Origin of the sequence: Anaerocolumna sp. (assembly GCF_032079385.1) — a bacterium.
GTDB lineage: Bacteria > Bacillota > Clostridia > Lachnospirales > Lachnospiraceae > Anaerocolumna.
On record NZ_DAMAUC010000001.1, the window covers coordinates 288,358 to 330,628 of the forward strand.

Below are 42,271 nucleotides of genomic sequence, written 5' to 3' on the forward strand. Positions count from 1 at the left end.
ATAGAATAGAACATAAAAATCTGCATTGTTACAGGGTGCAGATTTTTTTATTGTATACCTCAACGGAGTTATGATTTATAAGGAGTTGAATTAATGGTACAAAAGGTTGAATTAATGACACTTTAAAATAATTTTATTTTCTTTATGTAAATAATGTAGCACTCAAAAGTTGATTTTACCGCATTGTTGAATTGATTTCCTTTGTCTATAATCATGATATACAGTAGTGGTAAGTACGTATAGAAAACTGGAGCCCAAAAAAACGGGATGTCAACTTTACACTACCTGATATACAAAAGGAGGGCATACATGTGACAGCAACTAAAGGAAAACGGGGAGCAAAGTATATATGGAATGATGTAAGAAAAAATAAGTGGCTTTATATATTTTTGTTACCTGGTATTACATTTCTATTCATTTTTAAATATCTGCCTATTTTCTTCAATATAATTGCATTTCAGGATTATAATATCGCAAGTGGAATAAAGGGATTATTTACAAGCAGATGGATTGGTCTTGAAAACTTTAAATACATATTTTTAGAATCAGGTGATTTCTGGAAAGTATTTCGTAATACTTTTGTTCTTAGTATTTACCGCTTGGCATGGGGATTTCCGGCTCCAATCATTCTGGCACTCTTATTAAATGAGGTTAAAAGAATTAGGTTTAAAAAGATTACACAGACAATTGTTTACTTACCATATTTTATTTCTTGGGTGGTTATAGCGGGAATGGTTCAGCTTTTGCTGGCAGGGGACGGTGCCGTGAATGAAATATTAAAGGCATTGGGCATGGAACCCATAAAATTCATGATCAGCAACAACTGGTTTCGAACGATTGTTGTGTCTTCTACCATCTATAAAGAAATCGGATATGCATCCATTATTTTTATGGCGGCATTATCGGGAATTAATGAAGAGTTATACGAAGCAGCAGGAATTGACGGAGCAGGAAGATGGAAAAAAATTCTCTATATCACCATTCCCCAATTGACACCAACCATCATTGTGGTATTTATTCTGCAAGTGGGGAACGTAATCAAAGGCGGCGTGGATCAGGTGCTGCTTCTATATAATCCCATGGTTTATGAGGTGGGGGATATCATCGGAACTTATGTATACCGGACCGGTATCAGGGAGGGAAGATTTAGTTATTCCACAGCCATCGGCCTATTCGAATCTGTTATTGCAATAACTCTTATGATTATTACAAACAAGCTGGCCAAAAAATATAGTGAAGGAGGGATAATGTAATGAGAACACATACGAGAAAAAGAAAAACTACCAGTCTGGGAGATAAGATGTTTGACATAATCGTATATTTCTCTTTGACAATAATTGCATTAATAATGATTTATCCGGTATTAAATGTATTTGCCATATCCCTTAGTCCGTATAAGGATACCCTGCTTCATCCCTTTATGTTTTTTCCAAGGCATCTGGATTTTAGTGCATTTAAAGCGGTATTCACCAACAACCTCATATTTTCAGGTTATAAAAATACACTGTTAGTTACAATTGGAGGAACCATTCTTTCTGTATGCATGCTCATACTTACCGCTTATCCCCTTTCACGAAAGGAATTAAGATGGAAGAAGGGCTTCATGACATATTTCCTTATCGTGATGGTTTTCTCAGGTGGGTTTGTCCCGGAATTTATTGTTATGAAAAGTCTGGGACTATATAATACCCTTTGGGCGTTGATTATACCATTTTTATGTCCTATTTACAATTTGATACTAATGAAATCATTCTTTGAATCAATTCCGGAAAGCTTAATTGAATCAGCAAAAATCGATGGAGCCCAGGAATGGCATATATTATTTAAAATCATGGTTCCCTTATCAAAGCCGGTAATTGCTGCAGTATCCATGTTTCAGGCAATTCTGTTCTGGAATGATTTCTTTAAGGCAGTTATTTATCTGAAGGACCAGGTGAAATGGCCCTTGCAGCTCATACTGAGGGAAATCATTGCAGCAGCTGATGCAAGTTTCATGAATTCAGGAGGAAACATTGCAGAAGTTAATATGAATTTAATCCCTGCAAAGTCCCTGCAATATGCTTCATTAATTGTGGTAATACTTCCGATTTTATGTGTATATCCCTTTGTACAGAAATATTTTGTCAAGGGAGTTATGATTGGGTCGGTAAAAGGTTGATAGTTTTGGCGACATGCCATTATTATAATAATTTTATAGGAGGAGAAGGAAATGAAATTAAAAAAAATCAGTTTTGTGGTATTATCTCTGGCCCTTGCCGTATCGGCGTTAACCGGATGCAACCGCAATAAGGGGAATGAGGTTGAATCTGAGACAGTCACTGATACAACTGAACCTACCACAGCCGGAGAGGCAGAGAAAGAGGAAGAAACAGTTACAATCAATCTTATGGCTAATTTATCACCGGCACAAAATAGCCGTATTGGTCAGGAAACCATAAAAAAGCTGGAAGAAAAATTTAATATTAAGCTTAACTTTGATATTCCACCTTCCGCTAATTATGCAGAGAGGGTGCAGATTGCGGTTAGTTCCGGTGAGCTGCCTGATGCAATTCTTTTTGATGATACAGGTGATACGCTGCTAAAATCAGGAGCATTAAGCGGTACATTTATTGATATATCAAAATATTTACAGGATGCTCCTAATATCATCCAGCATACACTTCCGCAATCATTAAATGCAGTAAGGTATATGAACGATGACAAAATTTTTGGTGTTACACGTTCCACGCTGGTTAGAGCGGATGGACTGGCGCTTCGATCGGACTGGCTGGAGAAGCTTGGAATTACAGGGGTAGAAGAGGGAAAACCAATCACTTTGGATAAATTTACAGAAATAATGCAAAAATTTTCGGAAAATGATCCAGACGGAAACGGAAAAAATGATACTTACGGTATGAAAGCTTTTGTGGGACCGGATGGAGAACTTGTACCCCTTTCTACAGCCAGCAATATTGATGTAATCGGTGGAGCATTTGGGCTATGTGGATGGCAGAAAGCAGCGGGAGAAGAATATACTTATATGGATCCCAGATATAGCAAAGAATCAGAAAATTTTAAAAAGCTGATGGTGTTTCTGAATGAAATGGTTGAAAATAAGTGGATGGACCCAGATTGGCCTACAATGAAATCGGCTCAGGCGAATGATAATTTTAATAAAGGTAAGTACGGTTGTATGGTTGCTTTCCCCACTAATGTAGATTTTTCTGTTCAGAAACTGCAGGAGGTAAATCCGGAAGCAAACCTTATATGGATACCAGGGATCATTAATCCGGAAGCTGGCAAGGTAACCGGAACTACTTTTGCAACAGGCGCATGGGGTTGCTGGGCAATAACCAAGGATTGTAAGAATCCCGAAAAACTTGTTCAGTTATTTGACTATATGCTTTCCGATGAATTCTATTATGATGATCTAATGGATGGCGGTGAAGGTGTGGGCTATAACACCGTGGATGGTAAAAAGGTTCCTACTGAAGATTATAAGTCAACAGATAGTGTAGGCTGGAACAGAAGTATGGTAAGAAGAGCAAGTGATACAGCTGTTTACTTAAAGTTAACATTTGATGACGCAACAAATCAGAAATATAATGATCAGATTGATACTTCAGTATCCAATGCTGTAATTTCACTGGACGGAGGTTATATTCCTGATATAGCTGCGGATGCAAAATTCATTGATTATAAGACAAAGATGAATACTACAATTACTAAAATCATATTGGGAGAGCTACCTTCCAGTGCATATGATGAAATATTAGACGGCTGGTATGCAGCCGGAGGAGAAGAGTACATTAAAGATATGAATGCACATATTACTGCTATGTCAGGTAAATAGCAGCCAGCAATCATTATAGGAACAGTTAAGAGGGAGATGCAAAATAAACGAGGAACTCTTTTGCGGCTCCCTCTTATTCTTGATAAGCGGAAAAATACAGAGCATGCCAGTGCGAATTATTGCATAATTCATACCCTGATTTGTGGCAGTAAACCATCTGCAAGCAGATGATTTATGCCATGGGAGCCAGTGTAAAACTTTACCGGATGACCGGCATAATAGTAAGAAATCGTAAGAAGGGAGAATACAGAGGAAATGGTATCGGAAGCAAATTCTAAATTGCAGAAAGCAGACATAGATAATGCAATCGAAAGGGCAATTATTCAAACAGATAAGGCCATTCATGACTTAGGAGTAGAAGTTAAGGCAGCTGCAAGCATGGGGGGGAGTTTATCCTCCAAGCCAGATGGGAGGATGGACGGAAGGCTTTTTTACCGGAGAACTATGGTTGATTTATGAGTGGACGAAGAATGAAAAATATTCGGAACTTGCAAAAAAGCATGTGGAAACGCTTAAAAACAGGATACAAAACCATATTCGAACAAACCACCATGACATGGGTTTTTTATATTCACCCTCCTGTGTAGCTGCTTACAAATTATGCGGGCTGGAAACCGGTCGGGAAGCAGCACTTCTGGCTGCGGATAATCTAATCAGCAGATTTCAGGAAAAAGGAAGCTTTATTCAGGCATGGGGTGAACTGGGAGAAAAGGATAATTACAGGATGATCATTGACTGTCTGATAAATCTTCCCTTATTATACTGGGCCACGGAAGAAACAAAGGATGATAAGTACAGGAATTATGCCGGCAGACATCTGGAAACGGCTTTAAAATACATAATGAGGGAAGACAGTTCAACCTATCATACCTATTTCTTTGATAATGTAACCGGTGAACCCTTATATGGTGTCACCCACCAGGGATACAGAGACGACTCTGCCTGGGCAAGGGGACAGGCCTGGGGAATCTACGGCGTGGCACTGGGTTACAGATATTTGCAAAAACAAGAGTATATTACCATATTCAAAAGAATAACGGATTATTTTATAGAGCATCTTCCGGAGGATCTGGTACCCTTCTGGGATTTTGATTTTACGGATGGCAGTACGGATCCAAGAGATTCCTCCGCAGCGGCCATTGCAGTATGCGGAATGCTGGAAATGATAAAATATCTGCCGGAACAAGAGGCGCACTATTATGGTGACATGGCAGAAAGGATTCTGCTGTCCCTGATCAACAACTATTCCGTAAAAGACCCTGATCATTCAAACGGACAGCTGCTTCATGGAACCTACAGTAAATCCTCACCTTACAATACCTGCCCCGATAATGGTGTGGATGAATGCAATGCATGGGGAGATTATTATTACCTGGAGGCATTGATGAGGGTGAATAATCCTGAATGGAAATTGTACTGGTAGTACTTGAGCTGACTTGATCAGGTTCGGAAGGTTCTGTAAGTTTTGAAATTAAAGTGGGATGTCTGACTGCATTCTGAGAAATAAGATTAAGGAGAAAGGCTGAAAGAATTTCATTCTTTCAACCGGAGATTCGTGCTGCGCACAAAGTCTCCAGACTTTGAAAGGAGAATTGTTATAAAAATGAAACAAGTATTTTTAATTGGTGATTCTATCCGTATGGGTTATGAACCCTTTGTAAGAGAATATACAAAAGAACAAGCGATAATCCAGGCCCCAAAATGCAACTGTGAATTTTTACAGTATACCTTCAGGCATATTTATATGTGGCGTGATGAAATAGAAAATCCAAACAACATAGATATAGTCCATTGGAATAATGGTTTATGGGATGTTCTCAGGTTAGACAATGACCAGCCGCTGACACCACAGTATTTTTACCGGGATACCCTGCAGCGGACTGTAAACCGTATACATTTTTTATTCCCTAACGCAAGCATTGTTTTTGCATTATCAACACCAGTGATTGGGCACTTGTCACCGGAAGGACTTGAAAGACGAAATTCGGATATTGAAATCTATAATGCTATTGCAGCTGAGGTTATGGATAAAAACAAAATTCCAATCAATGATTTATATAAAGTGGCTTCTGCATTTCCGGAAACATATCATTCTGATTTTACGCATTTTACAGAGGAAGGAAGCCGGGAACTGGCAAAAGCAGTTATCAGGGCAATCGGCTGTGTTCCTCAGTGAAGTTATAACCACATGGGAGAATGGAAGTCTGAGTAACAGTCAAATATATCAAACAACAACCTGTATATTAACTTATACAGGTATGGAAGTATTTCAAAGGAGGTTTTTTATGGATAATAGAAATGTTAAAATCCGGTTGTCAGTATTATTAATTTGTACGTTAATTATTAATTTGTTTTCTGGAGCTCTACCTTTTTCAATCCATGCTTTAGCTGATTCAGCTCAGACTTCAACCAACCTTATTAACAACGGAAGCTTTGAAACGGCAGTGAGTGGGTCAGCAAATGGCTGGACAGACTGGCAGGCAAGCGGATGGAAAGTGTGGAAGGCACAGGGTACCTGTACGGTAACCATGGACAGTACAACATACCATGAGGGCAGTAAAGCCTTAAAAATTTCCAGCTCAGACCCGACAGGAAAATGGCCGGTGATACAATATGGAGTACCGGTGACCGGAGGTAAAACCTACAAATTAAGCGGTTGGATTAAAACCGAGGATATAACGAACACGGTATACTACAGAATTTACTTTACTTCCGGGGGAAAAGAAATATCAGGTTCCCTTATTGATTTTGGAAAGCTGACAGGAACCAATGAGTGGACGTATGTAGAGAAGACCTTTACAGTCGTTGCTGGTGCAAATGGATGCAATATCTATAACTATTTTCTTAATAATACGGGAACTGCATGGTTTGACGGATTGGTCCTTGAGGAAACGAATAATCTGTTGACAAACGGAGGATATGAGCTGGTAACTGCCGGGTCTGCAAATGGCTGGAGTGATTATCAGGCAGCTGAATGGAATGTATGGAATGCGCAGGGCATATCAGAGACAACCGTTGACAGTACGGTATATAAAGAAGGGGCAAAATCCCTGAGAATTAGTTCCACAGGTGAGAGTGCAAGAACTACAGTGGGACAGCGTAATATTCCTGTGGAACCTGGCAAGTATTATAAGCTGAGTCAATGGATAAAGACAGAGGATATATCAAAGGGCGCCAGTACACGAATCCAGTTATATGACAGCAGCAATTCTCAGGTACAATTGATATATACCGACAGCTTATCCGGCACAAAGGATTGGACCCGGGTTGAAAAGGTGATTCAAGCTTCTGAGAAAGCAGTTAAATGCCAGATTGAAAATTATTATGATTTTGGGACAGGTATAGCGTGGTATGACAGTATAGAATTTAAGGAAGTAATTCCTGCAACCGGAGTGAGCCTGGACAAATCGGAAGCCTATATAGGGATTGGAGAAATATTAATACTAAATGCGGACATTACCCCTTCCAACGCAACGGAGAAAAACCTTATCTGGTATAGTTCAAATACGGATGTTGCTATGGTTGCAGATGGCGTAGTGGAAGGTCTTGGAACAGGGGTGGCTATCATTACGGCTGCCGTTGATGGTAATGTAAAAGCATCCTGTATTGTTATTGTAAATGGACAGGAAAGCGATATTACTACGACTAACTATACGGTATCAACAGACGAAGATATACCCGTAAGGGGAGTAATTGAAGCTGTCGATGATACGAATCATCCTCTTACCTACACCAGACTGACCAATCCTTCTAACGGATTACTTCAGCTAAAAGATGACGGCAGCTGGACCTATACACCCATAAAGGACTATAGCGGTACAGATAGCTTTATCATATTAATAGAAAATGGACAGGGAAGTATAGCAACTTCAAGTGTCACCATTAATATCAATCCGGTAAATGATGCACCGTCTTCCGGAGAAATAACAGCAGGAGTTGTACAGGGGGCTTATACAACAGGTAAAATTACAGCAACGGATGTGGATATGGATAGTATCACCTATGCTATGGGAACCCAGCCTTTAAAGGGAACAACAGATTTGACTCCGACAGGAAATTATACATATACAGCGAATCCTGACAGCACCGGTGAGGACTATTTTGAAATCACTGCAAGTGACAATAAAGGCGGAATATCACTTTACAGGGTCAATCTGTTTGTGGTACCCAAAGGAGAAAAAATTATAGCTGCACTGAAGGAAACAAGTGAGGAGAAAGAGCATCCGAGAATATATACCGGAAAAGAGGCCTTTGATAACCTGAAGAACTGGCTGGAAAATAACGATGAATATATCACGAAATGGTTTAACAATGTAAAGCTTGCGGCTGATACACTACTCATTAAACCTCCTAAGGAATATGAACTTCCGGACGGACTTAGGCTGGCGGCAAGTACAGAGGTACTAAACAGAACAAAAATCTTAGCAATGACTTATCTTATGACAGAGGACAGCAAATATGCGGAGAGACTATGGATGGAATTGGATAAGGCAGGAAATTTTAAGGACTGGAATGCCTCACAACATTTTCTTGACACAGCTGAGATGACCAATGCTTTTGGTATAGCTTATGACTGGCTGTATGATTACTGGAGTCCCGAACAAAAGAGCTTTATTGTAAGTGCAATTAAGGAAAAGGGACTATTACCTGGAGTTAATGCATATAGCAAAGGGGAATCCTGGACAAGAACGCAAAACAACTGGAATGCCGTATGTAATGGAGGACTTGCGGTAGGAGCATTGGCTGTTGGAGATGAAGGGGATAGGGATCCTGAGATAGAAAGCATTGCTGCAACTGTCCTTGAAAATGCAGTCAAAGGCCTGCCTTATATGCTTAAGGAGTACAAACCTGACGGTGCATGGTATGAAGGACCGGGGTATTGGAACTATGGAACAGGGTATACAGTGTATATGCTGTCGTCCATGCTTCAGGCACTTGGAACGGATTATGGGCTATCCAATCTGCCGGGCATAGATATAACCACAGATTTCCCCATATACAATATCGGAGCAAAGGGAAGCTATAACTTTGCCGACTCAGGAACAGATACAGCAAAATCACCAATCTGGCTCTGGTTTGGAACAAGGTTTAATAACCCTTCCTATTATTGGGCTCATAGGGTGGCAGCGGTAGATGGAGATCCCTTGAGCATGATATGGTATCCGGGAACAGAAGAATATACTACAGGGGAAGCACCACTGAAGCTGGATACAAAGTTTAGCAATGCCGAAGTCGGAATTATGCGAAGCGGGTGGAATAATAGTAATGGAAACTTTTTGGGATTTAAAGGCGGTTATAATCAATTTACCCATGGAGATCTGGATCAGGGCTCCTTTGTATATGATGCTTACGGAGTAAGATGGGCCGTGGATTTGGGAGCAGATAACTACAATGCTCCTAAGTACTGGGACTATTCAGAATCAGGAGGAAGATGGACTTATTACAGGAAGAGAGCAGAGGGACATAATACCTTCGTAATAAATCCGGGAAATTATCCGGATCAGAATGTATTTGCAAGGGCTAAGATTGAAAGGTTTGAAGTAAATTCAGATGAGACAGCGGCAATGTCCATTGTGGACTTAACGGAAACCTATAATAAGGATGCGTTCTCTGCAAAGAGAGGGTTGTCTCTTACAAACAGCAAAACAGAACTATTAGTACAGGATGAGATTAGTAACAAAGAACCTTCTGATTATTGGTGGTTTATGCATACCGATTCAGGGATAGAGATAAGTTCGGATGGAAAATCAGCCATACTCAGTAAGAATGGCAAACGACTTTATATTCAGATACTTGGTGAAGAAGGAAGCTTTACCGTGATGGATGCCATTTCACTTCCAACTTCACCGGAAGCGGTTCAACAGCCCAACCCGGGAATAAAAAAGCTGGCCGTTCATCTGGAAAACGTCTTGAACGTAAAATTTGCCGTAAGAATGGTTCCTCTTACGAACATTGACGAAATACCGTCAGATAAACCGGAGATAGTGGACTTAGATGGATGGAATGTGAAAGAGGAAAATAACTTATTTGCAGAGGGTCTGTCAGTAGCGGGTACGGAACTGCAGAATTTCCATAAATTCAGCAGAAGCTATGAGATAACATTACCGTATGAAACCGTATCAGTACCGGAGGTCGAGGCAATTATAAGCAATTCTGATATAAATGTTGATATAGAGCTTCCGGAGGCTCTCCCCGGTATTGCTAAGATAACACTAACCTTGAAATCAGATGCAAGCAGGAAGAATAGCTATTATATCCAGCTGTTGCTGAAAGAAAAAGATAAAGATATCATAGCAAGTGCTGCTCAGGAGGGTAACTGGCCTGAGAATTCCATGGACGGTGATCTGGTAACCAGATGGGCTGCGGAAGGAGATCAGTGGATACAGTATTACATAGGTGAGGAGCAAGAGGTGGAGGCTATATCCGTTGCATTCTTTAAGGGCAATGAAAGAAAGTATTTATTTGATGTTCTCATATCAGAGGACGGAAAGAATTGGGAAGCGGTACTGTCAGGAGTACAGACATTGGGAGATACCTCCGATCTTGTAAAATATGATTTTCCTGAGATGAAGAGAGCAAGATATGTAAGAATATTCGGACATGGCAGTAATGCGAACAATTGGAATAACGTTGCTGAAACAGTAATTCATAGTTCACAGATTGCAAAACTGAAAGACTGAATCGATAGCCGGGGGATCTACTATATTGTGTAAAGCTGAGTAATGAAGCAGGAACAACGGAAACTGAAGAAATAGCGGTTGTTTGTTCTGGACCGTCAGGATTTGCAGCTGCTGGAATTGCTGCGCTATATCAGCAAAAAATAATTTTCTGGTTCGCCATGTTAGGGCGGAAGATATCCCCAAAAAACTAGTTTAAGAAAAGGAGCACACTTATGACTGTTGCACTGAATTTAATTTGTAATAAACAATTGTTATATCCTATCAGCGAAGTAAGTGGACAATTAGGATTTGAGTTAACGGAAAAAGGCATTCCTGTCACTATAGATTATACAGGAACTGGCTTTCGGGCAAGCTTTAAAAATGGACAAGGAAACATAACATACGAGAAAAAAGTAGAGCTGTTCAGAGCGTTGTCCATGCTTGTGCCCGCTGTGAAAAGGAAGCAGGAATGGGAGATTACCCAAACCTCTTTATTCAATAGCAATGGCGCTATGTTTGACTGCTCCAGAAATGCAGTTCTAACAGTAGAATCGGCAAAAAAAATAATACGGTATATGGCTTTAATGGGTCTTGATACTTTTATGCTTTATACTGAGGATACCTATAAGGTGGAGGGTTTAGATTATTTCGGATATATGCGGGGGGCATATACCAGAGAAGAATTAATAGAAATAGACAGATATGGCCAGGCCTTTGGCATTGAGGTAGTTCCATGCATACAAACCTTAGCTCATTTGATTCAGGCACTTAAATGGCAGGAGCTGGAGCCTCTTAAAGATACCAAGGATACATTGATGGTGGGCAGTGAAGACACTTACGATTTTATAGAGAAGCTGATCAGCCACTGTGCAAGCACGTTTACTACAAAAAGAATTCATCTGGGAATGGATGAAGCAATGAATCTGGGACTTGGGGAATATCTCAAAAAGTATGGCTATACAACCCACAAAAAGCTTATGAACATGCATATGAAACGTGTAATGTCCATCGCTGAAAAGTATAATATGAAACCAATGATATGGAGCGATATGCTTACCAACAATGCCCGTTCCGGGGAAGAATCCCTTGATTTTGAAGTTGACAGGAATATAGGCCTTGTTTATTGGAGTTACAGAGCCTATAGTATGGAGACTCACCTTGCCAATATCCAAGAGAATAAAAAGCTATCCGATAATGTGATATTTGCAGGCGGAATATGGGGATGGTCCAATGTGGCCGTTAACTATATCATGACCCTGGATGCGTCAGAAACAGCACTTATGGCTTGCAAGCAGGAAGGTGTAAAGGATGTTTTTGTTACCTGGTGGGGAGATACCGGCGCTGAAGTTAATATGTTCTACAGCCTTTTGGGTTTACAATTTTATGCAGAGCATGGTTATAATAAGCAGGTGGATAGGAATGTTCTTTGTCAGCGGTTCCTGGAGTGCACAGGTTATTCCTATGATGCCTTTTACCGGATTTCGCGGTTTAGCGTACTTGATGATAGTAAGGAATCCACAAGAACAGCCTTTTCTAATGCAGCCAGGTGTATTTTGTATCAGGATATTTTAAAAGGTTTATTTGATGTGAATCTACAAAAGCTTAATATGGATTTAACCCAATATTATAATGATTTGGAGCAGGAAATGTCAAAACATGAGGGCATATTGTTTCAGTTCCTGGAAAAACTGGCATATGTGTTAAAACAAAAGTGGAATCTGGGTATTAGAATAGGGGAGGCTTACAAAGGCAATGACATAGCAGGTTTAAGAAGTATTTTACCGCAGTTGTCTCAGCTTACAGAAGCGGTGAAGGAGCTGCGCCTTATTCATCGGCAGCAATGGTTTGAAACTTATAAGCCCTTTGGCTGGGAGGTTCTGGATTCCAGGTATGGAACTATACTGAGTAATATTGATACAACGGAATTTCGTTTAAGTGAATATATTTCAGGAAATGAAAGAAACTTGCCGGAATTAGATTGTGAGCGTTTAATGTTTAAAGATTGGTGGTCAAATGAAGGGGAGGAGATACTATTATGTCACTTCTTCGGCAGGACTATATCCGCAGGTGTTTTTGACATGGAAGGATAAGGATTCCATATTGAAAAACAAGTAGTGGGAGGAAAGTAAAAAGCACTGTAAAGGAAAATATAATAGAAGGAGACTAATCAAATCCATGATTAGCCTCCTCTTAATTATGATGCGGTCATCATTCTTCTATATCGAATGCATATATTGATACATTCTGGCTGCCCCAGGTACGCAGTGGAACAAGGCGTATGGCTTTTACCTCTTTATTGCAAGGTACACGTAAAAGACGCTGATGATTTTCTCTGACTGATTCTGTAATTACAGTGCCGTCAGAAAGGGTGTATCGGATGTCCAAATCACGCAGTAGAGTTTTTGGCGGATGGGACGGCTCCCAGCCAAACCGGATATTGGCTAGCATGAAGATATTGTCACCAAGATCATGTTCCCGCTGTGGAAGTGTATTGAGGTTTAAGTCACTGTCAAGGACCAGTCGTATACTCTGTACATAGGAAGGGGTATTCAATTGGTATTCAGCATAGCACCCAATTGTACCGGAGGCATAGTTGGAAGTATCCCCAACTGCCCGGTCAATGCCGTTGCGTAGGTTTTCAGCATTTTTCATATCGGAAAGCAGAGCCGAACCGGCAGTTAATTCTGATATCCGCCGGGTATAAAAGGGCAGGTAACAGTCGTCTTTCATGAGTGCTTGCTGAAGTTCATGGATATATCCCTTTGTATAAATTTCCCGGGGGGTGATATTCTCCTGTAAAGCAAATGCCGCGGCAGTTCCCATGGCCTGTCCTAAAAGGGAGCAGGTTGCCATAACGCGTGCCGAACTGAGGGCTGTATGTGTGACGCTGATGTTGCGTCCGGCGAACATAAGGTTTTCGATATTCTTTGAATAAAGGCAGCGGTAGGGAATACCATAGGGAGAAGGGGCGGGATGGTATGTTGTGGGCTCTTCGGAGGTGTACAGTCCGCAGGGATGATGGTCATCCATGGACCAGCCGCCATAGGCGATTAAATCATCAAAGCGGCCTTCTGCACGTACATCATGCTGGGTCATCACATAATCACCAATGTAGCGGCGAGATTCCCTTTTACCGGGCAGAATACCGATCCAGTCAATATCATAATTTTTATTTTTTTCATAATTCTCCGGATCATTTTTTACAAAGTCCCAGATGCCGTAGGCAACACGAAGCAGCTCATCACGGATATTCTCGGTATCGCCGATAGTGTTCTGCATTCCCCCAAGTTCAAGGTACCAAAAGTTCTCCCTGTCGTTGGTCATGTCGGGAATTCTAAATGGCAGATCGTTTTTTGTAAAGTGTTTGGCCCAGGAAGGTGCAGTAAAACGGTGTTCTTCTGTATATTCCCTTGCCTGAATGAGCAGGCTCATACCCATTGTGTGTGAATCCGCCTGTTCCGGTGCAATATCCTCACCATATTCCTCCCGCCCTTCTCTGCCCATGCGGTATAATGCACCTGTGATTGGGGCCAGTACACTGTCACCGGAGCAATCAGCAAATAATTGTGCTTCGAACTTGTGGAATTTTTGCGTGGTAAGCTGCCAACAGGTGATTGATTTCAGACGGTTCCCCTCCATTTCGCCATCCATGCAGGAACAGTTGAGGAATAGAGAAAGGTTTGGTTCCTTCTGTGCCATTTCAAGCATAATGCTATCCCAGATGGAATAGTTTTTGTGAGGGTTGCGCCAGTAATTCTCAAGCCGCAATTCTTCTATGAGTCCTGTTTCCCGCATATTCTTACCATGGGCTCCGCCTACCCACATACGTACCTCGGATGAGGCATTGCCACCGAGCATGGGACGATCCTGAATTAAAGCAACACTACGACCATGGCGGGCAGCTGAAACTGCAGCGCATAGTCCGGCCAGCCCACCGCCCACAACACAGAGTTCGACCTTATGGTGAACTGTATCAAAGATTTTCATATTAGTTTTCCTCCCTTTTAAGATTAACATAAATTTTACTTATACTACTGACTTGCAGGATTTTAAAGCTTTCCCAAAATGCAAATCACATATATACAATAATTATATTTAAAAATTACAGTACAACAATGAGATATCCTGCAAGGCATCTTTAAAATTCTGCAATGGAAAGGAGGCATGAGAGTATGCGGCTGACAGATATGGATTGCGTTATACTACGCAGGTTTATGGAGAGTATTTCCAGGCAATATGGTGTGGAGCTCCATGTGGGGGGACCATGGGAATATGGTGCAGGCAATAGTGTTTTGCAACGCTTTCTTGTGGGGTACATTGTACATAACAGTCCCTATTGTCTCTATGTGAAATCAAACCACACCTTGATGCAGCATTGTGTTTTTGCAAAGCAGCAGCTCTTAAAAACTTTAGAAGAAAAAGGGCAGATCTGCGGCATGTGTCATTGTGGTGTGATGGAACTTGTAATGCCGATCCGACGTGAGGGAACAATTATTGGATATATAAGTGCGGGAGGCTTTCGGCCGGAGGAACATCTGTTGCATAGGCGGCTGCAAGGGCTTACCAGACAATACGGCTTTAAGGAAACAGATCTGCGGGAGATTTATGACTCAAGTTTTCCTGAGAACAGGAATCCCTCTCAGGAGCTGCAGGCAGCCCTTGGCACCCTGGCACTTTTATTTTCCTCTTTTGCGGACAGTCTTCCAATAACGGAAGCTCCTCTGAGTGGAAGCAGTATTGAAAAGACGCTTCTCTGTCAGCGAGCGTTGGAATATCTTAACATGAAGTACCCAAAACCCATTCGAATTGCAGATGTTGCAGGATTTTGTAATTGTTCAGAATCCCATATCCAACACCTGTTCCGGGAAATTTGCGGAATGACGATTGGTGAATATCTGGAGGAACTACGAATAGACAAAGCTTGTATGCTGTTGACGGAAACTGGGTTGCCTGTCTGGCAGGTAGCAGCTCGTGTAGGTTATATAGATGCGAATTACTTCTCAACGGTATTTTCAAATCGAAAGAAGCTATCTCCCACTAAGTTCAGGGAGGCTGGTAATCGAATAATCTCAATAAATAAGTAGCCAAATAATAACCAAATAAATAACCCAAATAAATAACCCAAATAAATAACAAAATAAATAATCAAATTTAAGAATTACATTCAAGTAATCGTATCATACAAAATAACTATAATAAAGAATGGTGGTAAATATGACAATGAATACAAAATTAACCGGAAGAGTTACAATACCAACGGACACAGATGTGGTTCCGGAAACAATAGAGCTATTGAATAAATGGGGAGCAGATGCCATTCGTGATTGTGATGGCACGGATTATCCGGAGGAATTGAAGTGTGTTCAGGCAAAGGTGTACAAAACCTTTAGTGGGAGTTCGATTCTCTCATCCCCTGTTGAAAGACGTTACTTTTTAGTGGCGTCTTTTTTGTTGTTTTATCAGTGTTTTCAATGGTTTGAGACGATTTTATATTTTCAATTAATGTTAGCATTTACATTCAAATTATATCGTTTAATATCATCTCATATTGGTTCATGTCAGATAAACTAGGTTCAAAATTAGGTTCAGGAAATTAGGTTTAAATTTAATGACTTTGTAAAATATTAAAGTTGTGTTTCTAGATTAGTTACTGTTTTCATTTCATATTTTTGTGCTACAAGTAAAAGCTTTTTCATTTCTTCTTATGATAAAATAATTTCATCCATATCTTTTGTAGGTACTGCACAATTTTCTTCTTTGGGTAATTCTACGTCTAACATAGGATTTGTAGTTATCTCTCCAATTTTCCAAATATATATGTTCTTAATAATGAGAATTATGAAAAAGAAATTGAATAAACAATTGATGTTCTTAAAAAGATTTATAAAATAAAAGATTTTATTATAGATGATATATAAATAAATTTATTAACTTGTTACAAAAAAAAGATTTTCCTTCTATATTCTTATGATTTAGGTGGAAGTGCTAATTTCTACAAAAATATATATTAATTTCTACAACTACCCGCACACGAAGTGAATCTATGCAATAATATAATGTAAAGAGGATACTGGTAACGCCTAAATCCATCGTAAGGATAAAGTACTGATATTCAACATGTGACACCCATTCAAAACTGCTAATTTAAAATCGGAAGCTGTATAATCAGCAGACACTATTAATGACTATAATTAATAGAAAGGTAATAATATGAAAGAAAAATTTAAAATATTTTTTTTGGTTTTTATAACTCTTTTAGCGTTAGTTTCTTGCAAAAAAAATGAAAATTTAACAATTAATGCAAGCCTTGTTGTGTCAAATTTATCAGACGAGGATTTTTCAAGCATAGGAACTAAAAATGTAGCAAAATCTGATTTTAAAAAGGTAATTTTTATTTTTGACATGAATCATAATGATAAAATATCAGAGAGAACTATAAGTATTCCTATATTTAAGAAAGTAGTAAACTCTTATGATAATGTAAAACGTTATTGGTTTGGAAAAGACACTACAATTGATAATATAAGTGAAAATTATGCTTATTATGAATCAAACTTTATTTTGTTTACTCGTAATCTATCCAAAGACGAAATTGCAAATATTTTTCATTCAGAAAATATTTCAATATCATATATGGAAAATGACGAAAATAAGGAAGAAATAATAAATTTAAAAAAAATAATAAAATTTGAATAAATCGTTGACAAGTTATGGTGAATAATGTAAAATAAATCCATGATGTTTAATACCATGGTAAATGTTAACGGTGCATATGATTACAAAGGAGGATTTCCAATGAAAAAAATCTATGTAGAGTTCTGAGCCTGTTGTTAGCGTTCTGTACAATCTTCTTAAGTCCTACTCATAACGCTTTTGCTAAAGAAAAAGAATTTAAGTACCAACTATCAAAATTCGAAGTGAAAAGTTTATCAGCTACTGTAATTACACGTCCAAGATTAAAGTTCTTCTTGATTCTGGAGAAATTTGGTCGGTAAGTCAGACAGTCATTCGTATTTCCTGAAAATAGTTCATAAGTGATGGGGATTCCATTGTTATCCATAAATAATCCCATCTGAACGATTGGATTTGGACGATGTTCTTTTGAAAGGCCTTTTGCTTTGAAGTCATCTGTCTTATCTGTTTCGAAATAGTAGTTGGTGACATCGTAATAAATTAGGCTTGTATCCCTTGTGTAAATCTCTTTTATCTTATCATTCAGCCATAGCTGTAAACTTTCTTTGTGCTTATTTAAAAGAGTAAGGAACCGGTAGACATCATCCAGGGAGTAATCAGTTTTTTCAAAGAAACGATTGCGATTTTCAAAAGAGGACTTCTTAGATGCAGGATAAAGAAGTCTGGAATAAGCATTACTTTCCACATCCCTTTTTTTACTTAATATATAATAAAATTTCAAATGGTTTAATCTTATATGGACAATTCTTTTTATATTCTCTTCTGTACAATAATAACCATAGATCGTATAGATGCTTAAATGATATTTCGGAATTATCATAAAATTGAATATCTACCCATTCGCTTATCATTTCAAAAAATAGTTCTGTTTCTTTATCCGAAAATTTAAGATTTTTATTCATTACAAATTATTCCTACCGATACCAAATTATATCAGAATATTTGTTCTGTGTAAATAATAAAATAATTAAATAAAAACTTAAACGTTTGTATATTTCAATTCTTATGTAATTATTTTAGTGAGAATTTATATTTAGGCTAAAACATATATCTCATTAAATTAGGTTCAAAATTAGGTTCAATAAATTTTATTATACTTGTAATGCTCATTCTATAAGGTGTTTGTAGTTTTATATAAAGGGTCTCCAAAACCTATTACACAACCCGTAAGGATAACGAATGGGCAAAAGCACATCCGAAAGAAGTACAGCAATGCTACATTATGACACCCTTTTATACAGCGGCAGAAAAAGGTCTGCGTATTCCTTTACTGAAGGGGATAGCAACTGACCTAATGAAGGTAAATGATTATGATGATAAAGCACGGTGGTGGGAAGTTATCGACCGTAGTACAGGCCTGGTGGTTTCTACAGAGGACTGGAGCTATGAGAAGGAAACAGGTGAAGTTATAATTACAAACTGCAGTCTGTTTCACAATTACACAGTCAGCTTTCTTGCATACCTTATCTGGGATCCGGTACATATGTATAATGCAGTGACCAATGAGTGGAAAGATGTAGAACATCAGATAACCTTTGATGTAAGACAGCCAAAGACCAGGGAATATTCCATGGGTCGCCTTCGTAAGTTTATTGAAGAACATCCTTATGTGGACGTAATCCGCTACACAACCTTTTTCCATCAGTTTACCTTAATCTTTGATGAGATGATGCGTGAAAAGTACGTTGACTGGTACGGATACTCCTCATCGGTATCACCTTATATCTTGGAACAGTTTGAAAAAGAGGTGGGCTATAAATTCCGTCCGGAGTTTATAATTGATCAGGGGTACTATAACAATCAGTATCGTATCCCTAGCAAAGAAATCAAAGACTTCCAGGCGTTCCAAAGACGGGAAGTTGCAAAGTTAGCCAATGAAATTATTTGGTATGAAATATAGACTTTTAGGACTTCCCTGAGGGGTTAAATCGTTGTTACTTCACACCTTTTTAACATGTTTTATTCGTACAAGGAAAATAATACAAGGAAAACAGTTGCCTTAGGAAGAACTTTATGATATGGTAAGGATATCTTCTGAAAGCAGAGGTTGAAATAAGAATATGTTAATTAACCTACTTTTTAACAACAGCAAATTGCGCTAATTTTTATTAGAAAAGGGCCCTTTTTAGAGGGCGCTATTTTGGTGCGGTTTACTGGGGTTACTTTATGCGGATAGTATCCGTTTTATAGTAATCTGATAAAAGGTAGGTATTTTTATGCCTGTTAACAGGTTATAGAAGGATAAATTGGAGCTATTACGCATAAACAGAAGAAAATGGAAAGGAGGCATCAAATATTATGTGGATTCGTTTACGTTTTATTTTAGAGTCAGAATAGGCTCGGCGTAAGGCGTCATTATCCGGGCCTATCCTGACAAAGAATACAGTCAGGAAAGGAAAAAGAATATGTCGCAAATTATAATAACTGATATGAGTTTTAGTTATAAAACTTTTTATGAACCAATATTTGAAGAAATAACACTTAATCTGGATACCGATTGGAGGCTTGGACTGATTGGAAGGAACGGAAGGGGAAAGACCACCTTTTTAAAACTCCTTCATAGAGAGCTTGTGCCGGATAAAGGTAGAATTAGTATGGAAACAGATACAGAACTGTTTCCCTATGAGAATAAGGTAGTAAAATATCCTCTTACCATGGATGTGATAAAAGAAAATATCGGAGGCTTAAGAACCTTAGAGGACAACCTGGAAGATCTGGAAGCACTTGGGGAATATCTGGAACTGGAGGGCTTCTCCATGGAGAGCCGCATTAAGAAAGAGATGTACCGTATGAAACTGGGGGACGAGCTGCTGAATCGGGATTTTTCACTTCTGTCGGAAGGAGAGAAGACCAAAGTGCTTCTGATTGCTCTATTCCTGCGAAAAGATACCTATCTTTTACTGGATGAGCCCACCAATCATCTGGACATTCAAGGAAAAAAGGATGTAGCGGAATATCTAAAACGAAAAAAGGGATTTTTGGTAGTATCCCATGACAGGGATTTTTTAGATGAGGTAGCAGATCATATCCTGGCAATCAATAAGTCGGATATCACTGTGGAACAGGGCAATTTTACTACATGGAAACAGAATAAAGATTTGAAGGATGAGTTTGAAGCAAGAACAGGTGAGAGATTAAACAGAGAGGTAAGACAGCTGGAGCGCCATGCGGAGAAAAGCCGGAACTGGGCAGGAACAGCCAATACTCAGAAATATGCTTTTGCCAGTCATGCAAGAACCAACGGTGCCAAGGCCTATATGGGCCAGGCAAAACGTTCGGAACAGCAGATAAAGGACAAAATAGAAGAAAAGAAATCGCTGCTCCTTAACTTTGAAACAGCGAAAAAACTTGAATTTGAACAGCTTAATACAGAGGATGCCTGGCTTGTGAAAGGAAAGAATATTATGTATTCCTATGAAGACAGGGAACTGTTCTTTGGACTATCCTTTGTGATAAAGCAAGGTGACCGTATCTGGGTAAGGGGCGGTAATGGAGCGGGCAAGACCACTCTGTTAAAACTGATAATGGGAAAACTCTCCGCTAGAGGAATACTCCGGGCAGAAGAACTTAAGATTACAGAAGCCCTGCAGGAACCTCTGTGGAAGGAAGGACATCTAAAAGACCTTATAGAGAGAGCAGATATAAATTCAGAAAATTTTGAAAAACTGTGCTGGCTTTTTGATTTACCGGATGCTCTTTTCCAACGTCCCTTAGAGACTTTCAGCAAAGGTGAGCTAAAAAAGATTGAAATAGCAAGAGCGCTTTCCGTAGATAATCATCTGATTCTTCTGGATGAGCCGCTTAACTATATGGATATCTACTTTAGAGAGCAATTAGAAAAGGCAATCCTTGCACTGAATCTTACTATTATGTTTGTTGAACATGACGAATGGTTTGGTGAGAGAGTGGCCACCAGGACAATTCCTATCGGAGATTGAGGTTATTGCTGTCATATGAATAGATGATTTTAGCTAATGAAAAAATTGTGATTCCACAGATTATTGATTGATATATAATGTGTGAAGGTTCATTTTGAATGATGGGCAGAAGATGGATCTAATGCTTTAAGATGTTCATTATCTGCCAAAATAACGAAGCTGTAGCAATATAAAGTAGAATATCGGAGGATAGAAGATCAGACTGCTCTATATCCGGTATAAAACATTTATATTGCTACAGCTCTTATTTTGCAATATGTGCATTTATGAAAATTTATTATTTTGTTTTCTTATCATGATCCCCTTTATTTTCTATAATAGTTTGTCTTATTATTTTATCCCTTTTCACATTCATCTGCTCTTGCATCTCTACTTCATTACCTGCAGTTACCAGGCCTTTTTTTATGGCTTTCTGCTTTATAAATATTTGCTTTATAAAGTACACCAAATCCCCGGAATAAAGTACCACATTAATTTCTGCGCCGATGAATAAAATATACATACAAAAATAAAACCAAAGCATAAAAATGACAACGGCTGTTAAACTGCCATAAGTATTGGTGTAGTTTCCCATATTATCCACATAATAAGAGAATAAATAGGAAAAGCCCATCCAGCCCACTGCTGATATAAATGCTCCCGGAAGTTCCTGAAATACATGAGTCTTGCGGTTTGGAATTACAACGTACAATAATAGGAAAAATAAGGTCAGCAAGCATAGACCTACAATAGTCCGGATGCTGATAATAAAGAGTGCCAGCTCACTTAAAACAGGTATCTTGCCCTGAATCCATAAAAATAGCTGATTACCAAAAACTAAAATTGACAGTGTAATCACAAGCATAATGATAAAGACAAAAGTATAAACAGCCGAAATAATCCGTAATCGTATATAGCTTCTTGTCTCCTTAATGCAATATACGGCATTTAATCCTTTGACAATGGATAACACACCCCTGGAAGCTGACCAAAGGGCGGTAATAGCTGCAAAGGATACGATGGTTCCTGTAGTTTTAGCATATACTTCCGTAATAATTGATATAATTAATGAATGCAAAGAAGAAGGAAATACGCCTGTTAATGTTTCGAGCATAATGCTTTCTTTGAAAATATCCTGTAAAATAGTCAGTAATAGCATAATGAAAGGGAAAAAAGATATAATTACAAATAGAGCTGCCTGTGCTGCAAAGGCTGAAACACAGTCATCCCTGATTTTCCTTGCAAATGCCCGGATTATTTTAATAAAAGATATGATAATCATTGTCATAAGTATTCCTCCCAATTCTTCTTACTAAGAAGACAAAAATTGTGATTATAGTATTATATGTGAATGGTTACAAGCTTAGTCATATTTGATTTATTTCAAATACTTTCTATTTCGATATCCAATCATTTATGCTATACTTAAAAAATAGGATATTATAATAATACTACATTATTCCAAAAAATCAATTCATGTATATAAAGAAGGGGGTATTATAGTGAAAAGAAGAAGTACAATTTTAATGGCGGTATTATTAGTATGTATTACTGTTACAGCATTATTTCTGCCCAACATACAAGCAGATGCTGCCTCAAAAAAATATGGATTAATGATTGCAAATGAGAATGGTAAATACACTTTTTATGATTTAAATGGGACAGAAGGAAATGCAGGAATGGAAACCGCAGGCAATGGAAGTGTAATGGTTCCTTTATGGAAAATGACCAAACTAATGCCGGGGCTTACTTATAAATACAATTCCAAAACAAAAGAAGCTGTGGTAACAAATGCACGCAATGGAAAGAAAATAGTATTTAAAAAAGATAGTACATATTTTACTTATTATTCCTCAAAGAAATCCAAAGGGGTAAAAAAGGAAATGGTTTATAAAATGTATATTTCCAAAAAGAGCTCTTCTGTTATGGTACATATGAGTACACTTCGCTGGGTAATGAATTCAGCTCAAGGGTGCAAATATTACAAAACAGCGGATATGAGAAAAAACGGTTATGATACTTCTGTTTATAGCGGACTCTTAATTTATAATCCATATAACGAAGTGACAGGGTTAGTAAAAGCAACAGACGTGAATAATATTTCAAAAACAGTGAGAGTTACCATACCGGAAGGGTATGCAGTTCCTCAGGTATTTGAATTATTAGTTAGTAAAGGAGTATGTGATTCAACTGAGAAACTTTATGAAGCACTTTATAACTATGATTTTAGCTATTATCCTTTAGTAAAGGCAATACCGGAAAATGAATTCCGATGCTTTTTATTAGAAGGGTATCTGTATCCCGATACCTATGAATTCTACAGGTTAAGCAAAGGGCAGGATGTTATAGGTAAATTCTTAAGAAATGCAGAAAGTAAGATAACGGATGATATACGATTGAAAGCAGAAAGTTTAGGTTACACAGTAGATGAGATTTTAACCATTGCTTCTTTAATTGAGAAAGAAGCAGTAGATTCAAAGACTATGAGTAACATATCTTCTGTAATTCACAATCGTTTGTCAAAGGGAATGAAATTGCAATTAGATGCGACTATTAATTATGTAGAACGTTATGTAAAACCCAACATTAATGGGGATGTTAATCGATATAATGCCTACTACAATACCTATAAAACAGGAGCATTGCCATCAGGGCCCATATGCAACCCGGGAATTAATGCAATAAAGGCGGCACTTAATCCGGCTCAGACTGAGTATTTATATTTTTATAGTGACGAGAAGAAAGAATATCATTTTTCAAAAGACTATGAAGAACACAAAGCAAATATTTCCGGTGAAAATGTAACGGAAATAACCCCTTGACAACGAATTTTATTGTGTTAGAATATTTTCATATATGGAAAAGGCTGTGAAGGTGTATGTAATAGTCATTACACGCAATATGCATTGCGCATAATAGATATTGTACGTAAAACATTACACGTAATAGACGCTTAATGTGACAAGTATTGCATCTAAGATATTTGTTTTCTATCAGAGAGAGGAAGCCATCGGCTGTAAGCTTCCTTAGTTCAGACAAATATTGATTTTCCCACCGGAGCCGCATCTTTGAATACTGGAATCAGTTAGTAGGAGATGACGTATGTGCACGTTACGCATAACTTTAAGTGCTTATAGATTATTGAATTTTATTCATATTCGATAATGTATAGGAATTAGGGTGGTACCGCGGAAATTATGCAGGAAATTGTACCTGCTTCTGTATCATAAATGATATTGCTCCGTCCCTGTTTTGAGGGACGGAGTTTTTTTGTCCCAATTTGTAAAAGTACAAAGTATTATAAAAAGGTGCTAGGGCACCAGAATCGAGGTTAGCATGAAAGAAAAGTTAAAAGCAATTATTGACGAAGCTTTAAAACAAATGGAAGCTTCTGAAAGTCTTGACAAATTAAATGAAATCAGAGTTGCATATTTAGGAAAAAAAGGTGAGCTTACCAATGTGTTAAAATCCATGAAAGATGTGGCTCCGGAAGACAGACCAATGGTGGGTCAAATGGTAAATGAGGCAAGAACTGCTTTGGAAGAAAAGTTAGATGCTATAAGAACTGCCTTTGAAAAGAAACTAAGAGAAGAGCAAATTGCAAAGGAAACCATCGACGTTACGCTTCCGGCTAAAAAGCCCATGATGGGGCATCGTCATCCAAATACCATTGCATTAGAAGAAGTGGAAAGAATCTTCGTTGGTATGGGATATGAAGTAGTGGAAGGTCCTGAAATAGAGTATGATTATTATAATTTCGAGGCTTTAAATATTCCTGCAAATCATCCGGCGAAGGACGAACAGGATACTTTCTATATTACCGGTGATATTTTACTAAGAACACAAACTTCTCCGGTACAGGTACATGAAATGGAAAAAGGAAAACTTCCTATTCGTATGATTGCACCGGGAAGAGTATTCCGCTCTGACGAAGTAGATGCTACTCACTCACCAAGTTTCCACCAGATTGAAGGCTTGGTTATTGATAAGAACATAACCTTTGCAGACTTAAAAGGAACATTAGCAGAATTCGCAAAACAATTATTTGGCGAAAATACGAAAGTAAAATTCAGACCTCACCATTTCCCATTCACAGAACCAAGTGCAGAAGTGGATGTAACCTGCTTTAAGTGCGGCGGAAAAGGCTGTCGTTTCTGTAAAGGCTCCGGTTGGATCGAAATCTTAGGCTGTGGTATGGTTCATCCCAATGTATTAAGAATGAGCGGCATAGACCCTGATGAATACTCCGGTTTTGCATTTGGTGTAGGGTTAGAGCGTATTGCTTTATTAAAATATGAGATTGATGATATGAGATTGTTGTATGAGAATGATACCAGATTCTTAAAACAATTCTAAAATGTATTCTGAGCAAAGATTCAATAAATGAATTAGCGAAGAGTTCAGTGAAAAATAGGAGGTTTATAAAATGAATACACCATTATCATGGATAAAAGCATATGTACCAGATCTTGATGTAACAGCACAAGAATATACAGATGCTATGACACTCAGCGGATCCAAAGTAGAAGGTTTTGAACAGCTGGACGCTGATTTAGATAAAATTGTAGTAGGTAAAATATTAAAAATAGAAAAGCACCCGGATGCAGATAAATTAATCATTTGTCAGGTTCAGGTTACGAAAGATGGTGGGACCATCCAAATCGTAACAGGTGCACCCAATGTAAAAGAAGGGGATGTAATTCCCGTGGTACTGGATGGCGGGCGTGTTGCAGGTGGTCATGACGGTAAGATGACTCCCGGTGGTATTAAAATTAAGAAAGGAAAACTTCGTGGAGTAGAATCTAATGGTATGATGTGCTCTATTGAAGAATTAGGTTCCAGCAGAGAATTCTATCCCGATTCACCGGAAGAAGGAGTATTTATATTCAATGTGAATCCGGAATATGACAATATCGAGATCGGCTCCAGTGCTATTAAGGCATTAGGTTTGGATGATGTGGTATTTGAATACGAAATCACTTCAAACCGTGTTGACTGTTTCGGCGTTCTTGGAATTGCCAGAGAAGCAGCAGCTACCTTTAGAAAAGATTTCTTTCCGCCAGTGGTAAAAGAAACCGGTAACAGTGAAAAAGCCAGTGATTATATCGCTGTTGAAGTTCAGGATAAAGATCTTTGTACCAGATATGTGGCAAGAGTGGTAAAAAACATTAAACTGGCTCCATCTCCCTTATGGATGCAAAGAAGATTGGCGGCCTGTGGTATTCGCCCAATCAATAACCTGGTAGACATTACCAACTATGTTATGGAGGAATACTCTCAGCCAATGCATGCTTATGACTTAGAGCATGTAGCAGGAAATAAAATCATTGTCAGAAGAGGTAAAGAAGGTGAAGAATTCCAGACCTTAGACGGACAGATAAGAAAAATTGACGATTCCATTCTTATGATTTGTGACGCTGAAAAACCAGTTGGTATTGCAGGTATTATGGGTGGTGAGAACTCAAAGATTACAGATGATGTTAAGACTCTTTTATTTGAAGCAGCCTGCTTTGACGGAACCAATATCCGTTTATCCGGTAAAAAATTAGGACTTAGAACCGATGCAGCAGCCAAGTTCGAAAAGGGACTTGATCCTAATACAGCTATGGAAGCGATGAACCGTGCCTGCCAGTTAATTGAGGAATTAGGAGCAGGTGAAGTAGTTGGCGGTGCTGTTGATGTATATGACAATGTAAGACAACCAAGAAGAGTACCATTTAGCTGGGAAAGAACCAACAAAATTCTGGGAACTAACATTGATAAAGAAACTATGCTTTCTTACTTTAAGAAAATCGATCTGGACTTTGATGAAACAACAAGGGAAGTGATTGTTCCCTCCTGGAGACAGGATGTGGTATCCCAAGCGGATTTAGACGAAGAAGTAGCTCGTTTCTATGGATATGATAATATCCCCACTACTTTACCTACCGGTGAAGCTACCACAGGAAAATTATCATTTAAATTAAGAATCGAAAATATTGCAAGAGATATGGCAGAGCAGTTTGGATTCAATGAAGGAATGACTTATTCCTTTGAAAGTCCAAAGGTATTTGATAAATTACGAATACCTGCGGGAGATAAGCTAAGAGAAAATGTTGTAATATCCAATCCACTTGGAGAGGACTACAGCATTATGAGAACCATTTCCTTAAATGGTATGTTAACTTCTCTATCTACCAATTACAACAGAAGAAATAAGGATGTGCGTTTATACGAATTAGCTAATATCTATCTTCCGAAAGCACTTCCGGTTACAGAGCTGCCGGATGAAAGAATGCAATTTACATTAGGAATGTATGGTGCAGGTGACTTCTTTGACTTAAAGGGTGTAGTAGAAGAATTCTTAGAAAAAGTAGGTATGAAGAATATTGTTATCTATGATCCAAAGGCAGGAAAGACTTTCTTGCATCCCGGCCGTCAGGCAAACATTGTTTATGATGGAACCGTAATTGGTTACTTAGGTGAAGTTCATCCCGATGTACTTGATAATTACGAAATTGGTGACAAAGCCTATGTTGCAGTACTGGATATGCCTGAAATTGTATCCCGTGCAACTTTTGACGTTAAATATACAGGAATTGCAAAATATCCTGCTGTTACCCGTGATATTAGTATGCTAATGAAGAAAGATATATTGGCAGGTGATGTAGAAGCTGTTATTCGTAAAAATGGGGGACACCTACTTGAAAACTATCATTTATTCGATATTTACGAAGGTGCTCAAATCAAAGAAGGTTACAAATCCATGGCATATTCCATTAGTTTCAGAGCAAAGGATCGAACCTTAGAAGATAAAGATGTTACAGAAATTATGGATAAAATCTTAAATGGATTAAGAAAGTTAGGTATTGAATTAAGACAATAATTTTATTTAACATGCTTTGAATAATATAAAAAAATAAGATTAAACCAATATTAGAAACTACCAGCGAAGAATTATTTTCCGCTGGTAGTTTTTGCATTCAAAGACTTATTTAATCTTCATTTTCGAAAATAGGTTTCATTTACTAGTTAGATGAATATATTAATATGGATATAAGCATATTTTTGCTTCATGAAATGAAGGTAGATAATATGAGTAATATTTTGAATGACGATAAAAATCTGAATAAGAAATCTTGTGATAAAATAAACCCATTTGAGTCCTGCTTACTTTCACTGCCTCCAAAGCAATTTGCATTACTGTCCACAATATTTGGTTTATTATTACTAGATGACTTAGATACCGATCAGAAAAATGCCCTTGGAAACTTTATTGTAAGTGTGGGCCAAACTATTCTAACTGCCGCTGCTCAAGAACAATCCCTACAAAATGACAACTCCCAGAATGATCAAATCCAGGAAGATATTGAAAGTCTTAAAAAGCAAATAGCTATGCTTAAAAAAGAATTAGATAATTGCAAATAAATGTTTTGAGCGGTAACTGTCACTATTAGTCATCGCTCTATTCTAATGTTTAACTATGTTTTCTTTATTTCTAATTGGCAGGATAAATGATAATTAATCCATATCTGCCTATATTTACAGCCCTTCCCATATCCCCCCTATGTTTCCATTACTTATATATTTCATAAGTGTTACAAAAGTGTTACAATGAATTTGTTCCTAAGAGATAGCAAATCAAAAGGAGGCAAAAACTATGTGTTTTAACTTTAGCTCTTGTAGAGAATTATTAAATCAGATATTAAAATACTGCAGTTTCGGAAACTGTAACTAATTTCTTTGGCTCAACCCTTATGGTTGAGCCTTTTTGTAATTAATCTGGAAAGCTTCTAAAGTAAATAATTATAAAGTGCTATTTCTCTGGTATAATTTCTTGGCAGGGCTGCAAGTATTTTTTCAGCAGAATAGTGTTCGAAATAATTGTTAATATCCATGTTAAAACTCCATTTTTAATATACTTATGATTTTTCATACCCTCCCATTAAGTAACCTTTAACAACATTAGTATTTTTACAGTAAGTGCATTCCATATAGCCCTCCTATACTTAGATTATCTTGTCTTACTTTAATTGTATGTTATGTCTTATGTTAATACCACTTGTCTTGCTGACAACTATCAATAAGAAATTTTTTAAGTAGCAAGTCTATTATCAATTACTTCATTAATGATAATTTAATCCATATCTGCCTGTATTTTCAACTCTACCCATATCTCCCCTATGTTTCCACTACTTATATATTTCGTAAATGTTACAAAAGTGTTACAATGAATTTGTTCCTAAGAGATAACAAATCAAAAGGAGGCAAAGATTATGTGTTTTAACTTTAGCTCATGCAGAGAATTATTAGATCAAATATTAAAATACTGTAGTTTTGGAAACTGCAAATAATTTCTTTTGGCCCAGCCTCACGGTTGGGTCTTTTTTTGTTTAATAATTTTGTAATATAAAATTTATACAATTGCGGCATTTTTAGACAAAGTTTTGACAAATATAGCCTCTATGATGTAAAATAGTGAATAAGCTTATGACAAGTTATAAAATGTAATAAAGTACATAGGAGGAGATTAAATGAAGCAGCGAATGTCAAAATGTATTATAGGCCTGCTAGTCTTAATAATGACTTTACCTATAATACCGGGAGGTACTATGGTTGCAGAAGCAGCCACACCAAAGCCTACTCTGTCTATTTCAAAGAAGACCATTGTAGGAACCGGTGCTACCTATACCATATCTGTAAAAAATGCAGGTAAGAATGTAACTAAATATAAATGGTATTCCACCAATAATAAAATTGCAAAGGTGCAGGCTACAAAAGACCCGGCAGTTGCAAAAGTAACTACAGTTGGTAAGGGATCCGCTTATATTAAATGTGGTGTTTTCTACAAAGATGGAACTATCAAACGTCCTTATAGTCAGGTGACTGTACAGATTCCTGCCACAAGTGTTAAGATTACTAACGCATTAGATAATGAGGAAAATAACAACAGGCATGTTATTGCAGTTGGAGAGACTTATGATTTTAATGCTACTAAAACTCCAAGCAATGCCAGTGACAAATTATATTATTTTCTTGGTAATTCTGGAGAAAACTATGCTAAAGTAGATGCTATTACCGGTAAAGTTACCGGTGTGAAGCCTGGCTTCGTAGTATTAAGAGTAGCTGCCGGCATGACAAAGGATGCAGCAGCAAGTAGTAAGATAGATGATGCTATCAATATTGAGATTGTTGAAAAGACAACGAAAGTAAACAGCGTCGATTTAGCAGATTCTACTACATTAAAGGTTACTTTTAGCAGTGCAATTGATCCGGATACTGTAATTGGTAAGGATAAAAAATTAAAAGATTCCGTTGTTATTATGTCTAAGACAGATGAGAAGAATAATACTGCCAAAGGTTTGGGAGAAATTACTGCAGCCTTGTCTAATGACGGAAAAGTATTAACCATTCAGACACAGTATAATTTTGATGGTATTTATGGAATTATCTTAACCTCCGATGTTAAGGGGAAAGATAAATCAGATTTGCAGCCATATAGCAAGACTTTAAAATACTATGATACAATTGGACCTTCTTTCATAAAATATACTACAGATGAGACAGGATTAAAGGCTATCATTCACTTCTCTGAGGCGGTTAATTTCTCTAAGATGGATATAGTAGGTGTAAGAGCTTTAAGTTCTTCTGTAGTTACTGCTACTACAACGAATATGTTGTTACAAGAAAAGAATTATGTTGTATCAGCTGATAGAAAGTCATTAACCATTGACTTAACCAATATGGATCCTGTAGATCGGAATAAGATTTTTGAAATCCAAATTGCCGGTATTACTGACTTGGCAGGTAATGTTCCACCAACTTATCCGCTAAGAGCATTATTAACAACAGATACAACTCCAAAGCCACAAGCAAGATTACAAACTATCACAAGGACAAGTTATGATACATTAACAGCAACCTTTGACAGACCAATTAAGACAGTTGGAACCCTGATTATTTCAGGCAGCTATGAAATGCCTGCTGGTGTTGTAGATAAAGACGATGCAAAAAAAGTTAATTATAAGTTATCTACAGCCTCTGCACAACTTACAGGTTTACAGACAGTTACTATACAGTACTGGGATAGTTACAATGTATCTGCTAATGACACTTCGGCTTATAATGCAGTTTCAAGAACCGTTAACTTTACATCCGATACGACAGTTCCTCAATTAGTAAAGAACGAATTAGGAATTGAAACAGTGAATGGTGTAGATGTTTATAAATTGGTATTAACTTATAGTAAGAATGTTGAAGCATTATATCCAAGTGGTATATTATTAGCAAACATCGTAACTAGCAATAATGACAGATACTCTAACAGACCATTGAACTTCACTGCTATAGCAAAAGATAACCAGGTAACATTATTATTGAATACCGATCAGGTACTATATAGTGGTACTTATATGATTGAAATTCCGGAAGCTTTTGTAAGAGATACCTATTGGAACAAGAGTACAAAGACTACTATTACTGTATTAAAGAATGCAGCGGTATCCAGTAATTTACCTGCTCCAAGATTAGTACAGCAGGCACCGGATGATAATAATATTATAGAAATATATTTTGGAGTTAAGGTAGATGAAACTACTGCTCAGAATGTAGCAAATTATAATATTCCGGGTGTAAGTATTATTTCAGCAACATTAAAAGATAATAATGATGTTGATGGAGCAAGAATTGAATTACGTGTTCAAGGTAGTACCATTACAGCAAATACTGCTTACTACGTAATTATCAGCGGAATTACAGGGTATCATAATACCTATTCAGCAATGGATACGTACCAGACACCTATTTACCTGAGAGAAAATACAGCTCCTGGCATTGTTAGTGCAGTCTTTAGCTATCCTAGCCTAATTACTCTTACATTTTCGAAGGATATTATAGGAACACCTTCCTTCAAAGCAACTCAGGGTAATATAGATTTAGGTGCTACTGCAACTATTACCAGTAACAGAGTTGTTATAATTAATCTAAGTGTGGCTCCTAATATCAATGGACAGCCTATTATATTACAGCCAAATCAAAACAACGTAATTAAAGATGTTAATGGTAATGCAGCAATTATTCCAATTAGAAACATACCAGCAACATATTAGTCTACAAATAGTATAAGTTTAGAAGGACTGCTTTGCAGTCCTTCTTTTTTTAAACTTTAGACAAATAAATGGCAAATATTAGACATAAAGTTGACATCATTTGGTAATAACTTATTTATTGTATAGAACGCTTATATAATGAAAATAGGGAGGGAATTATGCAAAAACGTATCCTAAAAGGTATTGCACTTATGATGGCTCTCATGTTGGTCTTACCAATGCTTTCACTTGCTAATAGTACAACTGCTGAAGCAAAGACAAAGAAGAAATATAATACAAGACCAACTTTTTCTATAACACAAAAGACAGTAAGCGAAGATGAAACATTTACTATATCATTAAAGAATCTGGGAAGTCAGGTAAAAAAAGTTTATTGGTATTCTCAGAACAAAAAAATTGCCACTGTAAGGGTAAAAGATAAAAAATCAGCTACTGTTACAGGAAAAAAACAAGGTACAGTTTCTATTAAATGCAAAATTACGTACAAAAATGGTGCCATTGTAACACCTTCTTGTAATGTAAAAGTATATACGAAAGCAACTGGTATTAATATTCATAATGCAGATTTAAACAAACAAGGTTTTCACATTCTGGAGGTGGGCGATAAATTTAATTTTAAAGCCAAAATATCACCAAGCAACTCTAATTATAAAGCGTATTGGTTTATTGATAATAATGCTGTTGCTAAACTTTATAGTGATGGTTCTGTAAAAGGGTTGAAAGCAGGTGTAGTAAGACTGACTGCTGTTGCAGCCCGTTCCAGCCAAGAGGCCAAAACAAGTGCCATACGTAATACGGTCAACATTTTAGTTGTTGATGATGATTACGACTATGATGACGATTATGAGTATGATGATGATTACAACGAGGAGGATGTTGTAAAAGTATATGTAACGAATGTTACATTAAAGGAAGCAACAAAAATTGATATTTCATTTGATAGAGCCATTGACAAAAATACGGTAATTGGTGCCAATACGGCATTATTAAATTCCGTTATTATAACACCGAGATGGGATAATCAGGGTAATTTGGCCAATGCTCCGGGAGTATTAACAGGTACTTTATCAGAAGACGGTAAGACACTTTCTATTCAGTCTTCTTATGTATTGAAAGGTGTCTATGAAATTCGCCTTACCTCCTCCATCAGATCTGTGGATGGTAGAGCATTAAAAGAATTTGTAAAAGAATATTCTATTTATGATACAAAAAAACCTAGATATGAAAGTGTATCTGTTGATAGCACTGGTTTAATTGCAACTTTTAAATTCAGCGAAGCTATGGATTTTTCCAATATGGTAGTAGCAGACGGAAAAGCAGCAACCAGCGGACAGACATTAGAGCAGACAACACTGAATATAATCAATACAAGATCAAACTATGGATCATCTGCTGATAGAAGATCCTTAAGTATTAATTTATCAGGCATACCACAAAGTGACCGGAATAAATTATTATCGGTTCGTTTCTATAGTTTAAAGGATTTAGCAGGAAATGTTATAGAAGGTGATCCGGTTGCGGTAACATTTAAAACAAATACAGCGTATCAACCCCAGGGTAAAATTCAAAAAATTGAACGGACGGATTATTACTATCTGACTGTAACCTTTGATAAATCCATTAAAACTCCAGGTATGGCAGTTATTAATAATCTAGAAGGTATTAAAGGTGTAGTTGATACCGGGAATACTACCAAGGTCAACTATAAATTAAGCGAAACGGCTGCCAAGTTAACAGGACCTCAGAAAGTATCTGTTGGATATTGGGATGCATATAATGTAAATCCCAACGATAAGTATTCCGATACATTACAAGAGTATTATGTGAATTTTGATACCAACAATTTATTACCATTATCTGCCCCTGTTTTCGTTATACAGGACAAAGATGATAACAGCATAATCAATGTACAATTTAGCAATATATTAGATAAGGCTTCAGCTGAAAAGATAAGCAACTATAGTATTCCTGGTGTAATTATAACTGCTGCAGAATTAACCAATTATGTGAATAGCGGTGTTGTGAAGCTTAAAATTCAGGCTGGCTCCATAGCAGTTTCACAAAATTATCAAATTGGCATTACAGGAGTAAAAGGATATAACAATAGCTTTAAAGAAATGAATCCATTCCAGGCTGTTATAACCTTAAAAGAGAATAAAGCTCCGGAATTAGTAAGTTATACTTACTATTATCCAACTACTATTATGTTAGTTTTTAATGAAACCATAACCGGTACTTCAAGTTTTAAAGTAATGCAGAATAATGCAGATTTGGTACTTTCCACATCTATTAATGACAAAACCTTATTGATTACTTTAAAATCTGCTCCGGAAATGGGTAAGTATATGGAATTATTACCTGCAGAAACCAACAAGATTTTGGATCTTGCAGGTAATAAAACATGGTCCATATTAAACCGATATATTATTCCTGCTAATTAATTTTTAAAAGATATTATTCTTTATTCAAGTTATAGATTAGTTGGGTTAGAAATTATGAAGCCTATATTCTATTCATAAAATGAATACTTTCTTCCTGGGGTCTGTTATAGAATTTGTGACTTACTAAAACCATAAATTATTATAATCCTATAACGAGCCCCCTTTTTTTATTCCTACAATGGTCTGCTTATTATATTGACCAATTGATCGTTCTATAACTTTTTCAATTTACTCTATTCTGTTATTTCCTCTAACTGTGGGTTATTGTATTTCTATTGATCATCAACTTCTGTTATTTCTTCCCATTGTCCCACTTTTGATTTTCTTTTAATAGCCCTTTACGTATGCTCAGATTTGATTTATAATGATTCCAAAATAGAGTGTTTTTAAGGAGAAAGTCATTGAAATCTGTTATTGTGACAATAAGCCGAGTGCTGTTTATCTTATATATTATCTTGTTATCATATTTTTTATTTTTTTGTGAACGATATGGACGGACAATTGTTTCAAACGAATACCGGTATAATTTAACGATATTAAAAGAAGTAAGAAGGTTTATTACTTACCGCCAATTGATTGGATTGGAAAGTTTTGTTGTTAATATATTTGGTAATATTTTCGCTTTTGCACCTTTTGGTTTTATGTTACCAATTATCAACAATCAAAATCGAAAGTTTTGGAATGTTGCATTATTAAGTTTAGAATTTAGCCTGACTGTTGAACTGCTCCAACTGATTTTTAAAGTTGGAATATTTGATGTGGATGATATTATTATGAATACCATTGGCGGAATGATTGGATATTTTTGCTTCTTTATAGTCCATAAAATATACAGATCATTTTATAATACTTGATAGGAAAGGAGTCCTTATGTTTAAACGGAAAAAAGAAGCAGTTATATTTACGGATAGAGTGCATTCTATAAAGGGAATCATATCTTTGTGTATGGGATTGATATCTGGAATATCCTTTATGGTTCTGGCTTATATTTCCAGTCTATCTCAGGGAAATGGAAGCATGCTTCTGGGGTTTGGGGGAATGGCCTTATTTTTCCTTTCTTTGGTGGGATTTTATTTAGGATTTAATAGTTGTAAAGAAAAAGAGATTTACTATACGGCTCCTGTTGCAGGGGTATTTGTTAACGGAGTATGTATTATTGTATATTTTACTCTTTACATTATTGGGATTAGTTTGTAATTTTAATAAAAGGATTAGCATAGAAAAGAGGTAGATAATGAAGTATTTAGAATTATTCAAAGAAGAAAATGAAGAAATCATGGAACGCTTTCACTTATCTATGGACCGAATACAGGAAATTATGAATGAGGAGTCTGTAAAAGAGCCATATTTAGATTATTTTAAAAAGGTGGCTTCTTTTATTCTTCAAATAAAGGAACTTGTTTCGTTAGCAGAACATGATAGGTTAAGCCAAATGTCTTTGGAGGAACTGCAGAACTTAAATCACAAGTTATACGAAGATGTATTACCGGAGAATTATGAAACAAGCTATGCCAATCCCCGGTATGCGGCAAAGATATTAAGTAAAAGGTATGGCAGATTATTATCCTTTCTCTATACGGAGATAAGAGGAATGATTGCATATGGTTTTGAGTACCGATTAGTTCCCATTACAATATATATGGAATTATTTATTGAAATCTATAATTATTTCGAAGAAGAAGGAGAATTCACTCATAAAGATGTTAAGAGAAGCATCTCTGACTTTATGTATGATTATTGTCCGGAGTTTGTGGAATATCGTACAAGAGAGCTGTTAGACAGTTCCCTTACTTTTGCTAAAGATATTATTATGAATTGGGATCTTTCAGACCTACGTTATTTATACCAATTTGGAGAGTATATTGATGAAAATGAATTAGAGATTGCAAAGTTTTTAAACAGTATGTCGGAAGAAGAGATAAAAGCTATGGCATTTACCTATACAGATGGGTATAAGAGAGGATTCGAGAATCAAAAAATAGACTTAAGCAGGAAAAAAACCGTTGTCATTCGATATAATATTGGATTTGAACGAATGGTACGTTATGCTATCCAATATTTTTCGGAAATGGTACTGGAACCTATTCTATATAGAGCAGCTGTAGATAGTATAAGTAAGAGGCAGCATTTAAAAATCGGCTATCATTCCACAGGCCCTAACAGACAATATGATTATGACCACCGTTACGATAACGGACTTTATCTGAATAAGGATTTTAACGATAGAAAACTTACCGGACAGCGGAATGCTTATGAAAAGTATAAAAGTCAGGCAGCAGTATATGCAGGGCCGGCATTAATCGAAGTATTTGGGGAGAAGAATTTTTCACCTGAGAATAAAGAAGAAGCAATCCGCTTAGACAAGAGGCAGCAAAAATTATATGTAAATTATAATAGAGATGTTAACCTGCTTACCAATGAATATATCAAAGGCGGAGAAACCAGTTTTACCATTATTGCTTATCCAATACCTGAGATAGGGAATCAGTTTAAAGAAATATTTGCTGAGACAGTGAAAGTAAATACTTTAGATAATGATACTTACCGTCAGATTCAGCAGTCTATTATCGATGTATTAGACCAGGGTGAATATGTAAGAATATTGGGCAGCGGACTCAATAAAACAGATATGAAGGTAATGCTTCATGAATTAAAGAATCCAGAGAAAGAAACGATCTTTGAAAACTGTACTGCAGATGTGAATATACCAGTAGGTGAAGTATTTACTTCTCCAAAACTTACAGGTACAAGTGGCATTCTTCATGTAACTAAGGTTTACCTGAATGAATTAGAATATAAAGAATTATATCTGGAATTTAAAGATGGCAAGATTGCAGATTATACTTGCAGCAATTTTGCATCAGAAGAAGAGAATAAGAGGTTCGTAAAAGAAAATCTTATGTATAACCAGGAAACCCTGCCTATTGGAGAGTTTGCCATTGGAACCAACACCACTGCTTATGTAATGGCACAAACCTATCAAATAGCTGACAAATTGCCGATTTTAATAGCAGAAAAAACCGGTCCTCATTTTGCAGTAGGTGATACCTGCTATCATATGAGTGAAGATATGAAGTTATATAATCCGGATGGAAAAGAAATTGTTGCAAAAGATAATGAGATCTCCATTCTTCGAAAGACGGATATGGGAAAAGCATATTTTAACTGTCATACGGATATAACCATTCCTTATGATGAACTAGGTGAAATCAGTGTGTATAAAAAGAATGGCGAGAAGACAACCATCATAAAAGACGGAAAATTTATCTTACCGGGAACAGAAAAACTAAATGAAGCACTTAATTTTTAATAGGTTTTTTAGAGTGAAATGAAAGAAAGTGAGGCAATTATGGCAGCAAAAGTAGGAATTATTATGGGAAGTGATTCAGATCTTCCGATTATGAGCAAGGCAGCAGAGATACTGGATTTATTAAAAGTAGAATATGACATGACCGTCATTTCTGCTCATAGAATGCCGGATGTATTTTTTGATTATGCAAAGTCTGCAGAAGAAAAAGGTTATAAGGTTATTATTGCAGGTGCAGGTGGCGCAGCCCATTTACCAGGTATGTCAGCAGCTATATTTCCAATGCCGGTAATTGGTGTACCAATTATGACTAAGGCATTAGGAGGAGTGGATTCTCTCTACTCTATTGTACAGATGCCCTCCGGAATACCAGTAGCAACAGTAGCAATCAACGGAGGCCTTAACGCGGGACTTTTGGCGGCTAAAATCCTTGCTGTATCAGATCCGGATTTACTGGAGCGTATTAAAGCTTATGCTGCAAGTTTAAAAGATGGGGTATCTGCCAAAGTAGAGAAGTTGGAAAAAATAGGCTATGAAGCGTATATGAAAGAAATGAATTAATTAGCATTCGACATAAGTAAAATAATAGTTGTACAAACTTGATAATGAGGCTGTGGTAAAACAATAGGTTTTGCCACAGCCTCATGTTTTATTATAGGAACATAAAAATAAACCATAAACTGGTGGTCTTGACTAACGGAACTGGTGACGCTGCTTTACGATAAAATTAAATTATATAAAATGCTTATGTAACATGAAACATTATTAATTATACTTATAAAAAACATAAGAAAATAATGAAGTTGAAAGGTAAGACAAATAACAATCCTTATGCTACAATAGGTGTGGAAATACACCTTTGAAATCACAGAAACCAACTAAAGGAGGACATACCATGGATTATAAGAAGGCAGGAGTAGATATTGAAGCCGGTTATAAGGCTGTAGAATTAATGAAAGAACATATAAAGGGTACCATGAGAAGTGAGGTGTTAACCGGCATCGGCGGGTTCTCAGGAGCGTTCTCTCTGGAGAAATTTAAAGGTATGGAAAAACCCACTTTAGTATCCGGAACAGATGGTGTAGGAACGAAATTGAAGATTGCTTTTATTTTGGATAAACACGATACCATTGGCATTGATTGCGTTGCTATGTGTGTGAATGATATTGCCTGCGCAGGTGGTGAACCCCTATTCTTTTTGGATTATATAGCATGTGGTAAAAATGAGCCTGAAAAAATAGCTGCTATTGTAAGTGGTGTGGCTGAAGGGTGTAAACAGGCAGGTGCAGCCCTGATTGGGGGTGAAACTGCAGAAATGCCAGGTTTTTATCCTATTGAGGAATATGATTTGGCAGGTTTTGCAGTTGGAATTGTAGATCAAAAGAATTTGATCACAGGTGAATGGGTAAAACCTGGTGATGTCTTAATCGGTATTGCTTCTTCCGGAATTCACAGTAATGGTTATTCTTTGGTTAGAAAAGTATTTAACATGAAAAGGGAAGCATTAGACTGCTACTATGAAACTTTGGGCTCTACTCTTGGAGAAACCTTGCTAACCCCTACTAAAATATACGTGAAAGCCCTTTCTGCCGTAAAAGCAGGAGGAGTTACAATAAAGGCCTGCAGCCATATTACCGGAGGCGGATTTTATGAGAACATTCCAAGAATGTTAGGAGAAGGGGGTCATGCCAGAGTTTATAAAGGCAGTTATGAAGTACCGGCAATTTTTAAGATGTTGTCCACAGATGGTTCTATTGAAGAAAAGATTATGTATAACACTTATAATATGGGAATAGGTATGATTATTGCCGTAGACAGTACACAAGCAGATAAAACTCTAGAACTTCTAAAGGCTGCAGGGGAAGCTGCATATATTGTGGGAGAGATAACTTCCGGAGAGAAAGGTGTGACAATATGCTAAGAATAGCAGTCTTAGTATCTGGCGGGGGTACAAATCTGCAGGCAATTATAGATAGTATAAAACAAGGAAAGATAACTAACGCAGAGATTGGAGTTGTTATCAGTAATAAGAAACAGGCTTATGCTTTAGAGAGAGCAAAACAGTATGGAATAAAGACCGCGGTTGTATCTCCTAAAGATTATCAAAGCAGGGAAGAATTTGACATGGCATTGTGTAAAACCCTTGACTCCTATCAGGTGGATTTGATTGTACTTGCAGGATATCTGGTTATTTTGCCTAAAATATTAATTGAAAGGTATCCGGGTAAAATCATTAACATTCATCCCTCCCTTATTCCGGCTTTTTGTGGTCCCGGCTTTTATGGCCTTCGTGTTCACGAAGCTGTCTTAGAGCGGGGAAATAAGATTACAGGTGCCACGGTTCATTTTGTAGATGAAGGTACGGATACCGGGCCTATTATACTTCAAAAAGCAGTTCCGGTTTATGAACAGGATACCCCTGAAACTCTGCAAAAAAGAGTGATGGAGGAAGCTGAATGGACTATATTGCCGGAGGCAATTGATTTAATCGCTAATAATAGGCTTAGAATAGATAAAAATAAAGTATACGCAGGCGAATAATATATAATTAAGTAATCAGGAGACGGATTGTTACAATATATGGATAGAGTTCTTAAATAAGGAGGCAGTTATGAAGATACTTATTGTAGGAAGCGGCGGACGGGAACATGCCATTGTATGGAAAGTGGCACAAAGCAAATTGGCGGATAAAATCTATTGTGCCCCAGGTAATGCAGGAATAGAAGAATATGCGGAATGTGTGGATATAAAAGCAACGGAATTAGAGAAGCTGGCAGGCTTTGCAGAAAAAGAGCAGGTGGATTTAACCATTATAGGTATGGATGATCCTTTAGTAGCTGGTATTGTTGATATATTTGAAGAAAAAGGTTTAAGAATATTCGGACCAAGAAAAAATGCAGCTATTATTGAAGGCTCCAAAGCTTTCTCGAAAGAGTTGATGAAGAAATATAACATACCTACTGCCGCTTATCAAACCTTTGATAATCCCCATAAAGCCATATCGTATTTAGAAACCTCTGACTATCCAATTGTACTTAAGGCAGATGGGTTAGCCCTGGGTAAGGGAGTGTTAATCTGTAAGGACTTTAAGGAAGCTAAAGCTGGTGTGAAAGCTATTCTGGAGGACAAACAATTTGGACAGGCCGGAGACCTTTTGGTAATTGAAGAATTTATGGCAGGACAGGAAGTATCTGTCTTAGCCTTTTGTGATGGAACTAATATTAAAACCATGACCAGTGCGCAGGATCATAAAAGAGCAAAAGACGGTGATCAGGGGTTAAATACAGGAGGTATGGGAACCTTCTCCCCAAGTCCTTTTTATACAAAAGAAATCCACGAATATTGTATGAATACTATTTATAAGCCTACCATGGAGGCTATGAAGATGGAGGAAAGGGACTTTGTGGGCATTCTTTTCTTTGGACTGATGTTAACGGAGAAAGGGCCAAAAGTATTAGAATATAATGCAAGATTTGGTGATCCCGAGACACAGGTGGTGCTTCCGCGAATGAAAAATGATATTGTGGAAGTATTTGAAGCGTGCATTGATGGAAGATTAGAAGACATTCAGCTGGAGTTTGAAGATAACGCGGCTGTATGCGTTGTATTGGCTTCAGAAGGATACCCGGAATATTACGAAAAAGGTTTTCCTATTTATGGGCTGGAGAATTTTAAGAATAAAGATAGCTATTATGCGTTCCATGCCGGAACCAAAAAAAGTTCGGAAGGTATTGTAACCAATGGAGGCCGTGTCCTTGGTATTACTGCAACCGGCACTAATTTAAAAGAAGCCAGAAAAAATGCCTATGAAGCAACCCAGTGGGTTGATTTTAAAAATAAATATATGAGAAATGACATTGGTAAGTCTATAGAATAGCTGAAAGCTAGGCCAAATATGGGATTGTATATGTGAGGTAAATCGTTTATAATGAAAAATAGTTTGACAGTAAACGGAAAATAAGGATAGGATTACATTTTTTGCGAAAATGTCACAAAACTGCCATATGTATTCACTAAGATACTTAAAGATAGCACAGAGGATAAGCGGTTTTAGATACGTAGGAGGAACAGTTGTCAATGAAGAAATTTTCATATTATAAATGGTTTGCAATAATACTTTGTCTGGCACTCATATGGCCACAAGTTTTTGGAGCTCAAGTAATGCATGCAGATGCTGCAACGAAGAAAGGTACAGTAACAGCCACCAATTTATATGTGCGAACGGGGCCGGGTACCAGCTATGATAAAGCGAAAGTAAATGGAACTGAGATCTTTTTAAAAAAGGGAGAAACAGTTACCATCCAAGAGGAAAAGGCTGGATGGTACAAAATATCC

General features: G+C 37.1%; 28 protein-coding genes and 3 pseudogenes (1 of these 31 cut by a window edge). 28 read left to right on the forward strand and 3 right to left on the reverse strand.

The window, feature by feature from the left end; genetic code table 11:
* From RT261_RS01190 to RT261_RS01230, 9 genes are all read left to right on the forward strand, one after another.
* Positions 1-4, forward strand: partial view of a sensor histidine kinase gene (locus tag RT261_RS01190; RefSeq protein ID WP_313128306.1) — the 3' portion only. 1,775 nt of this gene lie to the left of the window's left edge; 4 of the gene's 1,779 nt are visible here — the last part of the coding sequence; the start codon falls outside the window, past its left edge; it ends in the stop codon at positions 2-4.
* Positions 5-311: 307 nt separating this feature from the next.
* On the forward strand, positions 312-1,253 hold the full coding sequence (locus RT261_RS01195; protein WP_313128308.1) for an ABC transporter permease: 942 nt from the start codon (positions 312-314) through the stop codon (positions 1,251-1,253).
* A complete protein-coding gene (locus RT261_RS01200; RefSeq protein ID WP_313128311.1) occupies positions 1,253-2,158 on the forward strand; it encodes a carbohydrate ABC transporter permease in 906 nt (301 codons plus the stop codon). The genes RT261_RS01195 and RT261_RS01200 overlap by 1 nt, the downstream gene beginning before the upstream one ends.
* A gap of 51 nt (positions 2,159-2,209) precedes the next feature.
* On the forward strand, positions 2,210-3,832 hold the full coding sequence (locus tag RT261_RS01205) for an extracellular solute-binding protein (RefSeq protein WP_313128314.1): 1,623 nt from the start codon (positions 2,210-2,212) through the stop codon (positions 3,830-3,832).
* Between the two features lie 279 nt (positions 3,833-4,111).
* Positions 4,112-4,291 carry a hypothetical protein gene (locus RT261_RS01210; protein ID WP_313128317.1) on the forward strand — a complete coding sequence of 60 codons (180 nt, stop codon included), beginning with the start codon at positions 4,112-4,114 and terminating at the stop codon, positions 4,289-4,291.
* Entirely contained in the window at positions 4,239-5,255 is a 1,017-nt protein-coding gene (locus RT261_RS01215) for a glycoside hydrolase family 88 protein (protein WP_313128319.1), read from the forward strand. Before RT261_RS01210 ends, RT261_RS01215 begins: the two co-directional genes overlap by 53 nt.
* 180 nt (positions 5,256-5,435) lie before the next feature.
* Complete coding sequence (locus RT261_RS01220; protein ID WP_313128321.1) at positions 5,436-6,008, forward strand: SGNH/GDSL hydrolase family protein; 573 nt, start codon at positions 5,436-5,438, stop codon at positions 6,006-6,008.
* 109 nt (positions 6,009-6,117) lie between these two features.
* Positions 6,118-10,512 carry a carbohydrate binding domain-containing protein gene (locus tag RT261_RS01225; RefSeq protein ID WP_313128323.1) on the forward strand — a complete coding sequence of 1,465 codons (4,395 nt, stop codon included), beginning with the start codon at positions 6,118-6,120 and terminating at the stop codon, positions 10,510-10,512.
* Positions 10,513-10,724: 212 nt separating this feature from the next.
* Positions 10,725-12,581 (forward strand): beta-N-acetylhexosaminidase, encoded by a 1,857-nt coding sequence (locus tag RT261_RS01230; protein WP_313128325.1) that lies wholly within the window; start codon positions 10,725-10,727, stop codon positions 12,579-12,581.
* Between the two features lie 118 nt (positions 12,582-12,699).
* Here RT261_RS01230 and RT261_RS01235 read toward each other — a convergent pair whose 3' ends face one another.
* Positions 12,700-14,478, reverse strand: a complete 1,779-nt coding sequence (locus RT261_RS01235; protein WP_313128327.1) for an FAD-dependent oxidoreductase — start codon at positions 14,476-14,478, stop codon at positions 12,700-12,702.
* A 185-nt stretch (positions 14,479-14,663) separates the two neighbouring features.
* Between RT261_RS01235 and RT261_RS01240 the strand changes: the two genes are divergently transcribed.
* The 3 genes and pseudogenes from RT261_RS01240 (at position 14,664) to RT261_RS01250 (ending at position 17,187) form a co-directional block, all read left to right on the forward strand.
* Positions 14,664-15,575 carry a helix-turn-helix transcriptional regulator gene (locus RT261_RS01240; protein WP_313128329.1) on the forward strand — a complete coding sequence of 304 codons (912 nt, stop codon included), beginning with the start codon at positions 14,664-14,666 and terminating at the stop codon, positions 15,573-15,575.
* Positions 15,576-15,711: 136 nt separating this feature from the next.
* Positions 15,712-15,879: pseudogene (locus RT261_RS21080) on the forward strand (1,3-beta-galactosyl-N-acetylhexosamine phosphorylase N-terminal domain-containing protein); the annotation flags it as partial.
* A gap of 822 nt (positions 15,880-16,701) precedes the next feature.
* Complete coding sequence (locus RT261_RS01250; protein ID WP_313128335.1) at positions 16,702-17,187, forward strand: hypothetical protein; 486 nt, start codon at positions 16,702-16,704, stop codon at positions 17,185-17,187.
* A gap of 199 nt (positions 17,188-17,386) precedes the next feature.
* Here the strand turns inward: RT261_RS01250 and RT261_RS01255 are convergent.
* A pseudogene (locus RT261_RS01255) lies at positions 17,387-18,004 on the reverse strand (IS1634 family transposase); the annotation flags it as partial.
* Positions 18,005-18,322: 318 nt separating this feature from the next.
* On the opposite strand from RT261_RS01255, the pseudogene RT261_RS01260 reads away from it, so the two are divergent.
* A pseudogene (locus RT261_RS01260) lies at positions 18,323-19,069 on the forward strand (1,3-beta-galactosyl-N-acetylhexosamine phosphorylase N-terminal domain-containing protein); the annotation flags it as partial.
* 544 nt (positions 19,070-19,613) lie between these two features.
* The gene (gene abc-f, locus RT261_RS01265) at positions 19,614-21,122 is read left to right on the forward strand and encodes a ribosomal protection-like ABC-F family protein (RefSeq protein WP_313128340.1); all 1,509 of its coding nucleotides are present in this window, start codon (positions 19,614-19,616) and stop codon (positions 21,120-21,122) included.
* A gap of 277 nt (positions 21,123-21,399) precedes the next feature.
* Here abc-f and RT261_RS01270 read toward each other — a convergent pair whose 3' ends face one another.
* Complete coding sequence (locus RT261_RS01270; RefSeq protein WP_313128342.1) at positions 21,400-22,389, reverse strand: YihY/virulence factor BrkB family protein; 990 nt, start codon at positions 22,387-22,389, stop codon at positions 21,400-21,402.
* Between the two features lie 214 nt (positions 22,390-22,603).
* On the opposite strand from RT261_RS01270, the gene mltG reads away from it, so the two are divergent.
* The 14 genes from mltG to RT261_RS01340 all read left to right on the forward strand — a co-directional run.
* The gene (mltG, locus tag RT261_RS01275) at positions 22,604-23,923 is read left to right on the forward strand and encodes an endolytic transglycosylase MltG (RefSeq protein ID WP_313128345.1); all 1,320 of its coding nucleotides are present in this window, start codon (positions 22,604-22,606) and stop codon (positions 23,921-23,923) included.
* A 514-nt stretch (positions 23,924-24,437) separates the two neighbouring features.
* Positions 24,438-25,457 carry a phenylalanine--tRNA ligase subunit alpha gene (gene pheS, locus RT261_RS01280; RefSeq protein WP_313128347.1) on the forward strand — a complete coding sequence of 340 codons (1,020 nt, stop codon included), beginning with the start codon at positions 24,438-24,440 and terminating at the stop codon, positions 25,455-25,457.
* A 70-nt stretch (positions 25,458-25,527) separates the two neighbouring features.
* Positions 25,528-27,966 carry a phenylalanine--tRNA ligase subunit beta gene (gene pheT, locus RT261_RS01285; RefSeq protein ID WP_313128350.1) on the forward strand — a complete coding sequence of 813 codons (2,439 nt, stop codon included), beginning with the start codon at positions 25,528-25,530 and terminating at the stop codon, positions 27,964-27,966.
* Between the two features lie 209 nt (positions 27,967-28,175).
* Complete coding sequence (locus RT261_RS01290; protein WP_313128352.1) at positions 28,176-28,508, forward strand: hypothetical protein; 333 nt, start codon at positions 28,176-28,178, stop codon at positions 28,506-28,508.
* Positions 28,509-29,614: 1,106 nt separating this feature from the next.
* Positions 29,615-32,188 carry an Ig-like domain-containing protein gene (locus RT261_RS01295; protein ID WP_313128354.1) on the forward strand — a complete coding sequence of 858 codons (2,574 nt, stop codon included), beginning with the start codon at positions 29,615-29,617 and terminating at the stop codon, positions 32,186-32,188.
* A 158-nt stretch (positions 32,189-32,346) separates the two neighbouring features.
* Positions 32,347-34,629, forward strand: a complete 2,283-nt coding sequence (locus RT261_RS01300) for an Ig-like domain-containing protein (protein ID WP_313128356.1) — start codon at positions 32,347-32,349, stop codon at positions 34,627-34,629.
* 401 nt (positions 34,630-35,030) lie between these two features.
* Positions 35,031-35,483 carry a VanZ family protein gene (locus tag RT261_RS01305; RefSeq protein WP_313128360.1) on the forward strand — a complete coding sequence of 151 codons (453 nt, stop codon included), beginning with the start codon at positions 35,031-35,033 and terminating at the stop codon, positions 35,481-35,483.
* Positions 35,484-35,499: 16 nt separating this feature from the next.
* Positions 35,500-35,826 carry a DUF6142 family protein gene (locus RT261_RS01310; protein WP_313128363.1) on the forward strand — a complete coding sequence of 109 codons (327 nt, stop codon included), beginning with the start codon at positions 35,500-35,502 and terminating at the stop codon, positions 35,824-35,826.
* 37 nt (positions 35,827-35,863) lie between these two features.
* A complete protein-coding gene (locus tag RT261_RS01315; protein WP_313128364.1) occupies positions 35,864-37,939 on the forward strand; it encodes an aminopeptidase in 2,076 nt (691 codons plus the stop codon).
* An 18-nt stretch (positions 37,940-37,957) separates the two neighbouring features.
* Entirely contained in the window at positions 37,958-38,497 is a 540-nt protein-coding gene (gene purE, locus RT261_RS01320; RefSeq protein ID WP_313128367.1) for a 5-(carboxyamino)imidazole ribonucleotide mutase, read from the forward strand.
* Positions 38,498-38,831: 334 nt separating this feature from the next.
* Positions 38,832-39,857 (forward strand): phosphoribosylformylglycinamidine cyclo-ligase, encoded by a 1,026-nt coding sequence (gene purM, locus RT261_RS01325; protein WP_313128369.1) that lies wholly within the window; start codon positions 38,832-38,834, stop codon positions 39,855-39,857.
* Positions 39,851-40,477 (forward strand): phosphoribosylglycinamide formyltransferase, encoded by a 627-nt coding sequence (gene purN / locus RT261_RS01330; RefSeq protein WP_313128371.1) that lies wholly within the window; start codon positions 39,851-39,853, stop codon positions 40,475-40,477. The genes purM and purN overlap by 7 nt, the downstream gene beginning before the upstream one ends.
* Positions 40,478-40,547: 70 nt before the next feature.
* Positions 40,548-41,813: a phosphoribosylamine--glycine ligase gene (gene purD / locus RT261_RS01335; RefSeq protein WP_313128374.1), complete on the forward strand. Its 1,266-nt coding sequence runs from the start codon at positions 40,548-40,550 to the stop codon at positions 41,811-41,813.
* Between the two features lie 200 nt (positions 41,814-42,013).
* Positions 42,014-42,271 (forward strand): SH3 domain-containing protein (locus RT261_RS01340; protein ID WP_313128376.1); only part of this gene is annotated, 258 nt, incomplete at its 3' end.

Bases quoted from the DNA above. Each gene is read 5' to 3' on its own strand.
- RT261_RS01200 (WP_313128311.1), top strand. From the start codon at position 1,253: ATGAGAACACATACGAGAAAAAGAAAAACTACCAGTCTGGGAGATAAG.
- RT261_RS01205 (WP_313128314.1), top strand. From the start codon at position 2,210: ATGAAATTAAAAAAAATCAGTTTTGTGGTATTATCTCTGGCCCTTGCC.
- RT261_RS01215 (WP_313128319.1), top strand. From the start codon at position 4,239: ATGGGAGGATGGACGGAAGGCTTTTTTACCGGAGAACTATGGTTGATT.
- RT261_RS01220 (WP_313128321.1), top strand. From the start codon at position 5,436: ATGAAACAAGTATTTTTAATTGGTGATTCTATCCGTATGGGTTATGAA.
- RT261_RS01225 (WP_313128323.1), top strand. From the start codon at position 6,118: ATGGATAATAGAAATGTTAAAATCCGGTTGTCAGTATTATTAATTTGT.
- RT261_RS01230 (WP_313128325.1), top strand. From the start codon at position 10,725: ATGACTGTTGCACTGAATTTAATTTGTAATAAACAATTGTTATATCCT.
- RT261_RS01235 (WP_313128327.1), bottom strand. From the start codon at position 14,478: ATGAAAATCTTTGATACAGTTCACCATAAGGTCGAACTCTGTGTTGTG.
- RT261_RS01240 (WP_313128329.1), top strand. From the start codon at position 14,664: ATGCGGCTGACAGATATGGATTGCGTTATACTACGCAGGTTTATGGAG.
- RT261_RS01250 (WP_313128335.1), top strand. From the start codon at position 16,702: ATGAAAGAAAAATTTAAAATATTTTTTTTGGTTTTTATAACTCTTTTA.
- abc-f (WP_313128340.1), top strand. From the start codon at position 19,614: ATGAGTTTTAGTTATAAAACTTTTTATGAACCAATATTTGAAGAAATA.
- RT261_RS01270 (WP_313128342.1), bottom strand. From the start codon at position 22,389: ATGACAATGATTATCATATCTTTTATTAAAATAATCCGGGCATTTGCA.
- pheS (WP_313128347.1), top strand. From the start codon at position 24,438: ATGAAAGAAAAGTTAAAAGCAATTATTGACGAAGCTTTAAAACAAATG.
- pheT (WP_313128350.1), top strand. From the start codon at position 25,528: ATGAATACACCATTATCATGGATAAAAGCATATGTACCAGATCTTGAT.
- RT261_RS01290 (WP_313128352.1), top strand. From the start codon at position 28,176: ATGAGTAATATTTTGAATGACGATAAAAATCTGAATAAGAAATCTTGT.
- RT261_RS01295 (WP_313128354.1), top strand. From the start codon at position 29,615: ATGAAGCAGCGAATGTCAAAATGTATTATAGGCCTGCTAGTCTTAATA.
- RT261_RS01300 (WP_313128356.1), top strand. From the start codon at position 32,347: ATGCAAAAACGTATCCTAAAAGGTATTGCACTTATGATGGCTCTCATG.
- RT261_RS01310 (WP_313128363.1), top strand. From the start codon at position 35,500: ATGTTTAAACGGAAAAAAGAAGCAGTTATATTTACGGATAGAGTGCAT.
- RT261_RS01315 (WP_313128364.1), top strand. From the start codon at position 35,864: ATGAAGTATTTAGAATTATTCAAAGAAGAAAATGAAGAAATCATGGAA.
- purE (WP_313128367.1), top strand. From the start codon at position 37,958: ATGAAAGAAAGTGAGGCAATTATGGCAGCAAAAGTAGGAATTATTATG.
- purM (WP_313128369.1), top strand. From the start codon at position 38,832: ATGGATTATAAGAAGGCAGGAGTAGATATTGAAGCCGGTTATAAGGCT.
- purN (WP_313128371.1), top strand. From the start codon at position 39,851: ATGCTAAGAATAGCAGTCTTAGTATCTGGCGGGGGTACAAATCTGCAG.
- purD (WP_313128374.1), top strand. From the start codon at position 40,548: ATGAAGATACTTATTGTAGGAAGCGGCGGACGGGAACATGCCATTGTA.